The sequence below is a fragment of the Streptomyces sp. NPDC102283 genome (genome assembly GCF_044766265.1).
In the GTDB taxonomy this organism is placed as follows: domain Bacteria; phylum Actinomycetota; class Actinomycetes; order Streptomycetales; family Streptomycetaceae; genus Streptomyces.
On sequence record NZ_JBIWLQ010000026.1, the window covers coordinates 1 to 57272 of the forward strand.

Genomic DNA, 57272 nt, shown 5'->3' on the forward strand with positions numbered 1-57272 from the left:
GCTCCGGTGACGGTGTCGCCGGCGGTGACCTCGACGGGTACGGACTCGCCGGTGAGCATGGAGGCGTCCACGGCGGAGGAGCCCTCGACCACGGTCCCGTCCGTCGCGATCTTCTCCCCGGGACGGACGACGAAGCGATCGCCGATGACGAGCGTGCTCGCCGGGACGCGGACCTCCCGGCCGTCCCTGAGTACGGCGACGTCCTTGGCGCCCAGGTCCATCAGCGCCCGCAGAGCCGCCCCGGACCTCCGCTTGGCGCGGGCCTCCAGATAGCGGCCGAGCAGGATGAACGTGACGACCCCGGCCGCCACCTCCAGGTAGATCGTCGAGCCGGCGTCGGCGCGCGAGACGGTGAGGTCGAAACCGTGGCGCATGCCGGGCATGCCCGCGTCGCCGAGGAACAGGGCCCACAGCGACCAGCCGAACGCGGCGAGCGTACCGAGCGAGACCAGCGTGTCCATCGTGGCGGCGCCGTGGCGGAGGTTGGTCCACGCGGCGCGGTGGAAGGGCAGGCCGCCCCAGACGACGACGGGCGCGGCGAGGGTGAGGCTCAGCCACTGCCAGTAGTCGAACTGGAGGGCCGGAACCATGGCGAGCAGGACGACGGGGACGGCGAGCACGGCGGAGACCACGAGGCGCTGCCGGAGCGCACCGGTGGAGGCGTCCTGCTCCAGCCCCGCGTCGCGGGCGGCAGGGGCCGGGGCGGTCCCCGGGGCCACGGCGGGATCGGCGCCCGGGCCCGTGGCGGTGCCCGTACGGCGGGTCTCGTCGGCGTACGCGTATGTGTCCGGGGTGGCGGCCGGGGAAGCGGTGGCGTCGGCTTCTGGCGGCGCCTTCCGCTCCGGTTGCACGACGGGACGGGCCGAGTAGCCGGTCTTCTCGACCGTGGCGACGAGGTCACCCAACTTCAGCCCCTCCCCGAAGGTGACGCGCGCCCTCTCGGTCGCATAGTTCACCGTCGCGGTGACGCCCTCCATCCGGTTGAGCTTCTTCTCGACGCGGGCGGCGCACGAGGCGCAGGTCATCCCGCCGATCACGAGCTCGGCCTCGGAGGCGTCTGCGGCCGGGAAATCGGCTGCTGCTGTGCTGGCCATGTCCGGAACTCCTGGGAAACGCAGATCGGGCCGTACCCCACCAGTATCGACTGGTGAGGCACGGCCCGACGGCGAACGGGGTGGCGGCTGCTCCGGCGGGCCTTCAGACGGCCGGGCCGAGGAGCTCGTACCCGGCCTCGTCGACGGCGGCGCGGACGGCGTCCTCGGCCAGCGGGGCCTTGGACGTGACGGTGACCAGACCGGTGGCGGCGACGGCCGCGACCGAGGTCACGCCCGCGATCCCGGAGATCTCCTCCGAGACGGAGCCCTCGCAGTGGCCGCAGGTCATGCCCTTGACCTGGTACACGGTGGTGACCGAGTCGGTCTGCTCGATCTGCACGTCGGCCGCACCGTCGTGGCAGGAACCGGTGGGTGAGCAGCAGGAACCGGTGGACTGGGTGGTCGTGGTCTCTGTCTCGGCGGTCATGACGTTCTCCTCTTCGCGAACACGTTACGGCGGCGTGGCGGGGCGCAGAGGGCCATGGAGGACTCCCCGGCGTTCCGTCGTATGCACACTATACCCCTAGGGGGTATGAAGGCGATCCGGCGGCGCCGTGCGCCGGTCCCGTGGTCGTCCATGGCGCGTGCGGGGCGTCTGCGGCGTACGGGGAGTGTCTGCGGCGCGCGCGGAGCATCTATGGCGCGTGCGGGACCCTGTGTCGCGCTTCGTCGCCGACCAGGGGGTCCAGGTAGCGGAACATGATCGTCTTCAGCTCCTGGGTGTAGGCCGCGCGCTCCTCGCCCTCGTGGGCCATGATCAGGTCCAGTCCGGCCTTGAAGAGCATGAAGGCCATGTCGGCGATGCGGCGGACCTGGCCGGCCGGGACGTCCGGGAGGTAGCCGGCGAGCACCGATTCGACCCGCGTCAGCATCGTGGCGTGCAGCGTGTCGTGCTCCTCGGTGATCCGGCCGGGGATCTCCGATCCGTGCATCAGGACCGAGAAGGCCGGATTCTCGCAGTTGAAGGCGATCAGCGGGTCGAGGATGGCATCCAGCATGCGGTCGAGCGGCAGCTCGATATGGCTCTGGGTGAAGGCGGCGCCGTAGGTGTCCCGCCAGCGGTTGAGCAGCTGGTCGCCCAGCTCGACGGCGATGGCCTCCTTGTTCGGGAAGAACTGGTAGAGCGTGCCCGGCGACACCCCGGCCTCGCGTGCGATGGCGTTGGTGCTCGACGCGGTGTAGCCGCTGGTGCAGAAGACGCTGGCGGCGGCCCGGAGCAGTTGGGCGATACGGGCCTCGCCGCGGGCCTGGCGGCGGCGCGGGCGGGCGGATCCCGGTGTTCCGCCGGCTGCGCCGGCGCTGGATCCGCCGTCCGCTCCGTCCGCTGCGGCGCCCTTGGTGGCTTTGGCCTCCGACACGGTCAATCCCCAGCTCTCATGATGCGGTTGACAAACGCGAGTGGTCGCTCGCATTCTAGTGAAACGCGAGCGACTACTCGTGTTTGCCAGGGTAAGTGGCAACGGCCGACCCATGCTGCCCTGTGCTGCCCGGGTCTCGGTGAAGGGGACACCGCACCATGTCCGAAGTCAACCGTTCCGCCCCGCCACCGGTCGGCGGCTGGACCCGGTTCGTCACCGCCCGACCGCGGTTCGCGCTGCTGGCCGCGCTGGTGATCACCGCGCTCGCCGTGTTCGCGGGGAGCGGGGTGGCGGACCGGATGGGCAGCGGCGGCTGGCAGGCCCCCGACGCCGAGTCGACCTACGCGACCGAGGTGCTGGCGCGGGAGTTCCCCGCCTCCCAGCCCAACCTGCTCCTGCTGGTGGACAGCGGCTCCGCGACCGTCGACGACCCGGCGGTGGCGGCCGAGGCCGCCCGCCTGGTCGAGCGGCTGAAGGCCGAGCCGGGGATCTCGGGCATCGGGTCCTACTGGGAGACCGCATCACCCGCCCTGCGCTCCGAGGACGGTCGCGAGGCGGTCATCGCGGCCCGGATCGGCGGCGACGAGAAGACCGCAGGCGAGACCCTCGACCGGATAACCCCCGCCTTCGCTGGAGAGCGGGGGCCGGTGACGGTCTCCCTCGGCGGGCCCGTCGCGGTGCAGCACGAGATGCAGACGATCATCCAGGAGGATCTGCTGCGGGCCGAGCTGATCGCCCTGCCGGTGACGCTCGTCCTGCTGGTCATGGTCTTCGGCAGCGCCGTCGCCGCGATGCTGCCGCTCGGTGTCGGCATCGTCGCCATCCTCGGCACCAACGCCGTGCTGCGAGGCCTGACGGAGTTCACCGACGTCTCGGTCTTCGCCATGAACCTCACCACGGCGCTCGGCCTCGGACTCGCCATCGACTACGCCCTGTTCATCGTCCGCCGCTTCCGCGAGGAGCTGGCCGGCGGGGCGGACCCCCGGGCCGCGGTGGGCACGACGCTGCGGACCGCCGGGCGGACGGTGCTGTTCTCGGCGCTGACCGTGGCGGTGTCCCTGTCGGCCATGCTCGTCTTCCCGCAGTACTTCCTGCGGTCCTTCGCCTACGCCGGCATCGCCGTGGTCCTCCTGGCCGCCGCCGCCGCGCTGATCCTGCTGCCCGCGGCACTCCTGCTGCTCGGCCACCGGATCAACGCGCTGGACCTGCGCCGGCTGTTCCGCCGCCGGAAGGAGAGCCGCGGAGGCGCGGGGGAGGAGGCGTCGCCGGGCCGGGGCTGGGCGCGGCTGGCCGTGCTGGTGATGCGCAGGGCGCCCCTCTTCGCCGTCGTCACCACCGTGGGGCTCCTGCTGCTCGGACTGCCCTTCCTGGGCGTCAAGTTCGGCACGGCGGACGACCGTCAGCTGCCGGCCTCGGCGGAGTCCCGGGTCGTTCAGGAACACATCCGCGAAGGGTTCCCCGGCAGCCCCGGCGGTGGCCTGGAGGTGCTGGCCGAGGGGCAGGGTTCCCCCGCCGAGTACGCGGACCTGAAGGACCGGATCGAGCATCTCCCCGGAGTCCTGCGGGTCGACGGCCCGGTCACCGGGGACTTGGTGGCCTACTACAGCGTGCTGCCCGAAGGAGAAGCCGTCGGCGAGGCGACCCAGCAGCTCGTACGGGACCTGAGGGCCACGCCCTCCGCCGCCTCCCTCGACACCTCGGTGACGGGCACGGCGGCGGTCCTCGTCGACTCCAAGGACGCCATAGCCGACCGGCTGCCCTGGGCGGTGGGGATCATCGTGGTGGCCACCCTGCTCCTGGTCTTCCTGCTCACCGGCAGTGTGCTCATCCCGCTCCAGGCGGTCGTGCTCAACGCCCTCAGCCTGACCGCGATGTTCGGAGCGGTGGTCTGGGTCTTCCAGGACGGGAATCTCTCCGGGCTGCTCGCCTTCACCAGCACGGGTGACATCGAGACGACGCTGCCCGTCCTGATGTTCTGCGTCGCCTTCGGACTCTCCATGGACTACGGGGTCTTCCTGATATCCCGGATCAAGGAGGAGCACGACCGCACCGGCGACCACGAGCACTCCGTCACCTTCGGACTCCGGCACACCGGCGGACTGATCACCGCGGCCGCCGTGATCCTCGCGGTCGTGATGGTGGCCATCGGCACCTCACGGGTCACCAACACCAAGATGCTGGGACTCGGCATCGCCCTGGCCGTCCTGATGGACGCCATGGTGGTGCGCGGTCTGCTGGTCCCCGCCGTGATGAAGCTGATGGGCCGCTCCACCTGGTGGGCCCCCGCGCCCCTGCGCGCCTTCCACCGCAGGTTCGGCCTCAGTGAAGGGGACGGGGAAGGCGTTCGGAAACAGCCCTCGGGGAGGCCGGGAACACCCCCGGAGCGGGCCCCGGAGGGCCCGCGGGGCACCGAACGGGTGGAGGCCGGGGGGTCGTCCTCCCCGCCCGTCCCGGACGACGTCAGGAGCCTGCCGGCGGCATCGGCAAAGGGGCTCTGACCTGGGATTTCATGCTCCGACTGTCTAGGATTACCCCATCGGAAAAGGGGGCCCGGATGGACCGGAACGTGACGACGACGGACGATGTGCTGGCACTGATGGACGGGCTGTTCGCGCCGGCGGCGGACCGGTGGACGGCGGGCGGGGCGTCCTGGTGGGACGACTTCTACGCGGACCGTTCGAAGACGGTGCCGTTCTTCGTGGACAAGCCCGACGAGAGCCTCGACGGTTATCTCCGTCAGGGGCTGATCGCCCCGGGCCGTGCGCTGGACCTCGGCTGCGGCCCCGGCCGCAACGCGCTGCACCTGGCCTCGCTCGGCTTCGACGTCGACGCGGTCGACCTCTCCTCGGAGGCGATCGCCTGGGCCCGGGAGCGGGCGGAAGGGGCAGGGGCCCACGGAGTCCGGTTCCACCGCGGTGACGCGTTCGCGCTGACGGCGGCGGGGGCCGCCCTGGCCGGGCCCTACGACCTGATCCACGACTCCGGCTGCTTCCATCACCTGCCGCCCCACCGGCGCATCAGCTATCTCGCCCTCCTGGAGCGTTGCCTCGCCCCCGGCGGCCACTTCACGCTCACCTGCTTCGCCGCCGGGGAGGGCGGGATGGGCTCCGAGCTGCCGGACGCCGAGCTCTACCGGACGGGCGGTCTGCGGGGCGGGCTCGCCTACTCGCCCGAGGCGCTGCGCCGGGTCTTCTCCGGCCTGACGGAGATCGAGCTGCGCCGGATGAACGACGAGGCTCCCGAATCCCCGCTCTTCGGGGAGCCGTTCCTCTGGACGGCCCAATTCCGGGCGCCCGCCCGGAGCTGACGGGCGCGGCCCGTGCGGGCGGAGTCGCCGTGCCGGCAGGGGTGTCAGCGGCCCCGGTTGCGGGGGCGGGAGGCGACCCACGCGCGGACGGTGTCCCCGTGCCAGTACGGCTTCCCGTTCTTCACCTGGTCGGGCGGGGGCAGGAGCCCGTGTTTGCGATAGGAGCGGACGGTGTCCGGCTGGACCTGGATGTGCGCGGCAATGTCCTTGTAGGACCAGAGCGTCTCGTCGGTCATCAGTGACACCTCTCAGCGCTTCTCTGCTGCGCTCCGCAGCACAGGCTGACGATCACTCGGCCTGCGCTCGGTTGAACGACCCCGGGCGGCAGGTGGCGTGGGGCTGTCGACCGGTTGTGACAGAAACCATGCGTAACCGCGATATGTGTGCCGAAACGGTTACTGCTGTCGCAGAACGGATGAACCGGGACCGGTGGTGCGGGGTGCGGCCGTTGTCGGACCCGGCTGCCACGATGGGGGCCATGAGCACTTCCGAACGCCCGATGCCCCCTCTGGTCGCCGATGAACGCGTCTCCCTGGAGAGCTGGCTCGACTTCTACCGGGCCACCCTCGCCCGGAAGTGCGCGGACCTGCCCGAGGAGAGCCTGCGCGAGGCGTCCGCGACGCCCTCGCCGATCACACTGCTCGGACTGCTCCAGCACCTGGCGGAGGTCGAGCGGAACTGGTTCCGTCGCGTGCTCGCGCAGGAGGACGCCCCACCGCTCTTCGCGCCTCCGGCCGGCGGCGGGGACGGAGCCGAGGGCCGTGACGGCGGCTGGGAGCTCGCCGAGGACTCCACCCATGAGCAGGCGCTCGCGCGTTGGGAGGCCGAGGTGGCGCGGGCCCGGCAGAACTGCGCGGCCCGGGCGCTCGACGACACCAGCCCGTTCATGGGCACGCAGGTCACGCTGCGGTGGATCTACACCCACATGATCGGCGAGTACGCGCGGCACTGCGGGCACGCCGACCTGATCCGCGAGCGCGTCGACGGACGCACGGGAGTCTGACGGGAGTTCAGAGCGCCGATCCGGGCCCTCCGCAGGAGCGGAGGAACTCCCGGGTGCGGCGGGCGATCGGGAACGGCTTGTCCGGCGGGCACGGATACATGTCCTGCTCCACGATCGCGAAGAGATCGACGTCCAGTGCGCGGGCCGCCTCCAGGACCGGTTCCAGGGCGGGGACCCCGCCGGGCGGCTCGCACATCACGCCCCGGGCCACCGCCGGGCCGAACGGCACCTCGTCCGCCACCACCACCGCCAGGATCTCCGGGTCGACCTGCTTGAGATGGAGGTAGCCGATGCGCTCCCCGTACGTCTCGATGAGCTTGACGCTGTCGCCGCCGCAGTAGGCGTAGTGCCCGGTGTCCAGGCAGAGCGAGACGAGATCCGGATCGGTGGCGTCGAGGAAGCGGTTGACGTTCTCCTCGGTGTCGATGTGGGTGTCGGCGTGCGGGTGGACGACGATGCGCAGCCCGAAGCGCTCCCGGACCTCCCGGCCCAGCCGTTCCGTCTGCGCGGTCAGATCACGCCACTGCGCGGGCGTGAGCACCCGGTCCTCCAGCACCTCGCCCGTCTTGTCGTCGCGCCAGAAGGAGGGGATGACGACCAGGTGTTCGGCGCCCATGGCCCGGGTCAGTCCGGCGATGTCCGCGACATGCGCCCACGTCCGGTCCCAGACGTCCGGGCCGTGGTGCAATCCGGTGAAGACGGTCCCGGCGGAGACCGTGAGCCCCCGGTCGCGGGTCTCGTCGGCCAGCCGGGCCGGGTCGGTGGGCAGATAGCCGTACGGGCCGAGCTCGATCCACGCGTACCCGGCCTCGGCCACCTCGTCGAGGAAGCGCTGCCACGGCACCTGCTTCGGGTCGTCGGGGAACCACACGCCCCAGGAGTCGGGGGCCGAGCCGATGCGGATGCGGGCCGAGGAGCGGACGGAGGGGGTCATAACGCCCAGCCTCAGGGCCCGCGCGGAAGAGTGTCAAGGGTTCGTCCGAATGTCCGGACAAAATATTGACAGGGTTCCCGGGAGGGGACTAGACCTGGGACCAGCCGGCCACCGGTGGGTCGAAGGGATGGGCATGCCTGAGCCGTACGACGTGATCACCATGGGGCGGATCGGGGTGGACCTCTACCCGCTGGAGGTGGGGGTGCCGCTCGCCCGGGTCGAGACGTTCGGCAAGTTCCTCGGCGGCTCCCCGACGAACGTCGCGGTGGCGGCGGCCCGGCTGGGGCGGCGGACGGCCGTGATCACCCGGACCGGGGACGACCCCTTCGGTGCCTATCTCCACCAGGAGCTGGAGCGGTTCGGGGTGGACGACCGGTGGGTGACGCCCGTGCCGGAGTACCCGACTCCGGTCACCTTCTGCGAGATCTTTCCGCCGGACGACTTCCCGCTCTACTTCTACCGGCGGCCCAAGGCCCCCGATCTGGAGATCCACGCGCCGGACCTCGACCTGGACGCGGTGCGCGACGCCCGGATCTTCTGGATGACGGGCACCGGACTCAGCGCCGAGCCGAGCCGCTCCGCCACCCTGGCCGCGCTCGCGGCCCGCGGCGCCCGCCCCACCGACGCCCGCCCGGCCGGTGCGCCGCGTACGGCGACGGTCTTCGACCTCGACTGGCGGCCCATGTTCTGGGACGGCGGCGACGACAGCCCCGAGGCCCCCGCGCGGTACCGCGAGGCGCTGGCCCATGCCACGGTCGCCGTCGGCAACATCGACGAGTGCGCGATCGCGACCGGTGAACGCGAACCCCACGCCGCGGCCCGTGCCCTGCTCGCGGCCGGCGTGGAGCTCGCGGTCGTCAAACAGGGCCCGAAGGGCGTGCTCGCCGTCCACCGGGACGGCACCACAGCCGACTGCCCGCCCCTGCCGGTGGAGGTGGTCAACGGACTCGGCGCGGGGGACGCGTTCGGGGGCGCCCTCTGCCACGGACTGCTCGCCGGGTGGCCCCTCGACCGCCTCGTGCGGTACGCGAACGCGGCCGGCGCCATCGTCGCCTCCCGACTCGCCTGCTCGCCCGCGATGCCGTCTTCGGGCGAGGTCGAGGAAGCCCTCGCGGCCGGAACCGTGACGGCCGCCCCGGTCACTCCGCCGGCCCCCGGTGCTCCGACCGATACCCCGACCGGAGACGCCCCGACCGGAGCGGGCTCATGACGCCACTGGCGCCCTCCCTCTCCGAACTGGTGCGGCTGCGCGCCGAGCGCCCCGAAGCCGTCGCCGAGGCCGCCGCGCGACGGAAGCGGCGGCGGCTGATCCGTCATCCCGGAGACCGGTTGATGATCATCGCGGCCGACCACCCCGCGCGCGGCGCGCTCGCCGTGGGGGGCCGGTCGCTCGCCATGGCCAACCGCTTCGAGCTGCTGGAGCGGCTCTGCCTCGCCCTCTCCCGTCCCGGGGTCGACGGAGTGCTCGCCTCCGCCGACGTCCTGGACGACCTCCTCCTGCTGGGAGCCCTGGAGGACAAGGTCGTGATGGGCTCGATGAACCGCGGCGGGCTGGCCGGCGCCGCGTTCGAGCTCGACGACCGGTTCACCGGCTACCGCCCCGACGACCTGGTCCGCCACGGGTTCGACGCGGGGAAGCTGCTGCTGCGCATCGACCACGACGACCCCGGTTCGCTGGACACCCTGCACACCGCCGCCCGGACCGTCGACGCGATGGCGGCGCACCGGCTGCCCGTCTTCGTCGAGCCGTTCCTCTGCCGCCGCGTCGACGGCCGCCTGCGCAACGATCTCGGCGCCGCCGCCGTGGCGACCTCCATCGCCATCGCGTCGGGCCTCGCCGGGACGTCCGCGTACACCTGGCTGAAGGTCCCCGTCACCGACGACCCCGACGCCATGGCCCGGGCGATGGAGGCCTCCACCCTGCCCGCCGTCCTGCTCGGCGGCGAGGTCGGCGACGACCAGGACGCCGCGTACGGGAAGTGGCGCGACGCGCTGCGGCTGCCCACCGTGCGGGGGCTGGTCGTGGGGCGATCGCTGCTCTACCCGGTCGACGGGGACGTGACGTGTGCCGTCGACACCGCCGTATCGCTGCTCGGCACGGGTAGGGAAGAGCCATGACGAAGCATCAGCCTCCCGAGCGGGACCATCGGCACCACCTGCCGGCCGGCAGCGTCGCGCGCGGGGCGTACGCCGTCGACATCGACCCCGAGCGGGCCGGCTGGGACCGTTCGGCCCTGCGGGTGCTGGAGCTGGAACCGGGAGGTGTTCACACGCTCGACACCGGCGGTAGTGAATGGATCGTCCTGCCGTTGGCCGGTGCATGTACGGTGCGTACGGCAGGCGAGACCTTTGAACTGCTGGGCCGGGAGAGCGTGTTCAGCGGGGTCTCCGACTTCGCGTACGTACCGCGCGACTCCCACGCACAGATCGCCTCCGGCGCAGGTGGCCGCTTCGCCCTGGCAGGAGCGAAGTGCGAGCGACGACTCCCCGCTCGCTACGGCCCCGCGCCGGAGGTACCCGTCGAACTGCGCGGCTCCGGGACCTGCTCGCGCCAGGTGAACAACTTCGCCGCCGCCGACACCTTCGACTGCGACCGGCTGATCGCCGTCGAGGTGCTCACCCCCGGCGGCAACTGGTCCTCCTACCCGCCCCACAAACACGACGAGCACGTGCCGGGCCAGGAGTGCGAGCTGGAGGAGATCTACTACTTCGAGGTCGCGGACGGCGGGATCGGCTACCACCGGGTCTCCCCGTCGCGCGACGGCGGTACGGACGTCCTCGCCGAAGTGCGCGGCGGCGACGCCGTCCTCATCCCCGACGGCTGGCACGGCCCGTCCATCGCCCCGCCCGGCCGGACGCTGTATTACCTGAACGTGATGGCCGGGCCGGGGGAGGAGCGCGCCTGGCTGATCCGCGACCATCCCGACCACCGATGGATCCGCGACACCTGGCGGGACGAGTCGATCGACGCCAGACTCCCGCTGTACACGGCGCATCCGTCGCCCGGCCCGGAGGTAACGCCTTGAGCCCGACGAGTCCCGCGAACCCCCGCTGTCCCACCCGCCGGCTGACCACCGCTCAGGCACTGGTCGCCTTCCTGGCCCGGCAGTACACCGAGCGCGACGGCCGTCGGCAGCGGCTCATCAGCGCCACCTGGGGCATCTTCGGACACGGCAACGTCGCGGGCATCGGCCAGGCACTCGTCGAGGCGGGCGGCGACGGGAACGGCGGAAGAGGCGGCGGGGGCGGGAACGCCGGCGTAAGCGGGGGCGGGAACGGACTCGCGCACCGTATGCCGTACCTCCAGGGCCGCAGCGAACAGGCCATGGTGCACGCGGCCGTCGGGTACGCCCGTCAGTCCGGGCGGCTCTCGGCACACGCGGTGACCACGTCCATCGGCCCGGGGGCCACCAACCTCGTCACCGGGGCCGCCCTCGCGACGATCAACCGCCTGCCCGTCCTCCTCCTGCCCGGCGACACCTTCGCGACCCGGCCCGCCGACCCCGTGCTCCAGCAGCTGGAAGTGCCCTACGCGGGCGATGTCTCGGTCAACGACTGTCTGCGCCCGGTCTCGCGCTACTTCGACCGGATCACCCGGCCCGAGGCGCTGATCCCGGCCGCGTTGCAGGCGATGCGCGTCCTCGCCGACCCCGCCGAGACCGGGGCCGTCACGCTCGCGCTGCCGCAGGACGTGCAGGCGGAGGCGTACGACTGGCCGCAGGAGTTCTTCGCCGAGCGCGACTGGCACGTCCGCAGGCCCGCCCCCGACGCGCACGAACTGGAAGCCGCGGTACGCGCGGTGCGCTCCGCCCGCCGCCCGCTGATCGTCGCCGGCGGCGGGGTCCGGCACAGCGCCGCCGAGGAGACGCTCGCCGCGTTCACCGCGGCGACCCGCATCCCGGTCACCTCCACCCAGGCCGGCAAGGGCGCGCTCCGCCACGACCACCCGGCCGACGTCGGCGGCATCGGTCACACCGGCACCGCCACCGCCGACGAACTGGCCCGCACCGCCGACCTGGTGATCGGTGTCGGCACCCGCTTCTCCGACTTCACCACCGCCTCCGGCACGCTCTTCGCCGATCCGGCCGTCCGTTTCCTCCACCTCAACATCACCGGCTTCGACGCCCACAAGCTGGCCGCCCTCCCGCTGGTCGCCGACGCCCGCACCGGCCTGGAGGCGCTCACGGCGGCGCTCGCCGGACGCGGCTACCGGGTCGACCCGGCGTACGAGACGGAGTACACCGGCGCGAAGGAAGCATGGGAGGAACGGGTCGAGGCGTCCTTCGCCACCCCCGACCCCACCGCGCGCCCCACCCAGAGCCAGGTCCTCGGCCTCCTGGACGACCTGGTCACCGAGGACGACATCATCGTCAACGCCGCGGGCTCCCTCCCCGGTGACCTGCACAAACTCTGGCGCACCCGCTCCCGCGACCAGTACCACGTCGAGTACGGCTACTCCTGCATGGGATACGAGATCCCGGCGGCCATCGGCGTCCTGCTCGCCAACGAGGACCGCGCCCCCCACCGCCCCGTCTGGGCCCTGGTCGGCGACGGCACGTACCTGATGAACCCCACCGAGATCGTCACCGCCGTCCAGGAGAACCTGCCGCTGAAGCTGCTGATCCTCCAGAACCACGGATACGCCTCCATCGGCGGCCTCTCCGAGTCGGTCGGCGCCGAGCGCTTCGGCACGGCCTACCGCCACCGGGACGCCGACGGCGGCTTCACCGGCCCGCCGCTCCCCGTCGACCTGGCCTCCAACGCGGAGTCGCTCGGCATGCGCGTCCTGCGCGCCACCACCGCCGACGACCTGCGCACAGCACTCTTCGAGGCCCGTGACGCGAGCGGTCCCACTTGTGTCTACGTCGAGACCGAAACGCCCGACACAGTGTCGGGCCCCCCTCCAGCACAGGCGTGGTGGGATGTTCCGGTAGCCGAGACCGCGAGCCGACCGGCGGCGGTCAAGGCGCGGGAGGAGTACGACCGGCAGGCCGCCGCCCGACGCCGCCATCTGTGAAGCCTGCCTGAACCCGCTCGAACCCGCTCGAACCTGCCTGAGCGGCCAGAAGCCTGAAGGAGTACGTCATGACGAAGACCGTCAACCACTGGATCGGCGGCAAGACAGTGGAGGGCACGTCGGGCCAGTACGGTCCCGTCACGGACCCGGCCACCGGCGCCGTCACCACGCAGGTCGCGCTCGCCTCCGTGGAGGAGGTCGACGCGGCCGTGGCGGCGGCGAAGGCCGCGTACACGACGTGGGGCACCTCCTCGCTCGCCCAGCGCACCACCGTCCTCTTCCGCTACCGCGCGCTGCTCGACGCCCACCGCGACGACATCGCCGCGCTGATCACCGCCGAGCACGGCAAGGTGCACTCGGACGCGCTGGGCGAGGTCGCCCGCGGTCTGGAGATCGTCGAGCTGGCCTGCGGGATCACCACCCAGCTCAAGGGCGAGCTGTCCACCCAGGTGTCCAACCGGGTCGACGTCTCCTCGATCCGCCAGTCGCTGGGCGTCGTCGCGGGCATCACGCCGTTCAACTTCCCCGCCATGGTGCCGATGTGGATGTTCCCGCTGGCCATCGCCTGCGGCAACACATTCGTGCTGAAGCCGAGCGAGAAGGACCCCTCGGCCGCCAACCTGCTGGCCGAGCTGGCGTCGGAGGCCGGCCTTCCGGACGGCGTCCTCAACGTCCTGCACGGCGACAGGGTCGCGGTCGACGGTCTGCTGAACCACCCGGACGTGGCGGCCGTCTCCTTCGTCGGCTCCACTCCCATCGCCCGCCACATCCACGCCACCGCCTCCGCCAACGGCAAGCGCGTCCAGGCCCTGGGCGGCGCGAAGAACCACATGCTGGTCCTCCCGGACGCCGACCTGGACGCGGCCGCCGACGCTGCGGTCTCGGCGGCCTACGGCTCCGCCGGCGAGCGCTGCATGGCGATCTCCGCCGTCGTCGCGGTCGGCGCGATCGGCGACGAACTGGTCGCGAAGATCCGCGAGCGCGCCGAGAAGATCACGATCGGCCCCGGCAACGACCCCGCCTCCGAGATGGGCCCCCTGATCACCGCCGCCCACCGCGACAAGGTCGCCTCCTACGTCACGGGCGCCGCCGCCCAGGGCGCGGAGGTCGTCCTCGACGGCACGGGCCACACGGTCGAGGGCTTCGAGGACGGCCACTGGATCGGCCTGTCCCTCCTGGACAAGGTATCCACCGACTCCGACGCGTACCGGGACGAGATCTTCGGCCCGGTGCTGTGCGTGCTCCGCGTGGACACCTACGAGGACGGCGTCGCCCTCATGAACGCCTCGCCGTTCGGCAACGGCACCGCGATCTTCACCCGCGACGGCGGCGCGGCCCGCCGCTTCCAGCTGGAGGTCGAGGCCGGCATGGTCGGCGTCAACGTCCCGATCCCGGTCCCCGTGGGCTACCACTCCTTCGGCGGCTGGAAGGACTCGCTCTTCGGCGACCACCACATCTACGGCAACGACGGCGTGCACTTCTACACGCGCGGCAAGGTCGTCACCACCCGCTGGCCCGACCCGGCCGACGCCCCGGCAGGCGTCGACCTCGGCTTCCCGCGCAACCACTGAGCGCCCTTCGGGCCGAGCGGTCCACCGCCTCCGGCCGGCCGGCGCAGGGAACACGCGTCCCGCTCCGGCCGGCCGGCGGCACGGTCGCCGCGCACGGTGCGTACGGCCTCGGTCAGTAGGCGCTCCTGGCCCAGTCGCCGAACTTCCCGAACGCCGCCTGGGTGCCGGGCCCGGCGATTCCGTCGATCGCGCCGGTGTAGCCGTAGGACGCCTTCAGCTTGCGCTGCAGGGCCTTGACCGTGCCGGATCCGGGGTCGCCGTCGATCGCGCCGGTGTAGCCGTGACTCGCCTTGAGGTGACGCTGGAACGCCTTCCAGCTGTTCGGGCCGAGCTGCCCGTCGACCGAGTCGTTGTAGTTCCAGCGCGTCTTCAGCCAGCGCTGGACCCCCTTCGCCTGGCTGGAGGGGAGGCCGAAGTTGTTCACCGCGAGCGTGCCGGTCTCACCGGCCACCGCCGTCTGCCGCACGGCCGTGTCCGACGCGGCGGAGCTGACGGTCGCGCCCGCGAGGCTCCCCGCGGCGATGCCCGCCGCGGCGACGATACCGACGGCTGTCCTCTTCAGGGTGTTCGGTCGCACGTGTCCCCCTCTGGTTCACGGAGCGGCTGATGGTTCGGAACCGCCGGGACCGCTCCGGTAGACCCGGCACGGTCACGCTCGCACGGCTCCGTCGGCACCGGAACCTCGAACGATGCAGGGCGTCGCACCGGAACCTGGCACGGCACAGGGCGATTCCGGTGCCCGCCGGAGAACGGTGCCCGCCGGAGAACGGCGCCCCGGACCGCCGACCCGCGAAATCCAGGTGCTGAACCGCGAGCGCCTCCCGCATCCTGTGGCGATGGACGCCCCGCCCCTCCCGCCCCGTTACGAGATCCGCGCCCGCCAGACCGCCACCACCGTCACCGTCTACCAGGCGTACCGCCCGGCCATCGGGCTGCCCGCCGCACGCGACGGGCGGTTCCCCGATGCCTGGAAGCGGGACCGGATGACCTGGATCAAGCCCAGCTTCCTGTGGATGATGTACCGCTGCGGCTGGGGCACGAAGGAGGGGCAGGAGGTCGTCCTCGCCGTCGAGATCGACCGGGGCGGCCTCCGATGGGCCCTCGCGCACGCCGAACTCTCTAACTACGTACGCGATGTGCACCCCGACCAGCGGTCCTGGAAGCGGAGCCTGCGCACGGCACCCGCCCGGGTCCAGTGGGACCCCGAACGTGACCTCGACCTGAACCCGCTCCCGTACCGCTCCCTCCAGCTCGGGCTGAGCGGCGAGGCCGCCCGGCGGTACGCGGACGAGTGGACCGTGTCCGTCCGCGACGTCACCCCCCTCGCGCGCGAGGTGCGCGCGGCGGTCCGGGCGGGGGAGCGGGAGCGGGCCGCCGCCCTGCTGCCGGTGGAGGGGCCGCTCGACCTGGCCGCGCCCCGGCCGGTGCGGGGCGGTCACCAGGCGCCGGACATATGACTTTCGGCAGTGCCGGAAGGCCCCCGGTCTCCGTAGCCTCTCCCTCGTGAACAGCCATGACCTCGTGCACAGGCCCGCTCGTGGCCCCCGCTCCCGGTGGGCGGGCCCGGGAGGCCTGCTGGTGCCCGCCGCGGCGGCGTTCGGCGCGCTGAGCCTGGTCGGGTGGTGGTGGGGGCTGCCGACCGCGGTCGCGGCGTTCGTCGCGGGACGGGGCCCCGGGCGCGGCAGAACGCTGGTCCTGGTGCTGGCCGGGGCGCTCGTGGCAGGGGCGGTGGCGGTGGCCGTGATGCCGTCCCTGCTCGCTCTCGGGACGCAGTTCGTGGCGGTGGTCGTCCTCGCCGTGCTGGTGCCCTGGTTCGTGGGGCGGTTCTCACGTCAGTACCGGGAGTTGGTCCGGGCCGGCTGGGAGAGAGCCGAACAGCTGGAGCGGGAGAGGAAGTTGATCGCCGAGCAGGCGAGGCTGCTGGAGCGGGCCCGGATCGCGCGGGACATGCACGACGTGCTGGGCCACGACCTCAGCCTGATCGCCCTGTCGGCCGGGGCCCTGAAGCTGGCTCCCGGTCTGGACGAGCGGAACCGGCAGGCCGCCCAGGACATCCGGGGCAGGGCCGGTGCGGCGGTGGAACGCCTCGGCGAGGTGATCGGCGTCCTCCGCGAGGAGAGCGAGGGCCCGCCGCAGGGACCGCGGGACTCCGACATCCCCCGGCTCGTCGGTGACGCGGCCGCCTCCGGGCTCGCCGTCGAACTGACCGTGGCCGGAGAGGCGTCGGGCCTTCCGCCCGCCGTCGAACGCGCCGCGCACAGGGTCGTGCAGGAAGGCCTGACCAACGCGGCCAAGCACGAGCCCGGCCGGCCCGTGAGCGTCGAGGTCTCGCACACGGCGACCGAGACCCGGGTGGTGGTCCGCAGCGGAGTCCCGGGGGCACCGCGGGCAGGGATCCCGGGCGACCTGTCGGCCGAGGACGGGGCCCAAGGACTCGCCGGGCACGGGGGCCGCGGCCTCATCGGGCTGGACGAGCGCGTCCGGCTCGTCGGCGGCACCCTCGACCACGGCCCCCGGGACGGGGGCTTCACCGTCGCCGCCCGGCTGCCCCACCACGCTCCCGCGCAGCCCGCGCCCCGGGCCGCCGCCGGAACGATTCCCGGGGCGGCGGGATTCCGGCGGGCTCGGTGGCATGTCCGCCGCACCCTGCTCACCGCGCTGGCGGTGCCGCTGGCGGCGGGTGCGGTGCTGCTCGCCGGGGTCGGGACGTGGGAGACGGTGGCCGCGTCCCGGTCCGTCCTCGACCCGCGCGACTACGCCCGCCTGCGGGTGGGGCAGGATCGGTCCGACCTGCGGAAGGTGCTGCCGGACCGGCAGTCGGTGGAGCGGCCGACGAGCGACGCCGGGCCGGAGGAACGAGGGGTGACGTGCGAGTTCTACGCGATGACGGCCGACCGCTTCGACGACCGGTCCGGAGACGTGTACCGGCTCTGCTTCCGGGACGGCAGGCTGGTCTCCCGCGACGCGCTGACACCGTGAGCGCCTGATGATCCGGCCGGACACGACCCGGGCGGACGCGACCCCCGCCGGGACGATCCGGGTCGTGGTCGCCGACGACGAGCCCATGATCCGCGCCGGCGTCCGCGCCGTCCTCGCCACCGACCCGGGCATCGAGGTCGTCGCCGAGGCGGCCGACGGGCACGAGGCGGTGGAGCTGGTCCGGGCGCACCGCCCGCACGTGGCCGTCCTCGACGTGCGGATGCCGGGGACCAACGGCATCGACGCCGCGGCCGAGATCCGCCGCACCCTGCCCGCCACCGGCGTCGTCATGCTGACCACGTTCGGCGAGGACGACTACATCCTGCGGGCGCTGGGCTGCGGGGCCGCCGGATTCCTGATCAAGTCCGGCGAGCCCGAGGAACTCGTCGCCGGGGTGCGGGCCGTGGCCGAAGGCGCCGCCTATCTGTCACCGAAGGTCGCCGCCCGCGTGGTGGCGCACCTCGCGTCCACCGGGGCCGGGGCCCTGGCCGGCCGGCGGGACGTGGCCCGGAAGCGGGTCGCCGGGCTGACGCCCAGGGAGCGCGAAGTGCTGTCGCACCTCGGCGGCGGGCTGTCCAACGGGCAGATCGCCCGGCGGCTGCACCTGGTCGAGGGCACGGTCAAGGCGCACGTCAGCTCCGTCCTGGCCCGCCTCGGCGTCGACAACCGGGCCGCGGCGGCCGTCGTCGCCCACGAGGCCGGGATCCTGCCCCCACCACCGGCCGAGCAGCGCTGAGGCGAGCAGACCGGCGGGGCGGGCCGGCACGAGGAGAGCCGCGGTGACGACCGCCCCGCCGAGCACCGCCCCGGCGATCACGTCGTGCGGGTAGTGGACCCCCACCAGGACCCGCAGCAGCGCCGCCGCCACGGCCAACGGCAGGGTCACGGCGGCGAGCCGGGGCCGCCGCACCGCCAGACCGACCGCGAGGGCGGCGGCCAGGGTGGCGTGGTTGCTCGGGAACGACCAGTCGCCCGGCTCGGGGCACGCGGCGACCGCCCGGGCGCCGTCCAGCGCCCGGCACGGGCGCTCCTCGTCGACGATCAGCTTCAGCGCCTCGCTGACGGCGTACGCCAGGACCGTCCCGGCGCCGATGAGCACGGCCCCCGCCACCGCGCCCGCGTCCCGCCGGCGTACCGCCGTCCAGCAGACCGCGAGCAGCAGCAGGCCGAGAACGATCAGCGTGGCCTCGGAGGACAGCTCCAGCAGGTGCCCCAGCCACCCCGGACCGTCCCCGACCGCTCCCGTCAGCGACCGGTAGAGGGATGCGGAAGCCCCCTGGGTGACCTCGGTCGGGCCGGGCCGCCCCAGGCCCCCGGGCGACAGCGTCCCGATCACGGCGGCCGCCGACGCCAGTAGTGCGGCCGATCCGAACAGCCGGACGGGCCAGTGGTGTTGATGTGTGTGCTTTGCCATGCGGCGAACGTACGAAGGCACCACGGCCCGGCGCGGGGGCCGAACGGCAGGAGCGGCCCCCGACGAAGGTCGGGGTCGACGCCCGGGAACGCCCCCTCTACGCAGCGCCACCGTCCCCGAACTCCCACGTCAGCATCGTGAACCCGCCGTCGTCCCCCGCCCCGGCCGATCGGTACGTCGCGAGTGCCGCCTCGTTGTCGCCTTCCACGCCGACCCACAGGTCGTAGCACCCCCGCTCCCGGGCGACGGCCACGAGCGCCAGCGTCAGGGCCCTGCCGATGCCCCGGCGGCGGAACGGGTCGTCGACGGCGAGTTCGTACAGGCACATCGCCGTGCCCTTGTCCGGATGCAGCATCTCGATGCCCGTGACGAAGCCGGCCGGGACGCCGTCCACGTACGCGATCAGCAGCACATGACCGTCCGCCGCGAGGAAGCGGGCGGCCCATTCCTCACGGGGCGGTGCGTCGTAGAGATGGCCGGCGGCCAGGAGTTCCGTGACGGTCGTAGCGCGGCGAATGTCCACCATGGCCTCCCGGGGCAAGGGGTTCGAAGGCATTCTGTACCGCGTCCGGAGTACGGCGGGGGCGCAGCGTACCTCTCAGGGAGGCCGCCCGGCTCCCCCTGGCGGCACTCAACCGACTTGCGTCCTCCGCTTAGGGTCGAGGGATGGAGACCCCTACTGCTCGATGGCGGCGCCTGCTGCCCCGCACCCCTGGCCGGTGGGCCGCGGTCGGCGCCGCGCTCGCCGTGCTCGTGGGCGGCGGCACCTGGACCGCCGTCGCCGACGACGGCACGCCCTCCGTGCAGCGCGAGGACCGGACGCTGCGCATGGACGGGGTGCCGATCGACACCTCGTACTTCCATGCCGAAGGCTCCGGCAAGCGGCCCGCCGTGCTCATCGGACACGGCTTCGGCGGCAGCAAGAACGACGTACGGGCCCAGGCCGAGAAGCTGGCCGCCGACGGGTACGCCGTGCTGACCTGGTCGGCGCGCGGCTTCGGCGAGTCCGGCGGGGAGATCACCCTCAACGACCCGGACCACGAGGTCAGGGACGTCTCCCGGCTCATCGACTGGCTCGCGGAGCGGCCCGAGGTGCAGCTCGACGAGGAGGGCGACCCCCGGGTCGGCCTCACCGGGGCCTCCTACGGCGGGGCCGTCTCCCTGCTCGCCGCCGGGCACGACGAGCGGGTCGACGCCATCGCGCCCGTGATCACCTACTGGAACCTCGCCGACGCCCTCTTCCCCGACGGGGTCTTCAAGAAGCTCTGGGCCGGGATCTTCATCACCACCGGCGGCGGCTGCGAGAAGTTCGAGAAGCGGCTCTGCGAGATGTACGAGCGGGTCGCCGTCAGCGGCAAGCCCGACGCCGAGGCGATCGACCTCCTCACCGAGCGTTCGCCGTCCGCCGTCGCCGACCGCATCAAGGTTCCCTCGCTCCTCCTCCAGGGGCAGTCCGACTCCCTCTTCCCGCTCGGCCAGGCCGACGCCATGCAGAAGGCCATCAGCGCCAACGGCGCCCCCGTCTCCGTCGACTGGATCTCGGGCGGGCACGACGGCGGCGACAACGAGACCGGGCGGGTCGAGGGCCGGGTCGGCTCCTGGTTCGACCGCTATCTCAAGGAGGACGCCGGCGCCGGCGCCGGGCCCGCCTTCCGCGTCACCCGCACCGGAGGCGTCGACTCCACCGACGGCGCCGCCCTCCTGCGCGGCGCGAGCGGCGACACCTACCCGGGGCTGCGCGGCGGCGGCCGTGACATCGCGCTCGGCGGCGGGACGAAGACCTTCCGCAACCCGGCGGGGTCCTCGCCGCCCGCCATCTCCGCCGTGCCCGGCGTCGGCGGCGGACTCGCCCAGCTCTCCTCCCTCGGCGTCGGGCTCTCGCTCGACTTCCCCGGACAGTTCGCCCGCTTCGAGTCCGCCCCGCTGGACACCTCCGTACGCGTCACCGGCACGCCCACCGTGAAGGCGAACGTGACGGCGAGCGGCGACCGGGACGCGGTGCTCTTCGGCAAGGTGTACGACGTGTCGCCGGACGGCAGGCAGCAGGTGCTGCCCCACCAGCTCGTCGCCCCCTACCGGATCACCCCCGACCAGCAGGGCAAACCGATCGAGCTGGCGCTGCCCGCCGTGGACCACGAGTTCGACGCCGGACACCGGATGCGGCTGGTGTTCTCCGCCACGGACCTCGGCTACGCCTCCCCGGCCGAGCCCGCCACCTACACCGTCACCGCCGACGGCCCGCTGACCGTCCCCACCGCGCCCGCCGTGACGACCGCGGCGGCCACCCTCCCGTGGTGGACCTGGGGCCTCCCGGCCGCCGCCCTCGTCATCGCGGCGGGCCTCCTGCTCACCGCCCGCCGCAGGACCGCGACGCCCGCGCCGGACCCCGCGCTCACCGACGTACCGCTCCAGATCACCGGCCTCTCGAAGAAGTACGCGAAGGCGGTCGACCGCTACGCCGTGCGCGAGCTGTCCTTCCGCGTCGAGAAGGGCCAGGTCCTCGGACTCCTCGGGCCCAACGGCGCGGGCAAGACGACCACCCTGCGCATGCTCATGGGGCTCATCACCCCCGACGAGGGCGAGATCCGCGTCTTCGGGCAGGCCATCAGGCCGGGCGCGCCGGTGCTGTCCCGGGTCGGGGCGTTCGTGGAGGGGGCCGGGTTCCTGCCCCACCTCTCCGGGCGCGCCAACCTCGACCTCTACTGGCAGGCCACCGGCCGCCCCGCCGAGGACGCGCACATCGAGGAGGCCCTGGAGATCGCCGGGCTCGGCGACGCGCTCGCCCGTGCGGTACGGACGTACTCCCAGGGCATGCGGCAGCGGCTCGCCATCGCCCAGGCCATGCTCGGCATGCCGGACCTCCTCATCCTCGACGAGCCGACCAACGGGCTCGACCCGCCGCAGATCCGCGAGATGCGGGACGTGATGATCCGGTACGCGGCCGGCGGCCGGACCGTCATCGTCTCCAGCCACCTCCTCTCCGAGGTCGAGCAGTCCTGCACGCACCTGGTCGTCATGGACCGGGGCCGGCTCGTCCAGGCCGGACCCGTCGCCGAGATCACCGGATCCGGCGACATGATCCTGGTGACCACGGCGGACGAGGTGTCCGAGCCGCTGGCGGAGAAGGTCGCCGCCCTGCCCGGCATCGGCTCCGCCGTCCGCGCCGACGACGGGCGCGGACTCCTCGTCCGCCTGGACGGGACCACCACCTCCCGGCTGGTCTCCGATCTCGTCCGGCTCGACGTGCCGGTCACCGGCGTCGGACCGCACCGCCGCCTGGAGGACGCCTTCCTCACCCTCATCTCCGGAGGAGCAGCATGAGCGCCCCCGTCCAGCCCCCCGAGGCCCGGGTGGAGACCGCACACCCGGAGGCCCCCGGCTACCGTGCCGGGCGCACTCTTCCCCTCCGCGTCGAGGCGACGCGGCAGTTGCGCAGGCGGCGCACCCTGCTGATGGGCGGCATCCTCGCCGCCCTCCCGTTCATCCTGATCATCGCCTTCGCGATCGGCGGCACGCCGGACGGCGAGGACGGCGGCGGGGGCCGGGGCGGCGGCCGGATCAACCTGATGGACGTGGCGACCGAGTCCGCCGCGAACTTCGCCGCCACCTCGCTGTTCGTCTCGGCCGGATTCCTGCTGGTGGTGCCGGTGGCCCTGTTCTGCGGGGACACCGTCGCCTCCGAGGCGAGCTGGTCCTCGCTGCGCTATCTGCTCGCCGCACCCGTGCCGCGCGTCCGGCTGCTGTGGTCCAAGCTCGTCGTCGCCCTCGGCTTCAGCCTGGCCGCGATGGTGCTGCTGCCGCTCGTCGCCCTGGTGGCGGGTACGGCGGCCTACGGATGGGGGCCACTGAAACTGCCCACCGGGGGAGCGTTGTCCGCCGGGGAGACGGTGCCCCGCCTCGCGATCGTCGTGGCGTTCATCTTCGTCTCCCAACTGGTCACCGCGGGCCTGGCGTTCTGGCTGTCCACGAAGACGGACGCCCCGCTCGGCGCGGTCGGCGGCGCGGTCGGTCTCACCATCGTCGGCAATGTGCTCGACGCGGTCACCGCGCTCGGCTCCTGGCGCGACTTCCTGCCCGCGCACTGGCAGTTCGCCTGGGCCGACGCCCTCCAGCCGCAGTTGGAGTGGGGCGGCATGATCAAGGGCACGGCCGTATCAGTGACCTATGCCCTGATCCTGTTCGCACTGGCCTTCCGCGGGTTCGGTCGTAAGGACATCGTGTCCTGAACCTGATGTTCCGCCGGTCTCCCGCCCGCTGTTGCCGCATCGAGATGGTTCCGCAACGCTTTCGTCGACTCCGGTCGGCGACCCCGTACGTCACATTCACAGATGTCGAGGACATCGTGACGACGTGGGGGGTTACACATGCACCAGGCAGGCCGACGGCACGCGAAGCGGGCGGAAGGCAGGACAGGCGTCCGGGCGGAAGGCAGAGCAGGCGTCCGGGCGGGGGGCCGGGCGGGAGCCATGGCGCTCCTGCTGGCGGGCGCCATGGTCCTCACCGCGTGCGGCAGCGGCGACAGCGCCTCGGGCGGCAAGCGCGACCTGACCTCGGATACGCACCACGGGCAGGGTTCGACCGGCGGCGGACAGCCCGCGCCGGACGCGGTGGCGCCCGAGAAGGGCCGGTCGGCCGCGCCGACCGGCGAGTCCGGGGACGAGGGCAAGCCGGACGTCGCGCCGCCCGACTACCTCTCCACCTTCGCCCTGGACGTGGACACCGCCAGCTACGGCTACGCGCGCCGCACCCTCGGCGACGGCATGATGCCTTCGCCCGAGGAGGTGCGCCCGGAGGAGTTCGTCAACAGCTTCCGCCAGGGGTACGAACGGCCGAAGGGCCCCGGCTTCTCGGTGAACGTCGACGGGGCGCGCATCGGCTCCGGGAAGGGCGGGGGCGGTGGAACCGGAGCCTCCGACTGGTCGCTGCTCCGTGTCGGCCTGGCCACCGAGGCCGCCCCGTCGACCGCCGAACGGCCCCCCGCGGCCCTCACGTTCGTCGTCGACATCTCGGGGTCCATGGCCGAGACCGGCCGCCTGGACCTGGTCAGGAAGTCGCTGACCATCCTCACCGACGAACTGCGCGACGACGACTCCATCTCCCTGGTCACCTTCAGCGACGAGGCCGAGACCCGGCTGCCGATGACCCGCCTCCAGGGCAACCGGAACCGGATCAAGGACGTGGTGGAGGAGATGCGGCCAGACCGGTCCACCAACGTCGAGGCGGGCATCACCCTCGGCTACGAGGAGTCGGTCGAGGGCCATCGCAAGGGCGCCACCAACCGGGTCGTGCTCCTCTCCGACGCACTGGCCAACACCGGCGACACCGAGGCCGAGGGGATCCTGCGGAAGATCGACTCCACCCGCCGGGAGTACGGCATCACCCTCTTCGGGGTCGGTGTCGGCAGCGACTACGGCGACGCGTTCATGGAGCGCCTCACCAACAAGGGCGACGGGAACACCACGTACGTCGGTGACGAGGAGCAGGCCCGCAAGGTCTTCGTCGACCAACTGCCCGCCCATCTGGAGATCCGGGCCCGCGACGCCAAGGCCCAGGTGGCGTTCGACCGCAGGACCGTGAAGCAGTTCCGGCTGATCGGCTACGAGAACCGCAAGGTCGCCGACGAGGACTTCCGCGACGACAGCGTCGACGGTGGCGAGGTCGGCCCCGGTCACACGGTGACCGCTCTGTACGCCGTACGGCTGCGCGAGGGCGCGTCCGGCACCGTGGCCGAGGCCACCGTGCGCTGGCTCGACCCCAGGACCCGCGAGGCCCGGGAGGAGACCGGAACCGCGACGACCGGGGCGATCGACGGCTCCCTGTGGAGCGGCGCGGCCGAGCGGCTGCAAGTAGCCGCCGTTGCCGCCTACTTCGCCGACCACCTGCGGGGCGGCGACCTGCCCGGCGCACCCGGTCTCGCCGAACTCGCCTCGCGTGCGGCCGGGTTGGCGGAGGCGACCGAGGACAGCTCCGTCACGAAGCTGGCCAGGGCCATCGGCCAGGCGGACCGGATCGAGGGCGGTTCGGGAACGGACCACGAGCCGGAACCGGACGAGGGCGAGATCGGCTGAGGCGGAGCGGGCCGGGGCCGAGCGGGCTGGGGCCGAGCGGCCCAGCGGCCATGCTGCCCGGGTGGATCGCCCCGGGCCGAAACAGTTCGCACGGTCATTCGAAAATGTGCCCTGCGAACCGTCGCTCCGGGTCATGATGTCCGCCATGACCTCCCTCCTCCTGCTGCTCGCCACGATCGTCAACGGCCTCTACGCGGGGTTCATGCTGACCTTCCTGATCGCGATCATGCCCGGACTCGCCGACCTGACGGACGAGCAGTTCACGTCGGTCATGCGCCGCTTCAACGAGAAGGTCCCCGGCCCGGTCTTCCTGGTCCTGTTCCTCGGCGTCGTCGCGCTGCCCGCCGCCGCGTTCTTCACCGGCCTCGGTGAGCACGACGGGGCGGCGGGGCCCGCCGTCCTGGGGGCGCTGATCTGCGCGGTCGCCGGTCATCTGGTGACCGTGGTCGGGAACATCCCGCTCAACAACGCCCTCGCCGCCTCCGAGGGCGGCGACGACAGCGCGGCCCGCGCGGCCTTCGAATCCCGCTGGAACATCCTCCACCAGGTGCGCACCGCGTTCGCGCTCGCGGCGTGCGTCCTGCTGGCCGTCGCGCTGTAGTACGGGGCTACCCGCTCCCCGCCTCCGCCCGGCGCGGATGGCGGGGGCCGAGCAGCACCACGAGAGCGGCAGCGCCGGGCACGGGTGCGTCGACCCGCCGCCAGCCGGCGCGCTCGTACAGGCGCAGCGCCGGCTCGGCCCGCACGGAGGTCAGCAGCCAGCAACGGCCGTCCGGCGCGGAACCCGTCACCGTGTGCAGCAGCGCCGAGCCGAGCCCCCTGCCGTGCGCCCGGGGCGCCACCGCAAGCTCGTTCACCTCCAGCGCGCCGCAGAGCCACGCCCGCGCCCGCCCGGGCCCGAGGGCCTCGGCGACCTGCCCGTAGCCGCGGTCCGCCGGAAAGACCTCCGGGGTGATCCAGGCCGTGGCGAATCCGGTTACCGTCCCCTCGGCCGTCGCCACCGCCGCCCTGAACCCGGGCCGGAGTGCGTCCCGCGCGAGCCGCTCCGCATAGCTGTCGGCCTGCGCCGGATCCTCGTTCCAGGGCGGGGCCGCGAACGCCCGCGCGTACACGTCGCGGATCCCTTCGGCGTACCGGTTCAGCTCCCCGGCCTCCACCGTTCGCACCTCGGCCGTCATCGCACCGTCCCTCGGAGTTCGCCGGTGATCCATCGTCGGATCACCGGGGCGCCACCGGCGCAGCGAGGAAACCCTAGAGGGTGAGCTGCCCTGCCGAGCACAACCCTTCGCCCGGTACGCCCGTCTGAAGGGGTGCGAGTGGCCACTCGATCCCACCCATTTCCGACTCGGGCGTGCACGCCACGGCGCAATGGGGACAGCGCTTTCCGGCCGTCCCCGTTGCGCCGACGCGGCGAACGTCCCAGCAGAAGGAGTCCCCGTGACATCCCGAGCACTCGGTACCGGTGTCGTCCTGGCCATCACCCTGGCCACCGCGGTCGTCACCCTGCCCGCCGCCGCCCGGCCCGCGCCGGCCCCCGACCCGCACGGCCCCCGCGCCGACTTCAACGGCGACGGCTATCCGGACCTGGCGTTCGCCGCGCCGGGTGCGACCGTCAAGGGGTTCAAGGGCGCCGGATACGTCGGCGTGGCCTACGGCTCCCGCAACGGGGTCAAGGACTCCGCCAAGCGGGTGTTCACCCAGGCCTCGGCGGGAGTCCCCGGCACCCCGGAGGCCGGTGACGCCTTCGGCGGCGCGGTCGCCTCCGCCGATCTCGACCAGGACGGTTACGCGGACCTGGTCGTCGGTTCGCCGGGCGAGAAGATCGGAGCGGCCGCCGCAGGCGGCGGCGTGACCGTCCTGTGGGGCGGGCCGGGCGGCCTGGCCGGCGGGGCGACCCTGTTGACCGGCGAGGAGTACGCCGGCCTGGGCCGGTGGCTGGCCGTCGGCGACTTCGACGGCGACGGCGCCCCGGACATCGTCGGCGCCGGGCACATCGCCCTGCACGCGCTCAGCGGCCCGTTCACCCGCGAGGGCGTCGCGGCGGCGGCCACCGAGATCCCGAACGCCGACGACTGGCGGAACCTCGACGTGGCCGCGGGCGACCTGAACGGCGACGGTCGTGACGATCTCGCCATCGTCGCCAACGACGGCGACGAATACGACGCCCGGCGCATCATGACGGGCTTCGGCGGCCCGGCCGGACTCGGCCCGGACCTCACCTCCGTCAAGGGGAAGAACGGCTACAACCTGCAGGGCGGCGAGCACCTCGCCGTCGGCAACGTGAACAACGACCGGTACGCCGACCTCGCCGTCGGGCGCGCCGTCGACGGCTACGACAGCGACCTGGACCTGCCGCTCGCCAAGGGGGGCATGCTCACCTACGTACCGGGCGGCGCGACCGGTCCGCAGGGCACCGAGGCCGTCGTCCTCAACCAGGACTCGCCCGGCGTCCCCGGCGCCGCCGAGCACAGCGACAACTTCGGCGCGTCCGTCGCGATCGGGGACACCGACGGCGACGGCTACGGCGAGATCGCGGTGGGCGTCCCCGGAGAGGACCAGGGCGCGGTCGCCTCGGCGGGCGGCCTCGTCGTCCTCCCCGGCACCGCCACCGGCCCCACGGGCAAGGGGAGCTACGGCTTCAACCAGGGCACGCCGGACGTCGTCGGGGCCGTGGAGAAGGACGACCGCTTCGGCGGCGCGGCGGCCCTGCGCGACCTCAACGGCGACGGCCGTACCGAACTGGCCGTGGGCGCCCCCGGAGAGAACGCGGGCGAGGGCTCCCTGTGGGTGTTCCCGGCCACCGCCTCCGGCCTCGTGGCCAAGGGCTCGTTCAGCTTCGGCCACGGGACGCTCGGCACAGTGGCCGTGAAGGCGGGACTGGGCAGCGGCTTCAACCGCTGACCCGCACCACTTCAGCCGCTTCCCCGCGCGACCGGGCGGGCGGCCCCCGCCCCATGCCAGGCAATCATCCGCATCATCCGCATCGACTGCATCGTCCACATCGTCCACATCGTCCGGCTCCTTCACCTCCGGCGGGGAGGGGAAGGAGTCGGACGCGCCGCCGTCACACGTTGGGCACCTTGAGCCGGTCCCAACTGCTCTTGCCGGGAACGCCGTCCGCGTCGTCGCCCGTGTAGCCCAGCTTGCGCTGCCAGGCGGCGTACGACTTCCGGTCGGCCTCGGACCAGGCCGGTCCGGGGCCCACCGTGTAACGCCCGCAGCCCTCGGACACCAGGCGCTTGCCCATCGCCGTGACGACCGCGCTGTTGCGGCCGACCTTGAAGAACGAGGCCCCCGGGAACGGCTCGTACGTCGGCTTCGGCGGCGGATCGGAGGGCCCGTCCGGGGAAGCGCCCAGCCGCTTGCCGATCCGCGCGCGCATCGCGTTCATGGTGAACCCGCGCGGATCGACCTTGCCCGGCTGCCACTCCAGGTGCCCGATCACCGACCGCTGCGACCAGCCGTGTGCCCGGCAGACGGCGGCGGCGGCCCGCTCGATCGCCAGCAGCTGGGCCGCCGGCCAGGGATCCTTGCCGTCGCCGAGGTTGACGCATTCGAAGCCGTAGAAGTGCCGGTTGCCGTCGGTGTTGGCCTCGTTGTCCGGGGGCAGCGCCTTCTCCGCGACGACGGCGCGCAGGACGTCGTCGTCGCCGAGCCCGGCATGGTTGGCCCGCCCGTTCCCCACGAGGTGGACGGACCCGTCCTTGGCGATGACCCCGTGGCAGAGCGGGCCGGGCAGCGCGGAGTGGCCGTTGTAGCAGAGTTCGACCGAGGAGGCGGTGCCCGAGGTGACGGTATGATGGATCATCACGCCGTGCGTCGGTCCCCAGGGACCCTTGTGGTTCCGGTTGTTGGTACGCCAACTCCGGTGTTCGACGACATGGAGGCCTTCGTCGCGGAGAGCTTTGAGCAGCCTGGCTGCAGACAGCGGCGTCGCCATCGCGGCGCTCCTTTCCCTGATGGTGCGTAGTTCACGCGGGCGCTTCGGTGTGCGGTCGGCGGAACCGGCGGACGGACGACGGCGCGGAGCCGTGTACGCCCGCCGGGTGAGGGGGACGGTCGGGAACGCCCTGCGGCGAGGATTCCGCCTTCGGGCCCACCTGATCGATTTGCCCGCTCCCACGCCCTGCCGAACGTCCTGCCGGACGGAAGGTTGCGCCGTGCCCGAACTCCTGCCCGATGTGTACGGCGCCGAGCCCCTCGACACCGTGCCCCGCACCGCCGGCCGCGCTGCCGCCGCGACCCCGCCACGCCCCCTCCGCGCGCCCGCGTCACGACCTTCCCGCCGCCCGGCCCGTACGGCCGGGCGCGGACCGGTGTACTCCCGCTGTCGTATGCGGCCGGACGTCCCGCCTCCTACCGTGAGGGGGTGATGACCTTCGAGCGCCTGGCCGCCCGTGCGCGGGCTCTGCCGCCGATCGTCGTGGATCTGGTGGTGGTGGCGGTGGTGGGCGTGTTCACCGCCGCCGACGCGGCCGTCAACGAGCCCGGCTACCGGCAGGCCGACGCGCTGACCTGGGCTCTTCTCGTGGTCTCGCTGGCAGCGCTCGTCTGCCGCCGCCGTTGGCCCGTTCCGGTGGTCTGTGTGACCGGGGCGGCCTGCGCCGGGTGGGCGCTGCACGGGCACATCGGCGAGCTGCTGAACCTCCCGGTGATCGTGGCGCTCTACACGGTCGCGGTGCTCGGCGACCGCCGGCGCACCCTGTGGACCGGGGTGATCGCCGCGACGGTCTCGGGCGCGGTGGCGCTGAAGGTCGGCCGGGACGTGGTCAACCCGCAGGGACTGCCCGTCCTGGAGCTGGTCTGGCCGCTCGTCCCGCTGCTCCTGGGCGAGGTGGTGCGCACCCGCCGGGAACTGCTGGCGGAGTACGCGGCGCGCGCCGCGCGGGCCGAGGAGGACCGCGAGCGGGAGGCCGCCAGCCGGGTCCGCCAGGAGCGGGCGCGGGTCGCCCGGGAGATCCACGACATCCTCGCGCACACGGTGAGCGCGATGACCGTACAGGCCGGGGTGGCGTTGGACGCGCTGGACGCCGCGCCGGAGGTGGCGCGGCAGGCGATGACGCAGGTGCGCGCCTCCGGCAAGGAAGCCGTCCGGGAGCTGCGCGCCACGCTGTCCGTCCTGCGCGCGGCGCAGTCCACGGCGCCGGCTCCCCGCCTCGACCAGCTGGACGAACTGGTCGCGGGGGTCGAGGCGGGCGGGGTGCGGGTCAGCCTGCGGCGGGACACGGGGGACGCCGCCCTGCCCGCGGTCGTCGAGGCCACGGCGTACCGGATCGTGCAGGAGGCGCTGACCAACGTGGTGAAGCACTCCGCGGCGCGGCACACCGCGGTGTCGGTGACCCGCGACGCAGCCCGGCTGATCGTCGAGGTCGTGGACGACGGCCCACCGGCGCGGCCGCCCGCCGTCCCGCCCGCCGGCCGTGGCTTCGGCCTGATCGGCATGCGGGAGCGGGCGGCCGCGGTGGGCGGTGGCGTCACGTACGGCCCGGTGCCGGGCGGCGGCTTCCGCGTCCGCGCCGAACTGCCGACGGAGGGAACGGCCTCATGAACGGGAAGCTGTACGGGAACGGGGGAACGGCCTCATGAACGGGAAGCTGTACGGGAACGGGGGAACGGCCTCATGAACGGGAAGCCGTACGGGACTGGGGGAACGGCCTCATGAACGAGTGGATGGAGGGCGTGGCGGGGACGCGGGGGACCGTCCGCGTGGTCCTCGCCGACGACCAGACGGTCGTACGGGCCGGATTCCGCGCCCTGCTCGACCTCACCGACGACCTGGTCGTCGTCGCGGAGGCCGCCGACGGGGCCCGGGCCGTCGAGGCGGTCCGGACGACCCGCCCGGACGTCGTGCTGATGGACATCCGGATGCCCGGCGTCGACGGCCTGGAGGCCACCCGCCGGATCGCCGAGGACCGCTCCCTCGACCGGGTCCGCGTCGTCATGCTCACCACGTACGAGGTCGACGCGTACGTCTTCGAGGCCCTGAGGCACGGCGCGGCGGGCTTTCTGCTGAAGGACATCGAGCCGGACGACCTGCGCGCCGCGATCCGCACGGTCGCGGCGGGCCGAAGCCTGCTCGCCCCCGCCGTCACCCGCCGGGTGATCGAGGAGTTCGCCCGGCTGGCGGCTCCCGAGGCGGCGGGCGCCGAACGGCTCGCCGTACTCACCGGCCGGGAGCGTGAGGTGATGGCGCTCGTCGCCGCCGGACTGTCCAACGAGGAGATCGGCAAGGCGCTGATCATGAGCCCGCTGACCGCGAAGACCCATGTCAGCCGGACCATGACGAAGCTCGGCGCCCGCGACCGGGCCCAGCTGGTGGTCCTCGCCTATGAAACGGGCCTGGTCAGGGCGGGAGAACGCTAGGGCGTGCTGCGATAGTGGCGCCGTCCGCCCGGAGGGCGGGCGCGGCGGCGTCCGGTGCGCGCGATCGCAGGGCGGAGGGTCGCCCCGACACCGGCTGTATCGGGGTGATCCCGGCAACGCGGCGATGGGGCCTTTCCTGCTCGAGCGAAGCCGAGAGCTTGGGGAAGTGCCAGGCGTCGCCGAGCAGGCGGGAATTGCGCAGCACGGCCCAGGAGTGTGCTGCTCCGGCGGGAGCAGGAAGCGACTCCCGCCGGTGGATTCGCCATCGGCCCGCCGCTCGTAGCGTCGGCCGCATGATCCGAGCAACGGAACTCACCAAACGCTACGGCGGGCGAACCGCCGTCGACCGGCTGTCGTTCACGGTCCGGCCGGGCAGGGTGACCGGCTTCCTCGGCCCGAACGGCGCCGGCAAATCGACCACCATGCGTCTGATCCTGGGCCTCGACTCCGCGAGCGCGGGGCGTGTCACCGTGGGCGGCAAGGCCTACGCGGACCTGCCCGTGCCGCTGCGGGCGGTCGGCTCCCTGCTCGACGCCAAGGGCGTTCACGGCGGCCGCTCCGCCTACCACCACCTGGCCGGACTCGCCGCGAGCAACGGCATCCCGCGCCGCCGTGTCGAGGAGGTGCTGGAGCAGGTCGGCCTCCCCGTGGAGGCGGCCCGCAGGCGCACCAAGGGATTCTCGCTCGGCATGGGCCAACGGCTGGGCATCGCGGCGGCTCTGATCGGGGACCCGGAGGTGCTGATCCTCGACGAACCGGTCAACGGCCTGGACACCGAGGGCATCCGCTGGATCCGCGGACTCATGAAGTCCCTGGCGGCGGAGGGCCGCACGGTCTTCCTCTCCAGCCACCTCATGAGCGAGATGGAACTGACGGCCGACCACCTCATCGTGATCGGACAGGGCCGGCTCATCGCGGACACGACGATGCGCGACTTCATCGAGACCAACTCCCGCGCGCACACCCTCGTCAGGTCACCCGAACCGGAACGGCTGCGCACCCTGCTGGAAGCGGCCGGAGCGCGCGTACGGCTGGACGCCCGGGGCGGCTGGCGGGTCGACGGCCCCGACGCCCCGGCCATCGGCGACCTGGCCCGGGACCACGGGGTCGCCGTCCACGAACTCATCCCGGAACGCTCCTCCTTGGAGGAGGTCTACACGACGCTCTCGCAGTCCTCGGTGGAATACCGGGCCGAGGACAGGAGCCCGTCGACGCCCAGGAAGGAGACAGCCCGATGACCACGACCACGACCACGCTCGCCCTTCCCGCCACCCGCACGGATCGGACCGGCTTCCGGGAGGCCCTCGCCCACGAGTGGATCAAGTTCCGCAGCGTGCGCTCCACGGTGTGGACGACCGTGGCCACCGCCGTACTGCCGGTCGTCGGCGCGGTGTTCATCGCCGCCGGCGGCAGCCTGCAACCCGACGACACCGTCCTCGGCGGCAGTCTCACGCTCACCGTCGTCGCCCAGATGCCGGCCGCGGTCGTCGGGGCGCTCGTCGCCTCGGGGGAGTACAGCAGCGGCACCATCCGCACGACGTTCGCCGCCTGCCCCCGCCGGGGCACGGTCCTCGCCGCGAAGGCCACGCTGGTGGCGGGCGTGATGTACCCCCTCGCCCTGGTCTCCTGCACGGCCGCCTACCTCGTCGGGGACGCCATGCTGCCGGAGGGCCGGTACGCCCAGGGCGAGCCGCTGCCCGCCCTGTTCGGCATCGCCGCGTCCTTCGCGGTGGCCGCCGCGCTCGGCCTCGCCGTCGGCGCCCTCGTACGCCACTCCGCCGGCGCCGTCACCACGGTCATCGGCCTCCTGCTCCTGCCGTCCCTGTTCGGCCCCCTCTTCGGCGACGCCGAACGCTGGATCGCCGGCCTCTCCCCGACGGCCGCCCTGGAGAAGCTCACCCAGACCTCGGACGCCGCGGCCGACGCGGTGGGCAGCCTGGGCCCCTGGCCTTCTCTGCTCCTGGTCGCCGCCTGCACGACGGCGCTCACGCTCGGGGCCCTGGCGCTGCTCCGCCGACGGGACGCGTGAGGGACGCGTGAGGGGCGGGAGGGGTGAGGGGCGGGGCGCTGCTTACGCCGCCATGACGCCGCGCTCGCTAGCGTCCCCCTGACCGACAAGAGGCCCTCCGGTGCGGAGGGCCTCTCGGTGGTGCGGTCGGTGCGCCCCCGGCAGGACTCGAACCTGCGGCCAAGCGCTTAGAAGGCGCCTGCTCTATCCACTGAGCTACGGGGGCCGGGAGTCCTGATCGGTGGCTCCGTGGCCGTGCCGGGACAAGGATAGGGCTCCGATCCCCTGGACCCGGTTGCTTCACCTGCGTGGCACGATGTGGAGGTTCGGTGAAGCGAACCGATAATCGCAGGTAGGTACGATTCCTGCATCGGTTTTCGCTCCCCTCGTGCCGGGTGTTGTGCACTCGTTATGCCCCCGCCCCACTCGTCCCCTCTGTCCGGACTCTGTCCAGAGGGTGGAACCGCCGCGCAGAGGGGGCTATACGCTTCAAAAAGGCTCCAAAATTGGGCATTCTTCGCATGTGGTGACCATGGACGTACGGCCTCAGCTCATCGACGCACTTTCCGCCCTGCGCGACCGTGTCGCCGCCGTGCGTCTTCCACTGCCCCTGCCGGGGGCCGAACGCGCCCGGCAGACCAGGGTCGAACTCCTCGCCCAGCTCGACGACTACCTCCTGCCGCGCCTCAAGGACCCCGAGGCGCCGCTGCTCGTCGTCATCGGCGGGTCCACCGGGGCCGGGAAGTCCACCCTGGTCAACTCGCTGGTGGGATGCCGGGTCAGTCAGGCCGGGGTGCTGCGGCCCACCACGCGGACCCCGGTGCTGGTCTGCCACCCGGACGACCACCACTGGTTCGCCGGAGTGCGGGTGCTGCCCCAGCTGACCCGGATCTGGCTGCCGCCGGGCCAGGCGCCCGACCCGGACGGGCTCGACGACCTCGCCGCCCGGGGGGAGGACGGGGAGACCGCGCTGCGGGTGGAGACCGCCGTGAGCCTGCCCCGCGGGCTCGCCCTCCTGGACGCCCCGGACATCGACTCGCTCGTCGTACGCAACCGGGTCCTCGCCGCCGAACTCATCTGCGCCGCCGACGTCTGGGTGATGGTCACCACCGCCTCGCGCTACGCCGACGCCGTGCCCTGGCACCTGCTGCGTACCGCGAAGGAGTACGACGCGGCCCTCGTCACCGTCCTCGACCGGGTGCCCCACCAGGTGATCGCCGAGGTGTCCCGGCAGTACGCGGCGCTGCTGACCCGGGCCGGACTCGGGGACGTACCCCGGTTCACCATCCCGGAGCTGCCCGAGTCCGCGGGCGGCGGCAGCGGACTGCTCCCCACCACCGCCGTCGCCCCGCTGCGCGCCTGGCTCGCCCACCGGGCCCAGGACCCCGCCGCCCGGCAGCAGGCGGTGGCGCGCACCGCCTCCGGCGTCATCCAGTCGCTCAACGTACGGATGCCCTCTCTGGCCTCCGCCGTCGCCGCCCAGTACGCCGCCTCCGTACGGCTGACCGGGGTGGTCCAGGACGCGTACGGCAAGGAGGCCGCCCGGATCCGGCGCCGCCTCCGGAGCGGTGCGGTGCTCTCCGGTGGCGCGCGGACCCGGTGGCGCGGCTACCCGCTCTACAGCTCGCCCGAGGAACTCCTCGAAGCCCTCGTCGACAGCCTGGTGGCCCTGCTCCAGTGCTCGGTCTCCGCCGCCGACGAACAGATCCGCGCCCAGTGGAGCCGCGAGCCCGCCGGGCGCCTGTTCCGGTTCGAGGACGCCGGGCGGGAGGCGGGCGGCTGGGGGCCCGTCGAGGACGTCGAAGGCCGGATCTCCGTCGCCGTACGCCGGTGGCGGCGGGTCCTGGAGGAACTGGCCGAGGAGGAGGTGCGCCAGCTCGAACGCAACGTGGCGCCCGCCCCCGAGACCGTCGCCGCGCTGCTCGCGGCCGCCCTCCTCGGTGGGCGGCGCGCCCGCGCGGCGGGGGAGCAGCTCGCCGAACGCATCGGCGCCCAGGGCGCGCTGCGCCTCCGTGACAAGGGCGGTGAGCTGCTGACGACCTACCTCGACCAGGTACTCGGCGGCGAACGCGACCGCCGCCTCGCCCCGCTCGACGCGCTCGACGTCGCCCCCGAACCCCAGGCCGAACTGATCGCCGCGCTTTCCGTACTGCAGAAGGAGAGGTGGCAGCGATGACCGCCGTCACGGACCAGGACAACGGCAACGGCAACGGCAGCGGCAGCGGGAAGGCGGACGGGGGCGCGTCGGGCAGGGGAGGGGACGGGCGCTGGGACGACGGGCTCATCGCCCGGCGCGCGGCGGCGGCCGAAGCGGACGAGGCCGGGGAAGCCGCGCCCCGGGCTTCCGCCGAGGACGACGCGGAGCCGCAGGTCGAGGCGTACGTCCCCTCCGGCGGGCCGCTGCCGCCCCGGCTCGACGCCCTGCGCGAACTCGTCGGGCTGTCCCGCGCCCGGCTCGACCGGGACACCCTCGCCGAGGCGGGACGCGTCCTGGACGAGGCCGCCGCCCGGCAGCGGCTCTCCTCGCGGCACACCGTCATCGCCGTCGCGGGCGCCACCGGCAGCGGGAAGTCGACCCTGTTCAACGCGCTCGCCGGGGCCCCGATCTCCGACACCGGGCTGCGCCGGCCCACCACCTCCCAGCCCATCGCGTGCAGCTGGACCGACGGCGCCGCAGGCCTGCTGGACCGCCTCGCCGTCCCCGGCCGACTGCGCCGCAGGCCCCACCCCGGGCCCGTCGCCTTCGACGAGGCGCTCCAGGGGCTCGTCCTGGTCGACCTGCCCGACCACGACTCGGCGGCCACCGACCACCGCGACCAGGTGGACCGGGTCCTGGCCCTGGTCGACGCGGTGATCTGGGTCGTCGACCCGGAGAAGTACGCCGACGCGGCCCTCCACGAACGCTATCTGCGCCCGCTCGCCGGACACGCCGAGGTCACCTTCGTCGTCCTCAACCAGACGGACCGGCTGCCCGGCGAGGCGGCCGACCTCGTGCTCGACGACCTGCGCCGCCTCCTCGACGAGGACGGCATCGCGCTCGGCGAGCACGGCGAACCCGGCGCCACCGTCATGTCCCTGTCCGCGCTCACCGGGGACGGGGTGCCCGAACTCCGTGAGATGGTCGGCCGCTTCGTCCAGGACCGCACGGCCGCGACCCGCCGCCTCTGGGCCGACGTCGACGCGGCTGCGGCGCGGCTGCGCCCGGTCTACGTGGCCGAGGGGCGGCCCGGACTGGGCGAGCGGGCCCGTGAGGAGTTCACCGACCGGCTGGCCGAGGCCGTCGGCGCGGCGGCCGCCGGGCAGGCCGCCGAGCGGGAGTGGCGCAGGAACGCCGGGCGGGCCTGCGGGACGCCGTGGCTGCGGCTCTGGCGCTGGTACGAGAACCGGGGCCTGCCCGGCAGCCTGGACCGGATGGGCCAGGCGCTCACCCCGCCCGAGGAGGAGCTGACGGCCCGGCAACGGGTCGAGCAGGCGGTGCGGATCGTCGCGGACGACGCCGCCGACGGGCTGCCGGGGCCCTGGGCGCAGGCGGTGCGCGAGGCCGCGTTCACCGGGGCGCAGGGGCTGCCCGAGGCGCTGGACGAACTGGCGGTCAAGGCCGGGGCCCCCGGCGCGTCCAAGCGGGGCGGCGGCACGGAGGCGGGGCGGGGCGCCGCCGCCGGAGCCCCGCTCGGAGCCCCGCGCGGCGGCCGCCCGGCCAAGCCGCCCCGGCCGAAGTGGTGGCCCGCCGCGGTGCTGGCCCAGGTGTCGATGACGCTCCTCCAGATCTTCGGCGGCCTGTGGCTGGTCGGCCAGATCGTCGGCGTCCTGGAGCCGGGGCTCGTCACGCCCGCGCTCATCATGCTGGCCGGAGTCGTCGGCGGCCCGCTCGTGGAGTGGTCCTGCGCCGCGGCCATCAGGGGGCCGGCCAGGAGGTACGGGCAGGACGCCGAGCGGCGACTGCGCGAGGCGGCCGCCGGGTGCGGCCGGGCCAGGGTCCTGGATCCGGTCGCGGCCGAGCTGGTGCGCTACCGGGAAGTGCGGGAGCGGTACGTGACGGTGACGGAGTTCTCCACAACCGGCCGGTAGTCCACAGGCCCCGACGCGATTCCCGCCCGGCGCCCACCATGGAGTCCGCACCCCACCGCCGTAGAGGTACGAGCGGTGCGATGCGGTACGAGCGGTGCGATCCGCTACGACAAGGAAAGCGGGGGCGGGAAATGAACGAGACCTTGGTGACCCTGGTGGGTAACGCCGCGACGGCGGTGGAGTTCCGCGAGACGGCCACCGGCGGAATGGCGCGATTCCGTTTCGCCGTGACGCCGCGGCGGTGGGACCGCGAGAAACAGCTCTGGGCCGACGGCCGCACCAGCTTCTACACCGTCTGGTCCTGGCGGACGCTCGCCGCGAATCTGGCCGGTTCCGTTTCGGTCGGGGAACCGCTGGTGGTGCACGGCCGGTTGAAGGTCCGGGAAGAGGAACAGGCAGGTCAGCGGCGGACGTTCGTCGATGTCGAGGCCGTCGCCGTCGGCCACGACCTGAGCCGGGGAACGGCCGCCTTCCGCCGAGCGGCCCGAGCGGAAGCCATTCTGACGGAGCGTCCGGAACGTGTCACGGACGGCGATGCGAGGGAGTCGGGGGAACAGCGGGAACACGTCGGCGCATTGGCGGCGGTGTCCTGAAAAGGCCGATCGTCGACAAGCGCGCCGTGCGTCGGGCGATAACGATTCCGATTCGGAATGGTTGTGCGGGGGCAGTACGGGGGACTGCCCTTCGCCCGTTCTTTAGGATTCCCAGTGCTCACGGGTCACTTGGGTCTGCTGGCGAGGCATTCCCCACACGCGCACCATGCGCGAGGGTCTCGCCCGGAGGGGAATTCTGTGTTTTCTGCGTCTTCAGCGTCCGCTGCGCCGTCCGGCACGACAGGGGCGCCCCCGGGCCGCGGGATACTCCGCCCGGTCGCCGCGCTGCTGCTCTCCGGTCTCGTCGCGGCTGCCGCACTCGTCGGCGCCGGACCGGCGGCCGCCGACGACCCGGGCCGGCACCACGGCGGCGCGGCCGCGGTGCTCGACGGGCTGAAGACCTACGACAGTGCCGTGCTCCGCATCGCGGGGAAGGACGGCGTGCCCGCCCGCACCCAGGAACTGCCCGCCGGGCTGTTCGAGATGACCGTGGACGGCGGAGGCAGGCTCAAGACCTACTGCATCGACCTCCACAACCCCACCCAGGACCAGGCGAAGTACCTGGAGACCCCTTGGGCCGAGACTTCGCTGGGCGGAAACCGGAACGCGGGGAAGATCCGCTGGATCCTCCAGCACTCCTACCCCCAGGTCGACGACCTGGCCGCGCTCGCCGCCGCCGCCGGCACCGGTCCGCTGACCGAGCGGACCGCCGCCGCCGGGACCCAGGTCGCCATCTGGCGCTACTCGGACAACGCCGACATCACCGCGTCGGACAAGCAGGCGGAGAAGCTCGCCGACTGGCTGCACCGCAACGCGCGCAACGCGAAGGAGCCCCGGGCCTCGCTGACCCTGGAGCCGGCCGCCGTCTCCGGCCGGGCCGGAGGGCGGCTCGGCCCGGTGACCGTCCGCACCGCCGCGGACCAAGTCTCGGTGTCGCCCCCGGTGGACGCGGCGGTCAGCGGCATCGCGGTCACCGACGAGAAGGGCGCGCCCGTCACCGAAGCGGCGGACGGGGACCGGCTCTACTTCGCCGTGCCGAAGGACACCGCCGACGGCACCGCTTCCCTGGCCGTCCAGGCCACCACCTCCGTGCCGGTCGGCCGGGCCCTCGTCGGGACCGGCCGCACCCAGACCCAGATCCTGGCCGGCTCCAGCGAGTCCACCGTCTCCGCGCGGGCCACCGCCACCTGGGCCGAGAAGGGCGCCGCCCCCGCGCTGACCGCGCGGAAGAACTGCGCCGCGGGCGGCGTGGACATCACGGCCGCCAACCGGGGCGAGAAGCCGTTCACCTTCGAGCTGGCCGGAATCGAGCACACCGTCGCCGCCGGGGCCACCCGCACGGTGACCGTCCCCGTAGCCGAGGACCAGGCGTACGACTTCACCATCACCGGGCCCGCCGGGTTCGCCAGGACCTTCACCGGGGTGCTGGACTGCGCCACCAGCGGCAGCGTCCTCGACCGGGAGAGCGAGGGCGACGCCGGCAACGACATCGGCACCCGGAGCGCCCCGCGGTCCGTGCCCGCCACGACCGGCTCCGCCACCTCGGGGCCGGCGGGCGACCTCGCCGAGACCGGCGGCTCCAGCGCCACCCCGATGCTCGCCGCGGTCGCCATCGGGCTGCTCGTCGTGGGCGGCGGCGCGGTCTTCGTCCTCCGCCGGCAGGGGCCGCACGCCGACGGTGAGTGAGCTTCCACGCTCAGGGAGTGACGTCGCTCCCGTGTCGATCCCCGGACGGGTTTCCGTCCGGGGAGGGCTGTCAGGCAAGATGGGGTGTATCTGCCCACACCTCTATTGCTGCCGGACGGTTTCTCTTGGCTGAGTACATCTACACCATGCGCAAGACGCGCAAAGCGCACGGCGACAAGGTGATTCTCGATGACGTCAACCTGAACTTCCTGCCCGGCGCGAAGATCGGTGTCGTGGGGCCCAACGGCGCCGGCAAGTCCACGGTGCTGAAGATCATGGCAGGCCTGGAGCAGCCCTCCAACGGCGACGCCTTCATCTCGCCCGGTTTCAGCGTCGGCATCCTCATGCAGGAGCCGAAGCTGGACGAGGCGAAGACCGTCCTGGAGAACGTCCAGGACGGCGCCGCCGAGATCATGGGCAAGCTCAAGCGCTTCAACGAGGTCGCCGAGCTGATGGCGACCGACTACTCCGACGCGCTCATGGACGAGATGGGCAAGCTCCAGGAGGACCTGGACCACGCGAACGCGTGGGACCTGGACGCGCAGCTGGAGCAGGCCATGGACGCCCTGGGCTGCCCGCCCGGCGACTGGCCCGTCACCAACCTCTCCGGTGGCGAGAAGCGCCGTGTGGCGCTCTGCAAGCTGCTCATCGAGGCCCCGGACCTGCTCCTCCTCGACGAGCCCACCAACCACCTCGACGCCGAGTCGGTGAACTGGCTGGAGCAGCACCTCTCGAAGTACCCGGGTGCCGTCGTCGCCGTCACCCACGACCGGTACTTCCTGAACAACGTCGCCGAGTGGATCCTGGAGCTCGACCGCGGTCGCGCGATCCCCTACGAGGGCAACTACTCCACGTACCTGGAGCGCAAGGCCACCCGTCTCAAGGTCGAGGGCCGCAAGGACGAGAAGCGCCAGAAGCGGCTCAAGGAAGAGCTGGAGTGGGTCCGCTCCAACGCCAAGGGCCGTCAGACCAAGTCCAAGGCCCGTCTCGCCCGGTACGAGGAGATGGCGGCCGAGGCGGACAAGATGCGGAAGCTGGACTTCGAGGAGATCCAGATTCCGCCGGGCCCGCGGCTCGGTTCCATCGTCGTCGAGGTCGAGCACCTCTCGAAGGCCTTCGGCGACAAGGTCCTCATCGACGACCTGTCGTTCACGCTGCCCCGTAACGGCATCGTCGGCATCATCGGCCCGAACGGCGCGGGCAAGACCACGCTGTTCAAGATGATCCAGGGCCTGGAGACGCCGGACAGCGGCGCCATCAAGGTCGGCGACACGGTCAAGATCTCCTACGTCGACCAGTCCCGCGCCAACATCGACCCGAAGAAGACCCTCTGGGCCGTCGTCTCGGACGAGCTGGACTACATCAACGTCGGCCAGGTCGAGATGCCCTCGCGCGCCTACGTCTCCGCGTTCGGCTTCAAGGGCCCGGACCAGCAGAAGCCGGCCGGCGTCCTGTCCGGTGGTGAGCGCAACCGCCTCAACCTGGCCCTGACGCTCAAGGAGGGCGGCAACCTGCTGCTCCTCGACGAGCCCACCAACGACCTCGACGTCGAGACGCTCTCCTCGCTGGAGAACGCCCTCCTGGAGTTCCCGGGCGCCGCGGTGGTCATCTCCCACGACCGTTGGTTCCTGGACCGCGTCGCCACCCACATCCTCGCCTACGAGGGTGACTCCAAGTGGTACTGGTTCGAGGGCAACTTCGAGTCGTACGAGAAGAACAAGATCGAGCGACTCGGCGCGGACGCGGCCCGCCCGCACCGTGCCACGTACAAGAAGCTCACGCGAGGCTGATCGTCTTGGCTCGTCATCTCTACAGCTGCCCCCTGCGCTGGTCGGACATGGACGCCTTCGGCCACGTCAACAACGTGGTCTTCCTCCGCTACCTGGAGGAGGCGCGCATCGACTTCATGTTCCGGCTGGCGCCCGGGGACGGCTCGCCGTCGTTCTCGGGCGGGTCCGTCGTGGCCCGTCACGAGATCGACTACGTACGGCCGCTGGTCCACCGGCACGAGCCGGTGACCGTCGAGTCGTGGGTCACGAAGATCGGCGCCGCGTCCCTGACGATCGCCTACGAGATCAAGGACCCCGACCAGGTGTACGTACGCGCCTCGACCATCGTCGTGCCGTACGACCTGGCGGCGGAGCGGCCCCGGCGGATCTCCGCCGAGGAGAAGCTCTTCCTCCAGCAGTACCTGGCAGAGGAGCCCGCCGCGGCATGACCGTGCCCGTGCAGTCGCTGCGGTTCGCCGACGCGAGGGAGGCGGCGGATCTCGCCGCCTTCCTCGGTCGGCTGCTCCACTACGACCGGGCCGCCGCGGTCCGGCTCCAGGCGGGCGGCGGCGACGCGCTGGCCGTGTTCGGCCGTCCGCCCTCCTTCGAGGTCCTCGCCATCCGCGCCGCCCGCCTGGCCCGCCCCGAGACGCTCGACGTCACGGTGTCGGCCGGGGAGCTGCTGGAGACCCTGGACGTTCCCGGTCCCGGCGACCCCGATGGCGCCCCGGAGCCGGGCGCCGGTGCGCTGCCCGCCCCCGTCACCGGGCCGCCGTGGACCGGTGTCCTGCCGCCCCGGGGCCCCTGGCGGGAGCAGCCCGGGCTGCCGGGGCCGGACGCCCTGCGCGCCGATCTGGAAGCCGCCGTCACCGACTTCCGCACCCGGGACGAGGCCCTGCCCGAGGAGCGGCGCACCCGTGCCGAGCGGGACCGTATCGGCCGCGAGATCTGGTCCCGGCCGGTAGGAGCCACGGAGCTCCCGCTCCGGGCCGTCCACGCGGCCCAGTCCCTCGGCTTCCTCCGGGCCGACCCGCGCTTCCCGGTATCGCTGCTGTCCTCGGGCAGCTGGCTCCGGCTGCGGACCCCGTACGGCTCGATCGCCCTGCGCCGCACGACGAGCGGCGAGCTCGGAGCCCTGCCCTTCACCGTCGGCCCCCGCTGACCCGGAGGTCCCGCACCCCCGGATGCCTGCCGATCATCGCTCGGGCCTCCCGGGCGCGGGGCAGGTGAGGTCGTGCGCGGGCAGGGTCCCGTCGCGCAGATAGTCGTTGACGGCCCGGTCGGCGCAGGGCACCGGTCGCAGCCCGTCGGTTCCGCGCCCGTAGACGCCGTGCGCGCGGATGTCCGCCGTCACCAGCCGCGAACCGGTCAGCCTGCGGTGCAGGGCCAACGCCCCGTCGTACGGCACGTTGTTGTCGTGGCGGGCCTGGAGCATCAGGACGGGCACGTGGTTGCCGATCATGGTGCCGGGCTCGGCCGGTCCGGTCTCCCAGAAGGCGCAGGGGGCCGTCATCCCGTTCACGAACGGACCGAAGACGGGCTGCTCGGCCCGGCCGCGCTGGGAGTTCTTCCAGTACGTCTCCGGGTCGGCGGGCCATCCGCCGGCCGGCCAGCCGCCGTCCCCGCACATGAACACCGCACCGCCCAGCATGCTGTCCGCGAGCTCGGGGGAGGCGAGCATCTCCAGCATCGCGGCCAGTTCGGGGCCGGGCTCGACCGGCTTTCCGGCGGCCGCGTCCACCAGGTCCCGTACCGTACCGGCGAGCGCCGCGTCGTACTCCTCGTGCTGGATCAGCTGCCGGAGTACGAGCCGCAGGACGGGGGCGTCGAGCCGGGCGCCGGCGACGGACACCGGGCGTCTCTCCGCCCCGTCCAGGAGCCGCTGCACACGGGCCCGCACCTCGGCGGCCGTACGGCCCAGGGCGTAGGCGCCGTGGCGCCGGGCGGTCCAGCCGGCCCAGGTGTCCAGGGCCTCTTCGAGCGGCTTCCCGGCCGACCGGAACAGCTCGTACTGGGTGGCCGTCGGGTCGGTGCTGGAGTCGATCACCATCCGGTCCGCCCGCCGCGGGAACAGCTGGGTGTAGACGGCACCCAGATCGGCCCCGTACGAGACGCCGTAGTAGGAGAGCCCGCGCTCGCCCAGCGCCGCCCGGATCGCGTCCATGTCGCGGGCGACGTTGCGCGAGGAGGCGTGCGGGAGCAGCGCGGCGTTGTCCCCGTGCCGCCCGCAGCGCCGCGCGGTGTCACGGGCCGCGCGGACCGATCTCTCGAAGTCCCGGCGCGCGGAGGTGACGGGGCCGGTCGGCACGGCCGGCGCCGCCGGGGCGCAGCCGACCGGCGTGGAGTCGCCGAGGAAGCGGGGATCGAAGCCGATCAGGTCGTAGCGGTCCGCCACGTCTCCCAACGCCGGTCGCAGACGCAGGGTGTTGTCCAGCCCGGCCCCACCCGGCCCGCCCGGGTTGGAGAGGAGGATGCCGCGACGCCGGGAGGGGTCCGCGGCCTTGACCCGGGAGATGGCTACCTGGATCGTGCGGCCGCCGGGATCGGCGTGATCGAGGGGCACGGTGACGTCGGCGCACTGCGCGCCCGCCTTGTTCAGATCCTCGTACCGGTCGGGGCAGGGCCCCCAGTCGAGCTGTTGGCGCACAGGGGCGGGTGCCGGCGATGCGGCGGTCGCGGGCACCGCTCCCGCGAGCAGACCGGCCACTACCGGGCCGACGAAGTACAGCGGGGCGACGCGCATGGCGCTCCTCGGAGCAGGTGGAATGACCTGACCGACGCTACGAGCGCGCCCGGTGCCGCCGCCATCCGGACAGCCCCTGGAACTGCCCTGGTGCCAGCCCTACTTGCCGTGCTCCCGCCTGCCGGGGCGCACGCCGGCGCCCACTCCCTGGGCTGCTAGGCGCCCGGCTCCTCCGGGGCCGCCCCGTGCGCGTCCGGCCAGACGCCGATGTGGTCCTGCTCCAGCTCCAGCAGTACCCGGTGCTCCATGCCCAGTGCCTGCGTGTAGTCCGCGGGCAGCTGGAGCCGCCCCGCCCGGTCGAGCATCGCGTACTCCCGGGCCACTTGCGACTCCTGGCCCGTAGCCGCGTCCACCTCCGTGCGGCGCAGTACTTCGGAGGACGTACGGCCGTCGCGGATGGCGACCGTACGCCGCACCTCGTCGGCGACCTTCTGGTCATGGGTGACGATCACGATCGAGGTGCCCAACTCCTCATTGGCGCGCCGGAACGCCGCGAAGACCTGTTCCCCGGTGGCCGAGTCCAGCTCACCGGTCGGCTCGTCCGCGAGCAGCACGGAAGGGGAGTTGGCCAACGCGACCGCGATGGCCACCCGCTGCTGCTGCCCGCCGGACAGCTGCTGGGGGCGTCGGTCGCGGCAGTCGGCGATGTCGAGCATGGTGAGCAACGACTCGGCTCGGGCGCCCCGTTCGCGCTTGCCGCCACCGCCGCGCAACTGCATGGGCAGGGTGATGTTCTGGATCGCGGTGAGGTAAGGGAGTAGATTGCGGGCGGTCTGCTGCCAGACGAACCCGACCACGTCCCGGCGGTAGCGCAGCCGTTCCTTCGGGCCCATCGACAGCAGATCGCAGCCCGCGACCTTCGCCGACCCCGCCGTCGGCACGTCCAGGCCCGCCAGGATGTTCATCAGGGTCGACTTGCCGCTGCCCGACGCCCCCACCAGGGCTACCAACTCGCCCTCGGTGACGAGCAGATCGAGCCCCTGGAGGGCCTGCACCTCCACCCCGTCCGTGGTGAAGATCCGCACCACACGGTCGCAGGCGATCAGCGCGTCGTGCCCGTAGGAGGGGCGGTCCCGGCGGGCCGCGGCCCGCTGCTCCAGCTCCGCCAGCGTCGTTTCGGCCGCGCCGGCCGTGCCTGCCGTCTCGGTGGACGAGGTCATCGGGAGTCTCCTGCCCTGAGTTCGGTGATCGATCCGCGGCGGCTCGCCCACCACGCCTGAACGCCCGCGACCGCGGCGGCGAGTGCCACCACCCCGGCGGCCGGCAGCCCCAGCGACCAGAGGTCGGTGCGGAGCACGACGGGGCTCGTGTCCGATCCGGCGACGCCCGCGAGCGCCAGCGGGACCAGATCGACGCCGGGGGAGAGCAGGGCGATGGTCGCCCAGCCGGTGAACAGGCCGCCGCCCGCCGCCAGCAGCGCCTGCGGCGTCGCCTCGAAGGCCAGCAGTCGCCTGCCCTGCCCGGTGGTGAGCCCCATCGTCCGCAACCGCGCCAGCAGCGTCTTGCGCTCCGGCGCCGTCTGGAGCAGCGACAGCAGTACGGCCAGTAGCGCGTATCCGGCGCCCGCCGCGACGGCCGCGAGGTAGATCCGCTCGGCCCCCGCCTGCATCGGGGTGTTCACATACCGCGCGCGCTCCTCCGAACGCAGCTGTACGGCGTACTCCTTGCCGCTTGCCTCGACCGCCGCGTGCAGCTTCCCGGGGTCCGGGGAGCCGGTGAGGAGCAGTGTGGTGGGCGCCCGCTGCTCCAGGGCCGCGGAGTTCACGATCAGGAAGTTCGTGGGGGAGACCGAGGCGACGCGCGAGGCGGTCCCCACGACGCGGACCTTGAAGTTGCCGGACAGCGTGTCGAGCGCCTGCGGCTCCTTGCCCAGGCGGGCCGCGACCGCTGGGGACGCGATGGCCGGAAGGACGCGCTCCGAGCCGGACTCCGTGCCCTCGGTCAGGGGGGCCGAGGCGGCGGTGGCCTTCAGCCGGGCGGCCGGGAAGGCCGGCAGCCCGGTCGCGCGGGCCAGTTCGGCGTACGAGGCGGGATCGACGCCCACCAGGGTCGCGGCCCGCACGTCGCCGGCACCGCCGCTGCCGTTACCCGTACCCGTACGGTCCGGGCCGGCGCCACTCCCGTTCGCACCGCCGTCACCGGCCACGGCCTCCGGCATGGCCACGCCGTACTCGACCCGGATCGGCGCCGCGTTCCGTACGCCGTCCAGATCGCGCACCGTGCGGACCAGCTCGTCCGGCAGCGTCGCCCGCTCGCTCGCGCCGCCGACCCGGGCGTCGGCGCCGACGGACGCCAGCGCGGCATCGTCCCGCGCGTCCCCGATGCCGGCGATCACCGAGCCGCCGAACGCCGCTGTGGCCAGCGCCAGCAGCAGGGCCAGCAGCGGCAGCGCCCCGCCGGCCGAGGAACGGCCGGCGCGGGCCAGCGAGAGGAAGCCGATCGCCCCGCGCAGCCGGGCCACGGGGCGTGCGGCGAGCCGCAGCGGCAGCGGGTAGAGCCGCACCAGCACCAGCGCCGCGATCAGCGCGACCAGCACCGGCGCTGCGCTGACCAGCAGATCGGTGCCGCCCTCGGCCGACGTGCCGCGCCGGCGCAGCGCCGTCACCGCGCCGACCGCGAGCACGAGCAGGGTCAGTTCGGCGACGGTCCGCCGCCGCGAGGGCCGGGCGCTCACCATGTCCTCGCGGGCTCCGTGCAGCGTGGGCCGGATGTGCTGGAGCGTCGTGCGCAGGGGCAGGGCGACACACACCAGGAGGCCGACGCCGGCAGCCGCCAGCGCGCCCGGCCACCATCGCCCCTCGCCCACCGCCAGCACCGCCAGCAGCAGCCCGAGCGCGCTCGCGGGCAGCACGGTCGCCGCGGTCTCCGCGAGCAGCCGGCCGCCGATGCCGCGCAGCGAGCCGCCGCGTGAGCGCATCAGCGCCAGTTCGCCGCGGCGGCGGGCGGCGATCAGGGCCCCCGTCATCAGCAGGACGACGGCGGCCACGGAGCCGATACCGAGGGCGGCGACCGCGATCACGGGGCTGATCGCGTCACGCATCCGCGCGTTGGCCTCCACGATGTGGCCCAGTCCGGTGGCGACCATCGCGGTGCCCCCGGCGATCTCCCGCACCTTCAGCAGCCCGGGGCCGCTCTCCAGCGAGGCGATGACGGACGTCAGCTGGGCGGCGTCGGGGCCGGTCAGCCCGGCGGGGTCGGGCGGGATGCGCCAGAAGAGGACGGGCTCGGCGGCCGTGCTCAGGAGTGCGGGACCGGCGTCCTCGGCCAGCAGGACGGTCCCGGTCCAGAAGTGCACCGGGAAGGGGCTCGTGGGGTCCGGGACCAGGGACGGGGTGCGCAGCAGCGGATCGGCGGACCAGTAGCTGCCGCGCGGATCGCGCGGGGCCACGATGCCGGTGATCGTCACGGTGATGGGTTCCTGCGCCGCGGTGAGGAGCTCGATGGTCGCGCCGACCTCCACCTTCAGCTCGGCCGCCGTCTCCTCGGTGACGGCGCCCTGCACCTCGCGGGAGTCCGACGTCACCTCCCGCGGCGTCGTCGGCCAGGCGCCCGAGGCCAGGGTGGCGTGCTCCTTCAGCCCCGACTGCGCCACGTACGAGAGCTGCGGCGGAACCGCTTCGGGCCTCGGCAGCCAGGGCTCGACCGCGACGGCAGGCTTCGTGGTGCGCACTCCGTACGCGACCGACGAGGTGTCCGCGTGCAGCGGCGCGGGCAGCGCCTTCAGGAGCCCGGCCCCGACCCGCGCCAGCTCGGGGCCGCGCACCTCGGCGTCCCGTTGCGCCTGCGGCAGCTCCAGCCCGGGCTGCGGGCGGGCGACCTCCAGCGCGCTGCGACCCGCGTCCGCCGTCAGGATGTCGTGGCGCAGCCCCTTCGTCTCGTACGCGTCCACGGCCCGCGGGAACGCGGCGGCCAGGAACGCCGTCACCAGCACCAGCACGGCGAGTGCCGTCGCCGCACCGGGCGCGGTACGCAGCCGGGTACGGATCCACGGGGCGGAGGCCGCCCGGTCGTTGTGACGCATGTCAGTGGTCCCCCTGGTGGCGCAGTGTGACCGCCGGATCCCCGCGGCGGAGCGCCATCGTCGCGACGATCACGAGCGGCAGGGCGGCGACCCCGGCCAGCAGCGCCGCGACCTGCCCGGCGGGCAGCTCCACCAGCACCGGTGGAACGGGTCGGTCCGCCTGCCCGGTCAGCACGATCAGCGGGACGACGGCCCGGGTCAGCACCGTGCCGATGCCGAGCCCGATGAGCAGGGCGAGCGCGATCAGCACGCCCTGTTCGGCGGCGATCATGCGGGCCAGCCGGCGGCGCGGTGCGCCGAGCGCCCGCAACACGCCCAGCTCGGCGGACCGTTCGCGGCGGGAGCCCGAGGCGCTGACCGCGAAGCCGACCGCCGCCAGTGCGGCGGCGACCACCGCCACGGCCCGCAGCGCCGACTGCGGGCCCGCACCCAGCGGATCGTCCACCAACCGCTGGGCGGCCTCCGCCCGGACCAGCACCTGGGCCGGATCGGTGTCCGGCAGGGAGCGCAGGGCGGCGGCCGCCTTCGCGGCGTCGCCCGGAGCGGCGCTCAGCCACCATTCGGTCGCCTCGATCGTGGCGGTGGGCCGGTGGGCCAGGACCTCGGTGACGGCCTTGAGGTCCAGCAGCAGCGCGCCGCCGTCGTCCGCCGCCGTCTCCTCGGCGCCGGACGACCCGTCGGGCTCCGTGGTCGGCAGCCGGCGCACCGCCTCCGCCAGGGTCACCCGGACGGTGTTCCCGGCCAGGGTGAGGTCGATCTCGTCGCCCAGCTTCGCGTTCGTGCTCTTCAGGTAGGCGTCCGTCGCGACCGCCCGGACCGCCGCGGCCTTCGGCCGGGCGGCGGTGATCCGCAGGGTGCCGGAGGTCGGCTCCCAGTTGTCCTCGTTGTCCACGCCGGTGTCGTACGTGAAGTCGGGCAGGCCCGAGGCGCCGTTGCGCACCGGCGGCTTGCCCGGCCGGTCCTCACCGAACTCGGTGAGCGTCATGGCCGCGTCCCAGCGTACCGACTCCGGGGCCGGCACCGGGCGTTCGGCGCCCGACCCGGCGACCGCCCGCACGTCGCTCACCGAGACCCGGTGCTTTCGCGCGTAGTCGGACGGCGCGGCGCCGTCCACCTCGATGCCGGTCACGGCCAGACCGCCCGCCGCCGACACCGGGAAGGACGCCTGGACCGGCCGGCCGTCCACCGGCACGGGACCGGCCAGGGCGCGGTAGGGGAGGCCGTAGCGGTCCTCCAGGAGCACGGTGACCACCGGCGGATCCGGGTCCGGGTACAGGCTGTCCCCGGAAGGCTTCGACTCCGTGGTGATCCGCAGGTCCAGCTTCACCCGGGTGCTGTCCTCGGGGAGTACGAGCCCGGGGCGCGGCGCCCGCTCCGGGGCGATGGCCTCGAACAACTGCCGCGGGCTTCCGTCGGCGAGGTCGGCGCGCATCAGCATCCGCTCGTCCGCGTGGGCGGTGTCCAGGGCGAGGACCTCGGCCGTGCGTCCGCCGGAGACCTCCACGTCCGCGCGGAAGGCGGGGGCCGCCTGCCGCACCCCCTCCAGGGCGCTGTAGGCGCCGGCCGCCGCCGGACCGCTCCCGTGCCCGCCCACGAGCCGGACCGAGGCGCCGGAGCCGAAGTCGGCCTGGTCGGACTGCGAGCGGTTCCAGGAGGCGCTCTGCCCGATCGCCAGCATGCCCATCGCGACCGACAGGACCAGCAGCAGCACCGGCCCCGCGCCGCGCAACGGGCGGCGGCTGAACTGCCAGCCCGCCAGGGCCGCGGGCAGCCCCCGGCCCTTGGCGGCACGCCGCTCGGCGAGCTTCGCCGCGGGCGGCAGCAGACGCAGCGTCAGGACCGTTCCGGCGAGCAGCGCCAGCGCGGGGGCGGTGACCAGCAGGGGGTCGATCCCGAGGTTTCCCGCCTGGTCGCCGCTGAGCGCCCCGCTGCCGGACTGCCGGTCCAACTGCCAGTACGCCACCGCCGCGATCAGGAGCAGCCCGAGGTCCGCGCCCGCCCGCACCGGGCCGGGCAGCGACGCGGCCCGGGTCCTGCGCCCGCCGGCCCCGGCCGTCAGCGACGGGGCCACCACGGCCAGCGCGCAGGCCAGCGCGACGGCCGCGGAGACCAGCCACACGGTGCCGGTGGAGGCCTCCTGAACCTTCAGCCCGATCCGGGACAGGGCGCTGCGCTCGGCCAGCAGCCCGGTCAGCGGTCCCGCGAGCAGCGGGGCGACCACCGCGGCGGGCACGGCGAGCAGCAGTGCCTCGATCGCGGCGAACGAGGTGATCCGGCCCCGCGAACCGCCCCGGGCCCGCAGCAGTTCGCGCTCGCCGTCTCGCTCGCTGTTGAGCAGCCGGGCCACGAGCAGCAGGGCGTACGCGGCGAGCAGCACCAGCTGCACCGCGACGATCATCAGCGTGGAACGGGAGACCAGCAGCGCCCGGTCGAGCTGGTCGAGCACGGTGGGCAGCGACGTCCGCGCGGTGATCCCGGACGCGAACACCGGTGCTGCTTCGAGGGCCTTCGGGGCGGCGGCCGAGGCCCCGCGCAGCCCCTCCATGGAGCCGGTGGTCAGCTCGGCGAAGTCGGCGGACGCCAGCCAGGACGTCTCGCCCTCGGCGAGCACGCCGGAGGCGAGGACCGAGGGGGCGGTGAGGAGGGGGCCGTAGGTCGTGAAGGCGAGCTTGCGCACCCCGCGCCCGCCGAGCGGGTCCAACTGCCAGTAGGGGGCGGACCGGTCGGCGGCCTCATAGACGCCGGTGACCAGGACCCGCTGCTTCTTGTCGCGCAGCCGGTCGGTGACGGTGAGCCGCGCGCCCGGCTTCAGCTTCAGCGCCTCGGCGGCGACGACGGGCAGCGCGACCTGGACGGATCCGGCGCCGTCGGAGGCGGCGGGTGCCTTTCCCTCGGCGATCCGCACCCGGCTCGGGTCGAGGGCGGCGAAGTGGGTGAGGTCCGGCTCGCCGCTCCGGGCGGCCGGGTCCTGGAGGCTCCGCGGCAGCGCGTAGGACCCCGAACTCTCCAACTTCCCCACGGTCACGGGCAGCCCGTCGAAGGCGGCACGGGAGGCCTCGCGGACTGCTTCGTCGGCCTCCGCGCGCTGTTCGTGGTCCACGGACGCGGAGACGACGAGGGCGGCGGAGGCGGCCGAACCATGGGTGAGCGTGTGGCGCAGGGCCGCGTCGCCCACGGAACCGGAGAACGCGGTGAGCGCCGCCAGGACGGAGGTGGTCAGCAGGACGGCGAGGACGGCCGCGGACAGCAGGAGGCGATGAGCCCTCACCCGCAGAAGGACGAAACCCGTCACCTGATCCCCCAGCCCCGGAAACACCGCATGCGCACGCCCCCCGACGTACCGGTGATGCTTTCAGAGGCAACAGGGTTTCGGTAACCGCTTACAGGTGCACCTTGATGCGATCGTGATCGTTATGCGGAGGTGGAGTGTCGAATTCCGGAGTTGTCCGGTCACGGATCGTGCAGGTGTGATCATCCGGCGCTCAGGTCGCCGTGGTGACGGTGATCAGGCCGCGGTGCTGACGCCGATCAGTCGGCGGTGTTGACCATCGAGGCGGCGGCGTAGGTCAGGTAGTCCCACAGCTGCCGCTCGTGCTCGGGCGCGAGCCCCAGCTCGTCCAGCGCGACCCGCATATGGGCGAGCCAGGCGTCATGCGCCGCCCGGTCCACCCGGAACGGTGCGTGCCGCATCCGCAGCCGCGGGTGGCCCCGGTGGTCGCTGTAGGTGCGCGGGCCGCCCCAGTACTGCATCAGGAACAGCGCGAACCGCTCCTCGGCCGGACCCAGATCCTCCTCCGGATACATCGGCCGCAGCAGCTCGTCGCCCGCCACGCCCTCGTAGAAGCGATGCACCAGGCGCCGGAAGGTCGCCTCGCCGCCGACCTGCTCGTAGAAGGTCTGCTCCTGAAGCGTGTCGCGCGGAATCTCAGTCACCCGTCCATGGTCGCAGACGTACCGGCCGAGGGCGGCGGTCCTAGGACCAAGGGCCGAAAAGCCCGCTCGCCCGCACGGCCCCGGCGCAGGACAGTGGAGACATGGGTGCACAACGGCAAGGCCCCTCGCCGCCCGACGCCGAGGCCGGCGCGGCGCGGGAGGCCCTCGTGCGGGAGATCGCCGCACGGGGCGAGCTCACCGACCCCGCCTGGCGCACGGCCTTCGCCGAGGTGCCCCGCCACTTGTTCGTGCCGTTCTACTACGTGCACGGAATCCGGGGCTTCGAGCGCCTGTGGGGCGAGGACCCCGATCCCGAACGGCGCTCCCGCTGGCTGCGCGGGGTGTACGCGGACGGGGCGCTGGCCACCCGCGTCAAGGACGGCGAACTCATCTCGTCCTCCAGCCAGCCGTCCCTGATGGCCCTGATGCTCGACGCCCTCGACGTACGGGACGGACACACGGTCCTGGAGATCGGCACCGGCCCCGGCTACAACGCGGCGCTGCTCGCCCACCGGCTCGGCGACCCCGCGGTGACCAGCGTCGACCTGGACCCGGAGATCACGGAGTCGGCCCGGGGCCACCTCGCGGCGGCCGGACACCACCCGACGGTGGTCACCGGCGACGGGGCCCGGGGCTGCCCGCAGCGCGCTCCGTACGACCGGATCATCGCGACCTGCACCCTGCCGTCCGTACCGGGTACCTGGCCGGAACAGTGCCGTCCGGGGGCGCGCATCCTCGCGCCGCTCGCCACCGGCCTGGTCTCGCTGCAGGTCCGCGCGACGGCGCACGGCCCGCGTGCCGAGGGGCACTTCCTGCACACCCCGGCGTACTTCGTGCCCCTGCGCGGGGCGCTTCCGGGGCCCGGCGTGCTGCCGCACCTCGGCGGACTGCCGCGCCGGGTCGCCGGGGACGACCTCTTCCGGTTCCTCCTGACCCTGACCGCGGGCACCCTCGATCCGCACGAGGCCCTCGACCTCTGGGAGCGCGAGGAGCGCCCGCAGCGGGAGAGGTACGGCATCACGGTCGGCCAGGGCCGGCAGTGGGCCTGGCTGGATGACCCGCAGGGCCCGTACACCTGGCCGCTCGCCGCCGGGTGAGGCGGCGCGTGCCGCCCTCAGTCCCGGCGCACCGTGATCGTCGTCCACGCCCCGACGTGCACCTGGTCGCCGTCCTGGAGCGGTACGGGTACGTAGGGCTGGATCGGGTCCTCGGCGCCGTTCAGCGTGGTGCCGTTGGTGGAGTTCTGGTCCACGACCGCCCAGCCGCCGTCGGGCTGCTGCACCAGCACCGCGTGCTGGTGCGAGACGCCCGGGTCCTCCGGGGGCACCGACAGGTCGACGTCGGGGGACTCGCCGGTGCTGTGGCGGCGGCGCCCGATGGTGATCTGGCTCCCGGTGAGCGGAAGGCGCTGCTCCGGGGAGTACGCGGGCAGGTTCAGCCCGGTCGCCTCGGGGCCGCTGCGCTGCATCATCGCGAGGAAGTACGCGCGGTCCGGAGCGATCACGGCGGTCCAGGAGGCGGACTGCTGGGGACGGCCCTGACCGGGCGCCCCGCCGTGCTGCTGACCCTGGTCGAAGCCCTGGTCCTGGCCGTGCTGCGGACCGTGACCCTGCTGGCCCGGCCTGCCGTGCTGGTCGTACCCCTGGCCCTGGTCCGGTCCGTGGCCCTGCCCCTGGTGGGGGCCGGGCTGCTGGAACGCCTGCGGTGGCTGAGGCTGATGGGGCTGTGACTGCTGGGGCTGCTGGGCCTGGGAGGGCGGCGGCAGTATCCAGTCGTCCCCGCCGGCGGTGGGCCCCGGCGACTGCTGCTGCTGTTGCGGCGGTGCGAAGGGCGAGGCCTGCTGCGGCTCGAACGGCGAGGGTCCGGACTGCTGGGGCTCGAACGGCGAGCGGGTCGAGGGCCCCGACTGCTGCGGTTCGAACGGCGAAGGTCCGGACTGCTGCTGCGGCGGAGGACCCTGATGGAACGAGGGCGGCGGCGGGGGCCCCTGCTGGAACGCCTGCGGCGGAGGCCCGCCCTGGCCGCCGTTCCCGCCCGGACCGCCGTTCCCGTGCGGACCGTTCTGCTCGGGGGCGAGCGGCTCGGCGGGACGGTTCATCTGCGAGGGGCGGGAGCCCTGGTAGTCGAACGGGTCGCGCGGCTGGGGCGCGCCGGGCGGGCCGCCCGGCCCGCCGGGACCGGCCTGTCCACCGGGACCACCGAGGCCGCCGGGTCCACCAGGACCGGGTCGGCCGCCGGGACCCTGCGCCTGGAATCCGGGCGGCAGGTTGAGGCCGGGCGGAGGTCCGCCGGGCGCCCCGTGCTGCGGGGCCAGCGGGGTGTAGGAGGTCGCCGTGTTGGTGAGGAAGTTCCAGCGGCACTCCTCGCAGTACGGCGCCATGGCCTCACGCGGCGTGCGGCACTGCGGGCACAGCTCCGCCTGCATGGTGGGCCGGCCGTCGCCGGAACCCTGCTGCGGATAGCCGTAACCGGGCGCGGGCGGCGGAGGAGGAGGCGGGGGCACCGCGCCCGCGGGCGCACCGCCGGTGGCCATGCGGTGTCCGCAGACCTCGCACCAGTCCTCGGAACCCGACTGGTGTCCGTTCGGGCAGGTCGGCATGTCGGCGCTTCCCCCTCTCCTCGTCCGGCCCCGGAGGCCGTCATGCTGTCGATCGCGGGCGTCCTCGCCCAGCGCATACGTCTGGTCGCTCTGTGCTCACGGCCGGTGGTCGTTCGATGACCGTGCCGTGTTACTTCTTGACGCGAACGGTCTTGGTGGAGCGCGTTTCGAGGGTCATCTCGTCCGCTTCCGCAACCTTCGCCTTCAGTCGCACAGTACCCGTCGCGGCATCGACGACGTCGACCACCTTCGAAAGCAGTTTCGCAGTGTCCTGGTTCCCGGACGCCGACGCCAGCTGCACCGCACGGCCCAGTTTCGCCGTCGCGCCGTCGAAGTCGCCCGACTTGCGGGCGTCCAGGCCCTGCTGGATGACCTGTGCCAGTTCCGCCTGGCCCGTGTAGTGCGCGACCTGCGGATTGATCGAGGTCGAGGCCACCATGTCGTCCGTCCACACGGCCCGTACGAGCCCCTGCGACAAGGTCTGCGGGGCGCCCGCGCCCGAGGGGTCGGGCAGGACCAGTGAGACGCGGGCGGCCAGCATCTCCTGGCCGATCCCGGCCTCCGGCACCAGGACGCACACGTGGTAGTCGCGGGACTCGTCGCCCCAGGAACCGGTCGGGTAGTCCCCGGCCCGGGGCCCTGCCCCGGTCCGCCGACCGGTCAGGTCCGCGACCGTCGGCGCGACCTGCTTCACGAACCGGATCTCCACCCCCACCGGCGTCCAGAGCCGCAGCGCCACGTCCGCGACCTCCTTGCCCATGGCGTTCTCCATCATCCGCGTGAAGTCCGCGGCCAGGCCCGCCGGGTCGGCGACGATGTCGGCGGTGCCGAGGAGGGCGGCGGCGATGCCGGTGACCTCCTTCACCTCCCAGTCGGTGCCCACCCCGCGGGCGTCGCAGGTGAACCGGCCGGCGCAGGAGTCCAGGGCCGCCCGCAGGTCCTCGGGCGCCTCGTGCTCGTTGCGCCCGTCGGTCAGCAGGATGCCGTGCCGGATGCCCACCTCGGCCGAGCCCAGCAACCGGTCGGCCAGCCGCAGCCAGGTGCCGATCGCGGTGCCCCCGCCCGCGCTCAGCTTCCGCAGGGCGTCCTTGGCCTGCGCCTTCGTCTGCTGGTCGGCGACCGCGAGCCGCCCGTTGCCCGGATAGACGTCCTTGGCCACATGCGTTCCGGCGACCACCGCGAACCGGGTGCCCTCGCGCAGGGCGTCGATGGCCGCCGCCGTCGCGTCGCGAGCGTTGCGCATCTTCGTCGGCGGGTAGTCCATCGAGCCCGAGCAGTCGACCATCAGCACCACGGCCGCGTCGGGACCCCGTCCGGGCCCGTACGCGGGCGCGGGCGCCGAACCCGCCAGCGGTATGCCGCCGGTGGTGCCGCCGCCGGTCGAGGTCACGGTGACGATCGCGTTGACCTCACGGCCGCCCTCGGGCAGGAACTCGTTCTGGTACACCTCGACCGAGAACTGCGGCACGTTCGACTTGGAGAAGTTGGCCATCTGGTCGGCTCCTTGAGGCTCCACAGGCGATCTGGTGAAGAGGGGACGCGGGCGGCTGACACGAGGTCGGGGCAGGGACGGAGGACCGGCTCAAACGGTGTCGCAGGCCGATCCTGCCCCTTGCGGCCGCACGGCGAACGGCAGAAGCGCCACTGTTACGTTGTCGTGGCCCCCGCCGTCGAGAGCGTGCCCGACGAGCATCCGGGCCGCGCGCAGCGGCTGTTCCCGGGCGTCGGCCGGGACGGCGGCCGCCATCTCCTCGGCGGATTCCGCGTAGTTCCACAGGCCGTCCGTGCACACGACGACCAGGCCCGGCCGGTCCGGCTTGAACGCGGCGGTGTGCGGCTCCAGTTCGTACGCGTCCGCGCCGAGCCAGCCGGTGATGGCGTGCGCGCGCTCGTCCGCGTACGCCTCCGCCTCGTTCATCAGGCCGGCCGCCACCATCTGCGCCGCCCAGGAGTCGTCCTCGGTGAGCCGGGCCGTCGGCCGGGTCCGGTCCTCCGGCACCCAGTAGACCCGGCTGTCGCCGACCCAGCCGACGATCAGCAGACCGCCCGCCATGATCGCGCCGACCAGGGTGCAGGCCGGAGCGTTCTGGTGGCGGTGCGCGTCGTGCTCCCTCGCCCCGGCCGGTTCCTGCGCCAGGGCGTTGACCGCCTCGGACGCGGCGACGATCGCCTCGTGCATCGCCGTCTGCGGGTGCGTACCGCGCGGCAGGGACTCCAGCAGCGACTCGTTGGCCGCGCTCGCGGCGGCAGCCGAGGCCTCGTCGGGACGGCTCGCCGAGGAGACGCCGTCGCAGACGATCGCGACGACGGCGGCCGAGCCGTCCGGCAGCGCGGTGGAGGACACCGCGAAGGAGTCCTCGTTGCGGTGGTGGCGCAGGCCCCGGTCGCTGACGGCGGCCACCGCGTCGAGCTCCTGCTCCATGTGGTCGCGTTCGCGCGGCTGGGCGTGCCCGCAGTTCTCGCAGTAGCCGTCGGGGTCCACCCGGCCGGAGCGGCAGGCCACACATACCTTCGCCCCGGGCGCGGGAGCGGCGCCGAGCGAGGCGGTGTGCTCGGGCGCCCGGGGATCGGGCGCGGCCAGCGGGAAGTCACCGGCGGCCTCCGCACCGCCCGGGTCCGCCCGGTGGTCGTGGCGCACCTGGGCGGCCGCGGACTCCGGCCCGCCCGCCCGCACCGGCCCGGGCGGTGAGGCGGCGCCCGGCCTGTCCGGGCCGGTGAGCGGCCTGCCGCCCGAGTCCGTCCCC

At 73.4% G+C, this 57272-nt stretch carries 46 protein-coding genes, 1 tRNA gene and 1 pseudogene (1 of these 48 running past the window's edge); 29 read left to right on the forward strand and 19 right to left on the reverse strand.

Features of this window, described 5'->3' with window-relative positions:
* The 3 genes from ACIRJT_RS34880 to ACIRJT_RS34890 all read right to left on the reverse strand — a co-directional run.
* On the reverse strand, window positions 1-1094 hold a 1094-nt coding region (locus ACIRJT_RS34880), incomplete at its 3' end, for a heavy metal translocating P-type ATPase (RefSeq protein ID WP_403917509.1).
* Window positions 1095-1197: 103 nt separating this feature from the next.
* Window positions 1198-1521: a heavy-metal-associated domain-containing protein gene (locus ACIRJT_RS34885; protein ID WP_403917512.1), complete on the reverse strand. Its 324-nt coding sequence runs from the start codon at window positions 1519-1521 to the stop codon at window positions 1198-1200.
* 208 nt (window positions 1522-1729) lie between these two features.
* Window positions 1730-2452 (reverse strand): TetR family transcriptional regulator, encoded by a 723-nt coding sequence (locus ACIRJT_RS34890; protein ID WP_403917515.1) that lies wholly within the window; start codon window positions 2450-2452, stop codon window positions 1730-1732.
* A 158-nt stretch (window positions 2453-2610) separates the two neighbouring features.
* Here ACIRJT_RS34890 and ACIRJT_RS34895 point away from each other — a divergent pair, with 158 nt between their 5' ends.
* Together ACIRJT_RS34895 and ACIRJT_RS34900 are read left to right on the forward strand one after the other, a co-directional pair.
* On the forward strand, window positions 2611-4950 hold the full coding sequence (locus tag ACIRJT_RS34895) for an MMPL family transporter (protein ID WP_403917517.1): 2340 nt from the start codon (window positions 2611-2613) through the stop codon (window positions 4948-4950).
* Window positions 4951-5006: 56 nt separating this feature from the next.
* Window positions 5007-5759: a class I SAM-dependent methyltransferase gene (locus ACIRJT_RS34900; protein ID WP_403917519.1), complete on the forward strand. Its 753-nt coding sequence runs from the start codon at window positions 5007-5009 to the stop codon at window positions 5757-5759.
* 44 nt (window positions 5760-5803) lie between these two features.
* Here the strand turns inward: ACIRJT_RS34900 and ACIRJT_RS34905 are convergent, their stop codons facing one another.
* Entirely contained in the window at window positions 5804-5995 is a 192-nt protein-coding gene (locus ACIRJT_RS34905) for a helix-turn-helix transcriptional regulator (RefSeq protein WP_403917521.1), read from the reverse strand.
* 242 nt (window positions 5996-6237) lie between these two features.
* Between ACIRJT_RS34905 and ACIRJT_RS34910 the strand changes: the two genes are divergently transcribed.
* The gene (locus tag ACIRJT_RS34910; protein ID WP_403917523.1) at window positions 6238-6762 is read left to right on the forward strand and encodes a DinB family protein; all 525 of its coding nucleotides are present in this window, start codon (window positions 6238-6240) and stop codon (window positions 6760-6762) included.
* Between the two features lie 7 nt (window positions 6763-6769).
* On the opposite strand, the gene ACIRJT_RS34915 is transcribed toward ACIRJT_RS34910, so the two are convergent.
* On the reverse strand, window positions 6770-7696 hold the full coding sequence (locus tag ACIRJT_RS34915; protein ID WP_403917526.1) for a sugar phosphate isomerase/epimerase family protein: 927 nt from the start codon (window positions 7694-7696) through the stop codon (window positions 6770-6772).
* A 133-nt stretch (window positions 7697-7829) separates the two neighbouring features.
* Here ACIRJT_RS34915 and iolC point away from each other — a divergent pair, with 133 nt between their 5' ends.
* The 5 genes from iolC (at window position 7830) to ACIRJT_RS34940 (ending at window position 14284) form a co-directional block, all read left to right on the forward strand.
* Window positions 7830-8906, forward strand: a complete 1077-nt coding sequence (gene iolC / locus ACIRJT_RS34920) for a 5-dehydro-2-deoxygluconokinase (protein ID WP_403917529.1) — start codon at window positions 7830-7832, stop codon at window positions 8904-8906.
* Window positions 8903-9814: a deoxyribose-phosphate aldolase gene (locus ACIRJT_RS34925; protein WP_403917531.1), complete on the forward strand. Its 912-nt coding sequence runs from the start codon at window positions 8903-8905 to the stop codon at window positions 9812-9814. Before iolC ends, ACIRJT_RS34925 begins: the two co-directional genes overlap by 4 nt.
* Window positions 9811-10722: a 5-deoxy-glucuronate isomerase gene (gene iolB, locus ACIRJT_RS34930; protein ID WP_403917534.1), complete on the forward strand. Its 912-nt coding sequence runs from the start codon at window positions 9811-9813 to the stop codon at window positions 10720-10722. The genes ACIRJT_RS34925 and iolB overlap by 4 nt, the downstream gene beginning before the upstream one ends.
* Window positions 10719-12713 (forward strand): 3D-(3,5/4)-trihydroxycyclohexane-1,2-dione acylhydrolase (decyclizing), encoded by a 1995-nt coding sequence (gene iolD, locus ACIRJT_RS34935; RefSeq protein ID WP_403917537.1) that lies wholly within the window; start codon window positions 10719-10721, stop codon window positions 12711-12713. Before iolB ends, iolD begins: the two co-directional genes overlap by 4 nt.
* Window positions 12714-12781: 68 nt before the next feature.
* Entirely contained in the window at window positions 12782-14284 is a 1503-nt protein-coding gene (locus tag ACIRJT_RS34940) for a CoA-acylating methylmalonate-semialdehyde dehydrogenase (protein ID WP_403917540.1), read from the forward strand.
* Window positions 14285-14396: 112 nt separating this feature from the next.
* Here the strand turns inward: ACIRJT_RS34940 and ACIRJT_RS34945 are convergent, their stop codons facing one another.
* On the reverse strand, window positions 14397-14861 hold the full coding sequence (locus tag ACIRJT_RS34945; RefSeq protein ID WP_403917542.1) for a peptidoglycan-binding protein: 465 nt from the start codon (window positions 14859-14861) through the stop codon (window positions 14397-14399).
* Window positions 14862-15120: 259 nt separating this feature from the next.
* Here ACIRJT_RS34945 and ACIRJT_RS34950 point away from each other — a divergent pair, with 259 nt between their 5' ends.
* From ACIRJT_RS34950 to ACIRJT_RS34960, 3 genes are all read left to right on the forward strand, one after another.
* Complete coding sequence (locus ACIRJT_RS34950) at window positions 15121-15741, forward strand: DUF4291 domain-containing protein (protein ID WP_403917545.1); 621 nt, start codon at window positions 15121-15123, stop codon at window positions 15739-15741.
* A 121-nt stretch (window positions 15742-15862) separates the two neighbouring features.
* A complete protein-coding gene (locus tag ACIRJT_RS34955) occupies window positions 15863-17263 on the forward strand; it encodes a sensor histidine kinase (protein ID WP_403917732.1) in 1401 nt (466 codons plus the stop codon).
* Between the two features lie 7 nt (window positions 17264-17270).
* Window positions 17271-17999, forward strand: a complete 729-nt coding sequence (locus tag ACIRJT_RS34960) for a response regulator (RefSeq protein WP_403917546.1) — start codon at window positions 17271-17273, stop codon at window positions 17997-17999.
* An 87-nt stretch (window positions 18000-18086) separates the two neighbouring features.
* On the opposite strand, the pseudogene ACIRJT_RS34965 reads toward ACIRJT_RS34960, so the two are convergent.
* Window positions 18087-18314: pseudogene (locus tag ACIRJT_RS34965) on the reverse strand (phosphatase PAP2 family protein); the annotation flags it as partial.
* Between ACIRJT_RS34965 and ACIRJT_RS34970 the strand changes: the two are divergent.
* The gene (locus ACIRJT_RS34970; protein ID WP_403917740.1) at window positions 18214-18522 is read left to right on the forward strand and encodes a hypothetical protein; all 309 of its coding nucleotides are present in this window, start codon (window positions 18214-18216) and stop codon (window positions 18520-18522) included. The pseudogene ACIRJT_RS34965 and the gene ACIRJT_RS34970 sit on opposite strands and share 101 nt — an antisense overlap.
* A 252-nt stretch (window positions 18523-18774) precedes the next feature.
* On the opposite strand, the gene ACIRJT_RS34975 is transcribed toward ACIRJT_RS34970, so the two are convergent.
* The gene (locus tag ACIRJT_RS34975) at window positions 18775-19200 is read right to left on the reverse strand and encodes a GNAT family N-acetyltransferase (protein ID WP_403917735.1); all 426 of its coding nucleotides are present in this window, start codon (window positions 19198-19200) and stop codon (window positions 18775-18777) included.
* 143 nt (window positions 19201-19343) lie between these two features.
* Here ACIRJT_RS34975 and ACIRJT_RS34980 point away from each other — a divergent pair, with 143 nt between their 5' ends.
* The 4 genes from ACIRJT_RS34980 (at window position 19344) to ACIRJT_RS34995 (ending at window position 25346) form a co-directional block, all read left to right on the forward strand.
* Window positions 19344-21998: an alpha/beta fold hydrolase gene (locus tag ACIRJT_RS34980; RefSeq protein ID WP_403917549.1), complete on the forward strand. Its 2655-nt coding sequence runs from the start codon at window positions 19344-19346 to the stop codon at window positions 21996-21998.
* Window positions 21995-22903, forward strand: a complete 909-nt coding sequence (locus ACIRJT_RS34985) for an ABC transporter permease (RefSeq protein ID WP_403917552.1) — start codon at window positions 21995-21997, stop codon at window positions 22901-22903. The genes ACIRJT_RS34980 and ACIRJT_RS34985 overlap by 4 nt, the downstream gene beginning before the upstream one ends.
* Before the next feature lie 240 nt (window positions 22904-23143).
* A complete protein-coding gene (locus ACIRJT_RS34990; RefSeq protein ID WP_403917555.1) occupies window positions 23144-24745 on the forward strand; it encodes a von Willebrand factor type A domain-containing protein in 1602 nt (533 codons plus the stop codon).
* Between the two features lie 133 nt (window positions 24746-24878).
* Window positions 24879-25346, forward strand: a complete 468-nt coding sequence (locus ACIRJT_RS34995) for a DUF1772 domain-containing protein (protein WP_403917558.1) — start codon at window positions 24879-24881, stop codon at window positions 25344-25346.
* A gap of 7 nt (window positions 25347-25353) precedes the next feature.
* Here the strand turns inward: ACIRJT_RS34995 and ACIRJT_RS35000 are convergent, their stop codons facing one another.
* The gene (locus ACIRJT_RS35000; RefSeq protein WP_403917561.1) at window positions 25354-25923 is read right to left on the reverse strand and encodes a GNAT family N-acetyltransferase; all 570 of its coding nucleotides are present in this window, start codon (window positions 25921-25923) and stop codon (window positions 25354-25356) included.
* Between the two features lie 259 nt (window positions 25924-26182).
* Between ACIRJT_RS35000 and ACIRJT_RS35005 the strand changes: the two genes are divergently transcribed.
* Complete coding sequence (locus tag ACIRJT_RS35005; RefSeq protein WP_403917564.1) at window positions 26183-27646, forward strand: FG-GAP and VCBS repeat-containing protein; 1464 nt, start codon at window positions 26183-26185, stop codon at window positions 27644-27646.
* 163 nt (window positions 27647-27809) lie between these two features.
* Here the strand turns inward: ACIRJT_RS35005 and ACIRJT_RS35010 are convergent, their stop codons facing one another.
* Window positions 27810-28685, reverse strand: a complete 876-nt coding sequence (locus tag ACIRJT_RS35010) for a peptidoglycan-binding protein (RefSeq protein ID WP_403917567.1) — start codon at window positions 28683-28685, stop codon at window positions 27810-27812.
* 432 nt (window positions 28686-29117) lie between these two features.
* Between ACIRJT_RS35010 and ACIRJT_RS35015 the strand changes: the two genes are divergently transcribed.
* The 4 genes from ACIRJT_RS35015 to ACIRJT_RS35030 all read left to right on the forward strand — a co-directional run bounded on the left by ACIRJT_RS35015 (window position 29118) and on the right by ACIRJT_RS35030 (window position 33137).
* Window positions 29118-30293 (forward strand): sensor histidine kinase, encoded by a 1176-nt coding sequence (locus ACIRJT_RS35015; RefSeq protein WP_403917569.1) that lies wholly within the window; start codon window positions 29118-29120, stop codon window positions 30291-30293.
* Between the two features lie 110 nt (window positions 30294-30403).
* On the forward strand, window positions 30404-31108 hold the full coding sequence (locus tag ACIRJT_RS35020; RefSeq protein WP_403917572.1) for a response regulator: 705 nt from the start codon (window positions 30404-30406) through the stop codon (window positions 31106-31108).
* A 293-nt stretch (window positions 31109-31401) separates the two neighbouring features.
* Window positions 31402-32346 carry an ATP-binding cassette domain-containing protein gene (locus ACIRJT_RS35025; RefSeq protein WP_403917574.1) on the forward strand — a complete coding sequence of 315 codons (945 nt, stop codon included), beginning with the start codon at window positions 31402-31404 and terminating at the stop codon, window positions 32344-32346.
* On the forward strand, window positions 32343-33137 hold the full coding sequence (locus ACIRJT_RS35030; RefSeq protein WP_403917577.1) for an ABC transporter permease subunit: 795 nt from the start codon (window positions 32343-32345) through the stop codon (window positions 33135-33137). The genes ACIRJT_RS35025 and ACIRJT_RS35030 overlap by 4 nt, the downstream gene beginning before the upstream one ends.
* Before the next feature lie 132 nt (window positions 33138-33269).
* On the opposite strand, the gene ACIRJT_RS35035 is transcribed toward ACIRJT_RS35030, so the two are convergent.
* Window positions 33270-33342: transfer RNA gene (locus ACIRJT_RS35035), tRNA-Arg, on the reverse strand.
* Between the two features lie 306 nt (window positions 33343-33648).
* Here ACIRJT_RS35035 and ACIRJT_RS35040 point away from each other — a divergent pair.
* The 7 genes from ACIRJT_RS35040 to ACIRJT_RS35070 all read left to right on the forward strand — a co-directional run bounded on the left by ACIRJT_RS35040 (window position 33649) and on the right by ACIRJT_RS35070 (window position 42394).
* Complete coding sequence (locus ACIRJT_RS35040; RefSeq protein WP_403917578.1) at window positions 33649-35292, forward strand: dynamin family protein; 1644 nt, start codon at window positions 33649-33651, stop codon at window positions 35290-35292.
* Window positions 35289-37184, forward strand: a complete 1896-nt coding sequence (locus ACIRJT_RS35045; RefSeq protein WP_403917580.1) for a GTPase — start codon at window positions 35289-35291, stop codon at window positions 37182-37184. Before ACIRJT_RS35040 ends, ACIRJT_RS35045 begins: the two co-directional genes overlap by 4 nt.
* 131 nt (window positions 37185-37315) lie before the next feature.
* Complete coding sequence (locus ACIRJT_RS35050) at window positions 37316-37777, forward strand: single-stranded DNA-binding protein (RefSeq protein WP_403917583.1); 462 nt, start codon at window positions 37316-37318, stop codon at window positions 37775-37777.
* A 198-nt stretch (window positions 37778-37975) separates the two neighbouring features.
* Window positions 37976-39463: a Cys-Gln thioester bond-forming surface protein gene (locus ACIRJT_RS35055; protein ID WP_403917585.1), complete on the forward strand. Its 1488-nt coding sequence runs from the start codon at window positions 37976-37978 to the stop codon at window positions 39461-39463.
* Window positions 39464-39588: 125 nt separating this feature from the next.
* Entirely contained in the window at window positions 39589-41253 is a 1665-nt protein-coding gene (ettA, locus tag ACIRJT_RS35060) for an energy-dependent translational throttle protein EttA (protein WP_403917588.1), read from the forward strand.
* A 5-nt stretch (window positions 41254-41258) separates the two neighbouring features.
* Window positions 41259-41681, forward strand: coding sequence for an acyl-CoA thioesterase (locus tag ACIRJT_RS35065; RefSeq protein WP_403917589.1), 423 nt, complete (start codon window positions 41259-41261; stop codon window positions 41679-41681).
* Complete coding sequence (locus ACIRJT_RS35070; protein ID WP_403917591.1) at window positions 41678-42394, forward strand: hypothetical protein; 717 nt, start codon at window positions 41678-41680, stop codon at window positions 42392-42394. Before ACIRJT_RS35065 ends, ACIRJT_RS35070 begins: the two co-directional genes overlap by 4 nt.
* A 33-nt stretch (window positions 42395-42427) precedes the next feature.
* Here ACIRJT_RS35070 and ACIRJT_RS35075 read toward each other — a convergent pair whose 3' ends face one another.
* From ACIRJT_RS35075 to ACIRJT_RS35095, 5 genes are all read right to left on the reverse strand, one after another.
* Complete coding sequence (locus ACIRJT_RS35075; RefSeq protein ID WP_403917593.1) at window positions 42428-43975, reverse strand: alpha/beta hydrolase; 1548 nt, start codon at window positions 43973-43975, stop codon at window positions 42428-42430.
* Window positions 43976-44130: 155 nt separating this feature from the next.
* Complete coding sequence (locus tag ACIRJT_RS35080; RefSeq protein ID WP_403917596.1) at window positions 44131-45135, reverse strand: ABC transporter ATP-binding protein; 1005 nt, start codon at window positions 45133-45135, stop codon at window positions 44131-44133.
* Window positions 45132-47996 carry an ABC transporter permease gene (locus ACIRJT_RS35085; RefSeq protein WP_403917599.1) on the reverse strand — a complete coding sequence of 955 codons (2865 nt, stop codon included), beginning with the start codon at window positions 47994-47996 and terminating at the stop codon, window positions 45132-45134. Before ACIRJT_RS35085 ends, ACIRJT_RS35080 begins: the two co-directional genes overlap by 4 nt.
* A 1-nt stretch (window position 47997) precedes the next feature.
* The gene (locus ACIRJT_RS35090; protein ID WP_403917601.1) at window positions 47998-51288 is read right to left on the reverse strand and encodes an FtsX-like permease family protein; all 3291 of its coding nucleotides are present in this window, start codon (window positions 51286-51288) and stop codon (window positions 47998-48000) included.
* Window positions 51289-51524: 236 nt separating this feature from the next.
* Complete coding sequence (locus ACIRJT_RS35095) at window positions 51525-51929, reverse strand: globin (RefSeq protein WP_003969111.1); 405 nt, start codon at window positions 51927-51929, stop codon at window positions 51525-51527.
* Between the two features lie 101 nt (window positions 51930-52030).
* Between ACIRJT_RS35095 and ACIRJT_RS35100 the strand changes: the two genes are divergently transcribed.
* Window positions 52031-53026, forward strand: coding sequence for a methyltransferase domain-containing protein (locus ACIRJT_RS35100; RefSeq protein ID WP_403917604.1), 996 nt, complete (start codon window positions 52031-52033; stop codon window positions 53024-53026).
* Window positions 53027-53043: 17 nt separating this feature from the next.
* On the opposite strand, the gene ACIRJT_RS35105 is transcribed toward ACIRJT_RS35100, so the two are convergent.
* The 3 genes from ACIRJT_RS35105 to ACIRJT_RS35115 all read right to left on the reverse strand — a co-directional run.
* Complete coding sequence (locus tag ACIRJT_RS35105) at window positions 53044-54528, reverse strand: FHA domain-containing protein (RefSeq protein ID WP_403917607.1); 1485 nt, start codon at window positions 54526-54528, stop codon at window positions 53044-53046.
* Between the two features lie 130 nt (window positions 54529-54658).
* Window positions 54659-56020 (reverse strand): VWA domain-containing protein, encoded by a 1362-nt coding sequence (locus tag ACIRJT_RS35110; protein WP_403917609.1) that lies wholly within the window; start codon window positions 56018-56020, stop codon window positions 54659-54661.
* Window positions 56021-56110: 90 nt separating this feature from the next.
* A protein-coding gene (locus tag ACIRJT_RS35115) for a protein phosphatase 2C domain-containing protein (RefSeq protein WP_403917612.1) crosses the window boundary here: on the reverse strand, window positions 56111-57272 show its 3' portion. Its footprint extends 263 nt past the window's final position; only the last 1162 of its 1425 coding nucleotides appear in the window; the start codon falls outside the window, past its right edge; its stop codon occupies window positions 56111-56113.

Bases quoted from the DNA above. Each gene is read 5' to 3' on its own strand.
- ACIRJT_RS34885 (WP_403917512.1), bottom strand. From the start codon at position 1,521: ATGACCGCCGAGACAGAGACCACGACCACCCAGTCCACCGGTTCCTGC.
- ACIRJT_RS34895 (WP_403917517.1), top strand. From the start codon at position 2,611: ATGTCCGAAGTCAACCGTTCCGCCCCGCCACCGGTCGGCGGCTGGACC.
- ACIRJT_RS34900 (WP_403917519.1), top strand. From the start codon at position 5,007: ATGGACCGGAACGTGACGACGACGGACGATGTGCTGGCACTGATGGAC.
- ACIRJT_RS34905 (WP_403917521.1), bottom strand. From the start codon at position 5,995: ATGACCGACGAGACGCTCTGGTCCTACAAGGACATTGCCGCGCACATC.
- ACIRJT_RS34910 (WP_403917523.1), top strand. From the start codon at position 6,238: ATGAGCACTTCCGAACGCCCGATGCCCCCTCTGGTCGCCGATGAACGC.
- ACIRJT_RS34915 (WP_403917526.1), bottom strand. From the start codon at position 7,696: ATGACCCCCTCCGTCCGCTCCTCGGCCCGCATCCGCATCGGCTCGGCC.
- iolC (WP_403917529.1), top strand. From the start codon at position 7,830: ATGCCTGAGCCGTACGACGTGATCACCATGGGGCGGATCGGGGTGGAC.
- ACIRJT_RS34925 (WP_403917531.1), top strand. From the start codon at position 8,903: ATGACGCCACTGGCGCCCTCCCTCTCCGAACTGGTGCGGCTGCGCGCC.
- iolB (WP_403917534.1), top strand. From the start codon at position 9,811: ATGACGAAGCATCAGCCTCCCGAGCGGGACCATCGGCACCACCTGCCG.
- ACIRJT_RS34940 (WP_403917540.1), top strand. From the start codon at position 12,782: ATGACGAAGACCGTCAACCACTGGATCGGCGGCAAGACAGTGGAGGGC.
- ACIRJT_RS34950 (WP_403917545.1), top strand. From the start codon at position 15,121: ATGGACGCCCCGCCCCTCCCGCCCCGTTACGAGATCCGCGCCCGCCAG.
- ACIRJT_RS34960 (WP_403917546.1), top strand. From the start codon at position 17,271: ATGATCCGGCCGGACACGACCCGGGCGGACGCGACCCCCGCCGGGACG.
- ACIRJT_RS34980 (WP_403917549.1), top strand. From the start codon at position 19,344: ATGGAGACCCCTACTGCTCGATGGCGGCGCCTGCTGCCCCGCACCCCT.
- ACIRJT_RS34985 (WP_403917552.1), top strand. From the start codon at position 21,995: ATGAGCGCCCCCGTCCAGCCCCCCGAGGCCCGGGTGGAGACCGCACAC.
- ACIRJT_RS34990 (WP_403917555.1), top strand. From the start codon at position 23,144: ATGGCGCTCCTGCTGGCGGGCGCCATGGTCCTCACCGCGTGCGGCAGC.
- ACIRJT_RS34995 (WP_403917558.1), top strand. From the start codon at position 24,879: ATGATGTCCGCCATGACCTCCCTCCTCCTGCTGCTCGCCACGATCGTC.
- ACIRJT_RS35000 (WP_403917561.1), bottom strand. From the start codon at position 25,923: ATGACGGCCGAGGTGCGAACGGTGGAGGCCGGGGAGCTGAACCGGTAC.
- ACIRJT_RS35010 (WP_403917567.1), bottom strand. From the start codon at position 28,685: ATGGCGACGCCGCTGTCTGCAGCCAGGCTGCTCAAAGCTCTCCGCGAC.
- ACIRJT_RS35015 (WP_403917569.1), top strand. From the start codon at position 29,118: ATGACCTTCGAGCGCCTGGCCGCCCGTGCGCGGGCTCTGCCGCCGATC.
- ACIRJT_RS35020 (WP_403917572.1), top strand. From the start codon at position 30,404: ATGAACGAGTGGATGGAGGGCGTGGCGGGGACGCGGGGGACCGTCCGC.
- ACIRJT_RS35025 (WP_403917574.1), top strand. From the start codon at position 31,402: ATGATCCGAGCAACGGAACTCACCAAACGCTACGGCGGGCGAACCGCC.
- ACIRJT_RS35030 (WP_403917577.1), top strand. From the start codon at position 32,343: ATGACCACGACCACGACCACGCTCGCCCTTCCCGCCACCCGCACGGAT.
- ACIRJT_RS35040 (WP_403917578.1), top strand. From the start codon at position 33,649: ATGGACGTACGGCCTCAGCTCATCGACGCACTTTCCGCCCTGCGCGAC.
- ACIRJT_RS35045 (WP_403917580.1), top strand. From the start codon at position 35,289: ATGACCGCCGTCACGGACCAGGACAACGGCAACGGCAACGGCAGCGGC.
- ACIRJT_RS35050 (WP_403917583.1), top strand. From the start codon at position 37,316: ATGAACGAGACCTTGGTGACCCTGGTGGGTAACGCCGCGACGGCGGTG.
- ACIRJT_RS35070 (WP_403917591.1), top strand. From the start codon at position 41,678: ATGACCGTGCCCGTGCAGTCGCTGCGGTTCGCCGACGCGAGGGAGGCG.
- ACIRJT_RS35075 (WP_403917593.1), bottom strand. From the start codon at position 43,975: ATGCGCGTCGCCCCGCTGTACTTCGTCGGCCCGGTAGTGGCCGGTCTG.
- ACIRJT_RS35080 (WP_403917596.1), bottom strand. From the start codon at position 45,135: ATGACCTCGTCCACCGAGACGGCAGGCACGGCCGGCGCGGCCGAAACG.
- ACIRJT_RS35085 (WP_403917599.1), bottom strand. From the start codon at position 47,996: ATGCGTCACAACGACCGGGCGGCCTCCGCCCCGTGGATCCGTACCCGG.
- ACIRJT_RS35100 (WP_403917604.1), top strand. From the start codon at position 52,031: ATGGGTGCACAACGGCAAGGCCCCTCGCCGCCCGACGCCGAGGCCGGC.
- ACIRJT_RS35105 (WP_403917607.1), bottom strand. From the start codon at position 54,528: ATGCCGACCTGCCCGAACGGACACCAGTCGGGTTCCGAGGACTGGTGC.
- ACIRJT_RS35110 (WP_403917609.1), bottom strand. From the start codon at position 56,020: ATGGCCAACTTCTCCAAGTCGAACGTGCCGCAGTTCTCGGTCGAGGTG.